This is a genomic window from Wohlfahrtiimonas sp. G9077 (genome assembly GCF_002252155.1).
In the GTDB taxonomy this organism is placed as follows: Bacteria; Pseudomonadota; Gammaproteobacteria; order Cardiobacteriales; family Wohlfahrtiimonadaceae; genus Wohlfahrtiimonas.
On the sequence record NZ_NEFD01000002.1, the window covers coordinates 115,344 to 173,014 of the forward strand.

Annotated in this window: 54 protein-coding genes, 3 tRNA genes and 1 riboswitch (2 of these 58 cut by a window edge); of the genes, 33 read left to right on the top strand and 24 right to left on the bottom strand. The window is 45.0% G+C overall.

The features are described from left to right. From fabD to B9T20_RS03840, 6 genes are all read left to right on the top strand, one after another. On the top strand, positions 1-425 hold the 3' end of the coding sequence (gene fabD, locus B9T20_RS03815) for an ACP S-malonyltransferase (RefSeq protein WP_094489888.1). 520 nt of this gene lie to the left of the window's left edge; only the last 425 of its 945 coding nucleotides appear in the window; its start codon lies off the left edge, out of view; the stop codon is at positions 423-425. Then, the gene (locus B9T20_RS03820; RefSeq protein ID WP_008315560.1) at positions 412-987 is read left to right on the top strand and encodes an inner membrane-spanning protein YciB; all 576 of its coding nucleotides are present in this window, start codon (positions 412-414) and stop codon (positions 985-987) included. The genes fabD and B9T20_RS03820 overlap by 14 nt, the downstream gene beginning before the upstream one ends. Before the next feature lie 2 nt (positions 988-989). After that, on the top strand, positions 990-1,259 hold the full coding sequence (locus B9T20_RS03825; RefSeq protein ID WP_018122810.1) for a BolA family transcriptional regulator: 270 nt from the start codon (positions 990-992) through the stop codon (positions 1,257-1,259). 10 nt (positions 1,260-1,269) lie between these two features. Further along, a complete protein-coding gene (locus B9T20_RS03830) occupies positions 1,270-2,094 on the top strand; it encodes a peptidylprolyl isomerase (protein ID WP_008315558.1) in 825 nt (274 codons plus the stop codon). Positions 2,095-2,173: 79 nt separating this feature from the next. Then, complete coding sequence (gene sohB, locus B9T20_RS03835; RefSeq protein ID WP_094489889.1) at positions 2,174-3,172, top strand: protease SohB; 999 nt, start codon at positions 2,174-2,176, stop codon at positions 3,170-3,172. A 1-nt stretch (position 3,173) separates the two neighbouring features. Continuing rightward, positions 3,174-5,336: a primosomal protein N' gene (locus tag B9T20_RS03840; RefSeq protein WP_094489890.1), complete on the top strand. Its 2,163-nt coding sequence runs from the start codon at positions 3,174-3,176 to the stop codon at positions 5,334-5,336. Here B9T20_RS03840 and B9T20_RS03845 read toward each other — a convergent pair. After that, positions 5,333-5,848, bottom strand: a complete 516-nt coding sequence (locus tag B9T20_RS03845; protein WP_094489891.1) for a Slp family lipoprotein — start codon at positions 5,846-5,848, stop codon at positions 5,333-5,335. The two genes, B9T20_RS03840 and B9T20_RS03845, sit on opposite strands and share 4 nt — an antisense overlap. Positions 5,849-6,093: 245 nt before the next feature. Between B9T20_RS03845 and B9T20_RS03850 the strand changes: the two genes are divergently transcribed. Then, positions 6,094-6,558, top strand: a complete 465-nt coding sequence (locus B9T20_RS03850; RefSeq protein ID WP_094489892.1) for a DUF1294 domain-containing protein — start codon at positions 6,094-6,096, stop codon at positions 6,556-6,558. Here the strand turns inward: B9T20_RS03850 and B9T20_RS03855 are convergent, their stop codons facing one another. The 9 genes from B9T20_RS03855 to mrcB form a co-directional block, all read right to left on the bottom strand. After that, the gene (locus B9T20_RS03855; protein WP_094489893.1) at positions 6,559-7,302 is read right to left on the bottom strand and encodes a type III pantothenate kinase; all 744 of its coding nucleotides are present in this window, start codon (positions 7,300-7,302) and stop codon (positions 6,559-6,561) included. Then, on the bottom strand, positions 7,295-8,254 hold the full coding sequence (locus tag B9T20_RS03860; RefSeq protein WP_008315550.1) for a biotin--[acetyl-CoA-carboxylase] ligase: 960 nt from the start codon (positions 8,252-8,254) through the stop codon (positions 7,295-7,297). Before B9T20_RS03860 ends, B9T20_RS03855 begins: the two co-directional genes overlap by 8 nt. A 190-nt stretch (positions 8,255-8,444) precedes the next feature. Further along, the gene (locus B9T20_RS03865; RefSeq protein WP_008315549.1) at positions 8,445-9,647 is read right to left on the bottom strand and encodes an amino acid aminotransferase; all 1,203 of its coding nucleotides are present in this window, start codon (positions 9,645-9,647) and stop codon (positions 8,445-8,447) included. Positions 9,648-9,680: 33 nt separating this feature from the next. Beyond that, entirely contained in the window at positions 9,681-11,486 is a 1,806-nt protein-coding gene (locus tag B9T20_RS03870; protein ID WP_008315548.1) for an SLC13 family permease, read from the bottom strand. Between the two features lie 8 nt (positions 11,487-11,494). Then, positions 11,495-13,558: a polyphosphate kinase 1 gene (gene ppk1 / locus B9T20_RS03875; protein WP_094489894.1), complete on the bottom strand. Its 2,064-nt coding sequence runs from the start codon at positions 13,556-13,558 to the stop codon at positions 11,495-11,497. Positions 13,559-13,625: 67 nt separating this feature from the next. Then, complete coding sequence (locus B9T20_RS03880) at positions 13,626-15,038, bottom strand: DUF4139 domain-containing protein (protein WP_094489895.1); 1,413 nt, start codon at positions 15,036-15,038, stop codon at positions 13,626-13,628. Between the two features lie 105 nt (positions 15,039-15,143). Next, on the bottom strand, positions 15,144-17,981 hold the full coding sequence (locus tag B9T20_RS03885; protein ID WP_094489896.1) for an Rne/Rng family ribonuclease: 2,838 nt from the start codon (positions 17,979-17,981) through the stop codon (positions 15,144-15,146). A gap of 258 nt (positions 17,982-18,239) precedes the next feature. Further along, positions 18,240-18,986 carry a M48 family metallopeptidase gene (locus B9T20_RS03890; protein ID WP_094489897.1) on the bottom strand — a complete coding sequence of 249 codons (747 nt, stop codon included), beginning with the start codon at positions 18,984-18,986 and terminating at the stop codon, positions 18,240-18,242. 110 nt (positions 18,987-19,096) lie between these two features. Continuing rightward, positions 19,097-21,475 (bottom strand): penicillin-binding protein 1B, encoded by a 2,379-nt coding sequence (gene mrcB / locus B9T20_RS03895; protein WP_233491561.1) that lies wholly within the window; start codon positions 21,473-21,475, stop codon positions 19,097-19,099. Positions 21,476-21,633: 158 nt separating this feature from the next. Here mrcB and B9T20_RS03900 point away from each other — a divergent pair, with 158 nt between their 5' ends. From B9T20_RS03900 to B9T20_RS03955, 12 genes are all read left to right on the top strand, one after another. After that, positions 21,634-22,479 carry a transporter associated domain-containing protein gene (locus B9T20_RS03900; RefSeq protein ID WP_094489898.1) on the top strand — a complete coding sequence of 282 codons (846 nt, stop codon included), beginning with the start codon at positions 21,634-21,636 and terminating at the stop codon, positions 22,477-22,479. Positions 22,480-22,549: 70 nt separating this feature from the next. Further along, positions 22,550-22,626: transfer RNA gene (locus B9T20_RS03905), tRNA-Asn, on the top strand. Between the two features lie 131 nt (positions 22,627-22,757). Continuing rightward, entirely contained in the window at positions 22,758-23,156 is a 399-nt protein-coding gene (gene ybgC, locus B9T20_RS03910) for a tol-pal system-associated acyl-CoA thioesterase (protein WP_094489899.1), read from the top strand. Positions 23,157-23,164: 8 nt separating this feature from the next. Then, positions 23,165-23,872, top strand: a complete 708-nt coding sequence (tolQ, locus tag B9T20_RS03915) for a protein TolQ (RefSeq protein WP_094489900.1) — start codon at positions 23,165-23,167, stop codon at positions 23,870-23,872. Beyond that, positions 23,872-24,303: a biopolymer transporter ExbD gene (locus B9T20_RS03920; protein ID WP_094490058.1), complete on the top strand. Its 432-nt coding sequence runs from the start codon at positions 23,872-23,874 to the stop codon at positions 24,301-24,303. Before tolQ ends, B9T20_RS03920 begins: the two co-directional genes overlap by 1 nt. 117 nt (positions 24,304-24,420) lie before the next feature. Continuing rightward, the gene (gene tolA / locus B9T20_RS03925; RefSeq protein WP_233491563.1) at positions 24,421-25,437 is read left to right on the top strand and encodes a cell envelope integrity protein TolA; all 1,017 of its coding nucleotides are present in this window, start codon (positions 24,421-24,423) and stop codon (positions 25,435-25,437) included. Between the two features lie 138 nt (positions 25,438-25,575). Next, positions 25,576-27,012 carry an efflux transporter outer membrane subunit gene (locus B9T20_RS03930; protein WP_094489902.1) on the top strand — a complete coding sequence of 479 codons (1,437 nt, stop codon included), beginning with the start codon at positions 25,576-25,578 and terminating at the stop codon, positions 27,010-27,012. 45 nt (positions 27,013-27,057) lie between these two features. Beyond that, positions 27,058-27,134, top strand: a tRNA-Pro gene (locus B9T20_RS03935). 63 nt (positions 27,135-27,197) lie between these two features. Next, positions 27,198-27,416 carry a translation initiation factor IF-1 gene (gene infA, locus B9T20_RS03940; protein ID WP_008315533.1) on the top strand — a complete coding sequence of 73 codons (219 nt, stop codon included), beginning with the start codon at positions 27,198-27,200 and terminating at the stop codon, positions 27,414-27,416. A 116-nt stretch (positions 27,417-27,532) separates the two neighbouring features. Then, positions 27,533-28,246 carry a ribonuclease PH gene (rph, locus tag B9T20_RS03945; RefSeq protein WP_094489903.1) on the top strand — a complete coding sequence of 238 codons (714 nt, stop codon included), beginning with the start codon at positions 27,533-27,535 and terminating at the stop codon, positions 28,244-28,246. After that, positions 28,246-28,977: a DNA/RNA nuclease SfsA gene (sfsA, locus tag B9T20_RS03950; RefSeq protein ID WP_094489904.1), complete on the top strand. Its 732-nt coding sequence runs from the start codon at positions 28,246-28,248 to the stop codon at positions 28,975-28,977. The genes rph and sfsA overlap by 1 nt, the downstream gene beginning before the upstream one ends. A 23-nt stretch (positions 28,978-29,000) precedes the next feature. Then, a complete protein-coding gene (locus tag B9T20_RS03955; protein ID WP_094489905.1) occupies positions 29,001-29,615 on the top strand; it encodes a DUF489 family protein in 615 nt (204 codons plus the stop codon). Here the strand turns inward: B9T20_RS03955 and B9T20_RS03960 are convergent, their stop codons facing one another. After that, positions 29,616-30,569 (bottom strand): KamA family radical SAM protein, encoded by a 954-nt coding sequence (locus B9T20_RS03960; RefSeq protein WP_094489906.1) that lies wholly within the window; start codon positions 30,567-30,569, stop codon positions 29,616-29,618. A gap of 78 nt (positions 30,570-30,647) precedes the next feature. Between B9T20_RS03960 and miaA the strand changes: the two genes are divergently transcribed. Beyond that, positions 30,648-31,586 carry a tRNA (adenosine(37)-N6)-dimethylallyltransferase MiaA gene (gene miaA, locus B9T20_RS03965; RefSeq protein ID WP_094489907.1) on the top strand — a complete coding sequence of 313 codons (939 nt, stop codon included), beginning with the start codon at positions 30,648-30,650 and terminating at the stop codon, positions 31,584-31,586. Here the strand turns inward: miaA and B9T20_RS03970 are convergent. Both B9T20_RS03970 and B9T20_RS03975 read right to left on the bottom strand, forming a co-directional pair. After that, on the bottom strand, positions 31,552-32,526 hold the full coding sequence (locus B9T20_RS03970) for a TAXI family TRAP transporter solute-binding subunit (RefSeq protein WP_094489908.1): 975 nt from the start codon (positions 32,524-32,526) through the stop codon (positions 31,552-31,554). The two genes, miaA and B9T20_RS03970, sit on opposite strands and share 35 nt — an antisense overlap. A gap of 92 nt (positions 32,527-32,618) precedes the next feature. Beyond that, positions 32,619-32,695, bottom strand: a tRNA-Asn gene (locus tag B9T20_RS03975). A gap of 275 nt (positions 32,696-32,970) precedes the next feature. Between B9T20_RS03975 and B9T20_RS03980 the strand changes: the two genes are divergently transcribed. After that, positions 32,971-34,536: an AbgT family transporter gene (locus B9T20_RS03980; RefSeq protein WP_094489909.1), complete on the top strand. Its 1,566-nt coding sequence runs from the start codon at positions 32,971-32,973 to the stop codon at positions 34,534-34,536. 50 nt (positions 34,537-34,586) lie between these two features. On the opposite strand, the gene B9T20_RS03985 is transcribed toward B9T20_RS03980, so the two are convergent. Continuing rightward, positions 34,587-35,240 carry a hypothetical protein gene (locus B9T20_RS03985; RefSeq protein ID WP_094489910.1) on the bottom strand — a complete coding sequence of 218 codons (654 nt, stop codon included), beginning with the start codon at positions 35,238-35,240 and terminating at the stop codon, positions 34,587-34,589. A gap of 158 nt (positions 35,241-35,398) precedes the next feature. Between B9T20_RS03985 and argC the strand changes: the two genes are divergently transcribed. The 4 genes from argC to B9T20_RS04005 are packed head-to-tail and all read left to right on the top strand — an operon-like array spanning position 35,399 to position 39,757. After that, positions 35,399-36,445 carry an N-acetyl-gamma-glutamyl-phosphate reductase gene (gene argC / locus B9T20_RS03990; protein ID WP_094489911.1) on the top strand — a complete coding sequence of 349 codons (1,047 nt, stop codon included), beginning with the start codon at positions 35,399-35,401 and terminating at the stop codon, positions 36,443-36,445. A 22-nt stretch (positions 36,446-36,467) separates the two neighbouring features. Next, entirely contained in the window at positions 36,468-37,685 is a 1,218-nt protein-coding gene (gene argJ, locus B9T20_RS03995) for a bifunctional glutamate N-acetyltransferase/amino-acid acetyltransferase ArgJ (protein ID WP_094489912.1), read from the top strand. Between the two features lie 9 nt (positions 37,686-37,694). Then, positions 37,695-38,591 (top strand): acetylglutamate kinase, encoded by an 897-nt coding sequence (argB, locus tag B9T20_RS04000; protein WP_094489913.1) that lies wholly within the window; start codon positions 37,695-37,697, stop codon positions 38,589-38,591. After that, entirely contained in the window at positions 38,585-39,757 is a 1,173-nt protein-coding gene (locus B9T20_RS04005) for an aspartate aminotransferase family protein (protein WP_094489914.1), read from the top strand. The genes argB and B9T20_RS04005 overlap by 7 nt, the downstream gene beginning before the upstream one ends. Before the next feature lie 174 nt (positions 39,758-39,931). Here the strand turns inward: B9T20_RS04005 and B9T20_RS04010 are convergent, their stop codons facing one another. The 7 genes from B9T20_RS04010 to B9T20_RS04040 all read right to left on the bottom strand — a co-directional run bounded on the left by B9T20_RS04010 (position 39,932) and on the right by B9T20_RS04040 (position 47,425). After that, a complete protein-coding gene (locus B9T20_RS04010) occupies positions 39,932-40,624 on the bottom strand; it encodes a hypothetical protein (protein WP_233491565.1) in 693 nt (230 codons plus the stop codon). A gap of 42 nt (positions 40,625-40,666) precedes the next feature. Continuing rightward, complete coding sequence (locus tag B9T20_RS04015; protein WP_094489916.1) at positions 40,667-41,209, bottom strand: adenylate kinase; 543 nt, start codon at positions 41,207-41,209, stop codon at positions 40,667-40,669. A gap of 63 nt (positions 41,210-41,272) precedes the next feature. Then, on the bottom strand, positions 41,273-42,511 hold the full coding sequence (gene guaA / locus B9T20_RS04020; RefSeq protein WP_094489917.1) for a glutamine-hydrolyzing GMP synthase: 1,239 nt from the start codon (positions 42,509-42,511) through the stop codon (positions 41,273-41,275). Positions 42,512-42,620: 109 nt separating this feature from the next. After that, on the bottom strand, positions 42,621-44,123 hold the full coding sequence (locus tag B9T20_RS04025) for an AbgT family transporter (RefSeq protein ID WP_094489918.1): 1,503 nt from the start codon (positions 44,121-44,123) through the stop codon (positions 42,621-42,623). A gap of 18 nt (positions 44,124-44,141) precedes the next feature. Continuing rightward, positions 44,142-45,314 carry an amidohydrolase gene (locus B9T20_RS04030; RefSeq protein ID WP_094489919.1) on the bottom strand — a complete coding sequence of 391 codons (1,173 nt, stop codon included), beginning with the start codon at positions 45,312-45,314 and terminating at the stop codon, positions 44,142-44,144. 155 nt (positions 45,315-45,469) lie between these two features. Beyond that, the gene (aspA, locus tag B9T20_RS04035) at positions 45,470-46,927 is read right to left on the bottom strand and encodes an aspartate ammonia-lyase (protein WP_094489920.1); all 1,458 of its coding nucleotides are present in this window, start codon (positions 46,925-46,927) and stop codon (positions 45,470-45,472) included. Between the two features lie 57 nt (positions 46,928-46,984). Beyond that, positions 46,985-47,425, bottom strand: a complete 441-nt coding sequence (locus tag B9T20_RS04040) for an Rrf2 family transcriptional regulator (RefSeq protein WP_094489921.1) — start codon at positions 47,423-47,425, stop codon at positions 46,985-46,987. A 127-nt stretch (positions 47,426-47,552) separates the two neighbouring features. Between B9T20_RS04040 and cysK the strand changes: the two genes are divergently transcribed. The 5 genes from cysK to B9T20_RS04065 all read left to right on the top strand — a co-directional run bounded on the left by cysK (position 47,553) and on the right by B9T20_RS04065 (position 51,535). Further along, positions 47,553-48,488, top strand: a complete 936-nt coding sequence (cysK, locus tag B9T20_RS04045) for a cysteine synthase A (protein WP_094489922.1) — start codon at positions 47,553-47,555, stop codon at positions 48,486-48,488. Positions 48,489-48,627: 139 nt separating this feature from the next. Next, the gene (locus B9T20_RS04050; RefSeq protein WP_094489923.1) at positions 48,628-49,290 is read left to right on the top strand and encodes an ABC transporter permease subunit; all 663 of its coding nucleotides are present in this window, start codon (positions 48,628-48,630) and stop codon (positions 49,288-49,290) included. Then, on the top strand, positions 49,271-49,951 hold the full coding sequence (locus B9T20_RS04055; RefSeq protein WP_094489924.1) for an amino acid ABC transporter permease: 681 nt from the start codon (positions 49,271-49,273) through the stop codon (positions 49,949-49,951). Before B9T20_RS04050 ends, B9T20_RS04055 begins: the two co-directional genes overlap by 20 nt. 1 nt (position 49,952) lies before the next feature. Beyond that, positions 49,953-50,681 carry an amino acid ABC transporter ATP-binding protein gene (locus B9T20_RS04060; RefSeq protein ID WP_094489925.1) on the top strand — a complete coding sequence of 243 codons (729 nt, stop codon included), beginning with the start codon at positions 49,953-49,955 and terminating at the stop codon, positions 50,679-50,681. A gap of 23 nt (positions 50,682-50,704) precedes the next feature. Continuing rightward, positions 50,705-51,535, top strand: coding sequence for a transporter substrate-binding domain-containing protein (locus tag B9T20_RS04065; RefSeq protein WP_094489926.1), 831 nt, complete (start codon positions 50,705-50,707; stop codon positions 51,533-51,535). 65 nt (positions 51,536-51,600) lie between these two features. Here the strand turns inward: B9T20_RS04065 and B9T20_RS04070 are convergent, their stop codons facing one another. Further along, positions 51,601-52,128: a hypothetical protein gene (locus B9T20_RS04070; RefSeq protein ID WP_094489927.1), complete on the bottom strand. Its 528-nt coding sequence runs from the start codon at positions 52,126-52,128 to the stop codon at positions 51,601-51,603. 158 nt (positions 52,129-52,286) lie between these two features. Here B9T20_RS04070 and B9T20_RS04075 point away from each other — a divergent pair, with 158 nt between their 5' ends. The 3 genes from B9T20_RS04075 (at position 52,287) to thiC (ending at position 55,952) form a co-directional block, all read left to right on the top strand. Continuing rightward, positions 52,287-53,483, top strand: coding sequence for an NAD(P)/FAD-dependent oxidoreductase (locus B9T20_RS04075; protein WP_094489928.1), 1,197 nt, complete (start codon positions 52,287-52,289; stop codon positions 53,481-53,483). A 31-nt stretch (positions 53,484-53,514) separates the two neighbouring features. Continuing rightward, positions 53,515-53,904, top strand: coding sequence for an aspartate 1-decarboxylase (panD, locus tag B9T20_RS04080; protein WP_094489929.1), 390 nt, complete (start codon positions 53,515-53,517; stop codon positions 53,902-53,904). 36 nt (positions 53,905-53,940) lie between these two features. Continuing rightward, positions 53,941-54,052: riboswitch (TPP riboswitch) on the top strand. Between the two features lie 112 nt (positions 54,053-54,164). Continuing rightward, positions 54,165-55,952, top strand: coding sequence for a phosphomethylpyrimidine synthase ThiC (gene thiC, locus B9T20_RS04085; RefSeq protein WP_199415218.1), 1,788 nt, complete (start codon positions 54,165-54,167; stop codon positions 55,950-55,952). A gap of 47 nt (positions 55,953-55,999) precedes the next feature. Here thiC and B9T20_RS04090 read toward each other — a convergent pair whose 3' ends face one another. Both B9T20_RS04090 and B9T20_RS04095 read right to left on the bottom strand, forming a co-directional pair. Continuing rightward, positions 56,000-57,391 carry a hypothetical protein gene (locus B9T20_RS04090; protein WP_094489931.1) on the bottom strand — a complete coding sequence of 464 codons (1,392 nt, stop codon included), beginning with the start codon at positions 57,389-57,391 and terminating at the stop codon, positions 56,000-56,002. 123 nt (positions 57,392-57,514) lie between these two features. Then, positions 57,515-57,671: the end of a hypothetical protein gene (locus tag B9T20_RS04095; RefSeq protein ID WP_094489932.1), read on the bottom strand. The gene runs 239 nt beyond the window's last position; 157 of the gene's 396 nt are visible here — the last part of the coding sequence; its start codon lies beyond the right edge, outside the window — the gene reads right to left on this strand; its stop codon occupies positions 57,515-57,517.

Consider the following 57,671-nt stretch of genomic DNA (forward strand, 5'->3'; position numbering starts at 1 on the left):
GCGCTGCCGTTGAACGCGCAAGTGCGTTAGCGAAAGAGAAAGGTGCCCGTAAAGCAATGCCATTGCCAGTTTCGGTGCCTTCTCATTGTATGCTCATGAAGCCAGCGGCTGATCGCTTAGCGGTGGATATGGATACATTGACCTTTCATGCGCCTAGCATTGCGGTATTGCACAATGTGGACGTACAAAGCCACACAGATGCACAAACCATTAAAACTTGTTTAATCGAACAGTTGTATCAACCAGTGCGCTGGACAGAAACCATCGAAGCGATGGCCAAAGCTGGCGTGACGCGTTTAGTTGAATGTGGCCCAGGTAAAGTATTAACAGGCTTAAATAAGCGCATTGATAAGGGGCTCACCTCTTATAATATTGACAGTGAAGCAACATTGAATGAGGTTGTAGAGAATTTTGCGTCGAATTAATATTCCACAAATTGCCCTCGGTGCAACATCGGTTGCATTTTTAGCAGCATTCTTTTTTGGTGGTAAAGATTTAATTTTTGCCACGAAAGTTCTACTCATCAGCGCAATTGTTGCGGCTGCAGCTTGCGTTGTGTGTTATCGTCAAACGAACATGAAAACTTGGGGCATGCTGATCAGCTTGTTATTGTTTTCTGGTTTGACGGTCTATTTTGACAATGAAGCTTTCATTAAATGGCGGCCAACGGTGATCAATGCAGTGCTTTGTATTGCTTTGTTGGTGATGTATTTTTCTAAAACGATGCCATTTAAATACTTTTTTGCCAAGCACTTAGAGCTCAATATTCCTGATCATGTTTGGCTCAAACAAAACTTGATTTGGATGACCTATTTCTTCATCAGCGGGCTCATTAACACTGCATTGGTGGTGATGAATGTGTCAAATGAAGGTTGGGTGCTCTACAAAACCGTGATTGGTCCAATTTTAGCCACAATTTTCTCATTGGTGATGATCGGTTATCTTTACCGTGAGAACAAAAAACACAATCAAGCAAAGGAGTCATAAGCATGAATGTTCAAAGAGTTGAGCGCATTGAAGCGTTACTTCGTGAAAATTTATCCCCAGAGTTCCTTGAAATTGAGGATGATAGCCACCATCATGCAGGACATGCCGGCGCACAAAATGGTGCAGGCCATTTCTCTGTGAAGATCTGTTCGCGTGCATTTATTGGGCAAACCCCCATCAAACGTCACAGAATGGTCTATGCAGCGTTAGCGTCAATGATGGACAGCGACATCCACGCATTGAGTATTGATGCAACCGTTCCGACAGAATAAGGACATGATTATGAAAAAAACATTGATTAGTGCAGCATTGGTAATGAGCAGTTTTGTAGGCGCAAGCTTTGCCCAAACATTCGAAGTGCCAGATCCTGTGGCGATTGTTGATGGTAAGCCTTTGTCTAAAGCAGCGTTTCAAGCAGCCATTGAACCGGTTGTGGGTACGGATGATTTATCCTTTTTACAAAACTCACAACAGCTCAATGATTTGATTGCACAATATGCATTGCAAGAAAAATTGGCCGCTAAAGCGAAAAAAGAGCAGTTAGATGAAACTCCTGAGTATAAAAAATTCATCGAACATGCAGAGCGTTTAGGTTTATCCCAAGCGTATTTGAAAAAAACATTAGACAGCATTCAGATCTCAGATGATGAAGTGAAAGCTGAATATGACAAACAAGTCAAAGCCCTTGATAAAAATGAGTATCGCGCGGCGCACATTTTAGTGGATTCAAAAGAAGAAGCCGATAAAGTGCTTGCTGAGTTAAAAGCGAAGAAAAAACCTTTGTCTTTTGCAGAGGCTGCGAAGAAATACTCTAAAGATCCGGGCTCAAAAGCAAATGGCGGTGAACTCGGTTGGTTCCGTGCACAAGTGATGGTGCCTGAGTTTGGTGAAGCGTTACAAACCATGAAGCCAGGTGAGGTGTCAGCTGAACCTGTGAAAACACAGTTTGGTTACCACATCATTAATTTAGAAGAAGTGCGTGAAACACCTGTAGCCACTTTAGATGAGTCTAAAGATCGCATCAAAGAATCCCTCACAGAGCAAAAGCTTCGTGATAAAATTGAAGCGATTCAGCAAAAAATTAAAATCGAGTATAAAGCGCAATAAGCATTGCTTGAGTCAATGACACCAAAAAGCCTGAATCCTTGATTTGGGCTTTTTTATTGAATAACACAAGGAGCAGCGAGTGGATTTTTTAGCCAACTATTTTTTATTTTTCCTAAAGCTCACCACCATTGTTGTGGCATTGGTGATGATTTTGATTGTGCTTAAAAGTGGCCGTGATTTAAAAAAGAAAAAAGGGGAGATTCAGTTTGATGATCTCTCAGATGCTTTTGAAGAATTAAAAGCATCTTATCAAGATTTGATTGAGGATGAAGCGGCAGAGGATGCACAAAAGCCACAGAAAAAATGGTGGCAGTTTTGGAAAAAATCGCAAGAAACGGCCGATTCTGAGAAAAAACCACAACCTAAACTTTTTGTGATCGATTTTGATGGCGATACCGCTGCACACGCTGCACAAAACTTAAAGCAAGAAGTGAATGCCGTGCTCAGTGTGGCAAAAGCTGAGGATGAAGTGTTGGTGCGTTTGACAAGCCCAGGTGGCGTTGTGAATGGTTATGGTTTAGCCGCAGCGCAGCTTGAGCGCTTTTCAGCCAAACAACTCAATTTAACGGTTGCGGTGGATGAAGTGGCAGCCAGCGGCGGCTATTTAATGGCATGTGTGGCGGATCGCATTGTGGCGGCACCGTTTGCCATCATCGGTTCCATTGGCGTTGTGGCGCAGTTGCCAAACTTTCATCGCTTATTGGAAAAATACAACATTGATTATGAGCAATTCACTGCCGGTAAATATAAACGCACCGTTACGATGTTTGGCGAAAACACAGAAGAAGGGCGCGAGAAGTTCAAAGAAGAGCTAGAAGATGTGCATGTAATTTTCAAAGAGTATGTGGCCAAGCATCGCCCACAAGTGGACATTGAGAAAATCGCCACGGGTGAACATTGGCTCGGTTCTCAAGCATTGAATTTAAACCTTGTGGATGCATTGCAAACCAGTGATGATTATTTATTGTCGAAATTGACAGATTTTCGCGTGATTCATGTGGCGTATGTGGAGCGTAAAAGCCTACGCAGCGGCATGTTGAAGATGTTGGCGAAATTACAAGCGCGCTTTTCGTACTGATATGATTGTTCAAGTTGCGGTGCCATGCCCGCTGTATTCACTCTTTGATTATGAAATGGCGGTGGAAACTGTCCCGATTGGTCATCGTGTGAATGTGCCTTTTGGTCCACGGCGCGTGGTGGGCATTGTGGTGGGCACGGTTGAAAAAAGTGAATATGATCGGCTCAAAACGGCAGAATGCTTGGATGAATCTGCCGCGTTTACCGAGGATCTATTGCGCCTTGGGCAATGGATTGCCAACTATTATCATGCGCCCATTGGGCTTGTGTACCGCATGATGCTCCCACAAAAGCTCCGTAAGCTTGAGCCCTATCAGCGCAGCGCCGTGACGCTTCTGACACTCAGTGAGCATTATCAAGCGTGGATGGCGAACAATGCAGGCAAAACTGCAAAAGTGACGCTGTTAGAAACGCTCAGTCCTGTGGTGCCCATTGAACGCACAGCGTTTTTTAAAGCCCACAGTGCACTTAAATCCCATGAAAAACTGTTGTTAGATGAAGGCGTCATCATTCATCAATCGGCGTATGCGCCAGCGGTGGATCACTCAAATCATGCCTTTCCTCCCTTGCCATATGTGCTTAATGCTGAGCAGCAAACGGCCGTCGATGCATTAAAACTCAAGGAATTTTCCACCACAGTATTAGAAGGCGTAACAGGCTCAGGGAAAACGGCTGTTTATTTAGAATGGGTGAAAAAAGTCTTAGCCGCAGGGCAGCAGGTGCTGATTTTAGTGCCAGAAATTGGCCTAACGCCGCAATTCATTGAGCGCGTGGAACGCATTTTAAACATTCCGTTTGTAGTGGTGCATTCTGAGGTCAATGAAACGCAAAAAATGGCAGCATGGGAAGCAGCGCGCCATCATACGGTGCCGTTGGTGATTGGTACGCGCTCAGCGCTCTTTACGCCGTTTGATGATTTAGGGCTCATCATCATTGATGAAGAGCATGATGGCTCTTATCGTCAGCGTGATACGGTGCGTTACTCTGCTCATGATGCTGCCATTACGCGTGCCCATTTTTTAAAGATTCCCATTATGCTCGGTTCAGCGACACCCATTTTAGAAACGGTGAATAATGTGGCACGCGGACGTTATCAGCATCTATCCTTAGCTTCGCGAGCAAAAGGTGCACCGCCAAAATGGTCAGTTGTGGACATGAATGAAGCGATGGTGATGGATGGCTTGTCCTCTGAGCTGTTAGATGCCATTGAAGAGACATTAGCGCGCAAAGAGCAGGTGATCATTTATATCAATCGTCGTGGTTATTCGCCTGTGTTGATGTGTGAATCCTGCGGTTGGGTGCCAGAGTGTACGGCATGCCAATATCGTTTGACGGTGTACCGAAAATCCCACAGTTTGCGCTGCCATCATTGTGGGCACCGTGAACGTTTACCGCAGACGTGTCCATCGTGTGACAGCCATCTGTTAAAAATGATGGGGCAAGGCACGGAGCGCATTGAAAAAGCATTGTCTGATGCATTTCCGCGGGCGAATGTGGTGCGTTTTGATCGTGATCAGCTGCGCACAAAAAATGCCTTTGCGGCGGCTGTGAATGATGTGATCGATGGCACAGCAGACATCATCATCGGCACACAAATGATTGCGAAAGGTCATGACTTTGCAAAAGTGACCTTGGTGGGCATGCTGGATATTGATGGCATTTTGTATTCGTCTGACTTTCGTGCGGAAGAGAAATTGGCGCAAACGTTAATGCAAGTCTCAGGCAGAGCAGGGCGCGATGTGTCTCATGGCCGCGTGATGATTCAAACCCATTTTCCTGATCATGCACTGTTTACAGAGCTTGCGAAAGTGGGGTATGGCAAATTTGCCAAAACTTTATTGGCGCAGCGTGAAGACTTTGAGTTTCCACCTTTTGCCCATCAAGCATTGTTTCAGGTGGAAGGGGTGAATGAAGCTGAAACATTGCGGCGCTTTGAAGCATTGATGGCCTTCATTGAAGGGCAAAATTGCCCCATCACCATCACGCCCGTTTATCCGAATGCTTTGTCAAAACGGCAGAATTTTTATCGTTTTTATGTGGTGCTGCAAAGTGCGGATCGTCGAGTGCTGCATCAATGGATTGATTATGTGATGGCGGTGGCGGCTCAGCAGTTGCCCAGCCACATTCGCCATTTTTGTGAGATTGATCCTTGGGATTTTGATTAGTTGTACCAAGGGCGATAATAGCGCGGCCCAAAACGTGGACCCCAAAGCCAAGGATCATCATCCCAAGGTTCAAAGCGTTGATTGGTCCATGTGCGGTAATCATCGGCGGTCATCTCGATAATTGTCATCGGGTTGCCGGCAATGTCCAGTGATTGCACTTCTTTAACAGGGCCAAGTGCTGCTAAGCGATCGCCAATGGTGAGATCATAAAAGTTGATTTGCACAGACATTGGAATGTTCACAAAAATGCGTGCATTTTGTTGATTGGTGCCGGCTTCTGGATAACCTGAAACATTGATGTGCCGTGCCACAAGCTCAATTTGTCGCTTAGTGCGATCAATGGTGATGATCTGCCCGCCAAGATAAGCCATTTGTCCGATCACCTCTTTTTTCGGGAGATCAGCGATCGCCTCATAACGCAGTGCATTGCTTGCATTTGCTTGATTGACTAAGAAATTTGAAGCACAGCCTTGTAAGAGTAATAGGGTTGCGATGAGCCAATATTTTTTCATGCTGTCACCTTATGAATCAATTCATGAGAGAATTCCATCATAGCAAATTTATGCAAAAAACGGCGTCAATGGTATAGTGATGCGTTTAAAATTCTAACAATCATGCACAAACTATGAGAAACGAACCATCAAACCACACAAATAGAAGACCATACAATCAACGCTCAAATCGCACAACTTATGGGCAAAATAGACGCACTTCGCCACCAGTAAAGCCTAAACGCTTGCTGAGCAATGCATTAAAAATGATTTATTATCTTTGTGCATTCGCTGTGACAAGTGCGGGCGTTTACACCTTTTATGTTCAATATGGCATCATATGGCTACCGATTGTGTATGGCGTTGCGAGCGTCATTACGCTGATTTTATACGCAAAAGATAAGAAAGCAGCACGCACAGAACAATGGCGCGTGGCAGAAAATACACTGCATCTTTTTGAGTTATTCGGTGGTTGGGTGACAGCATTTTGGGCGCAATGGTTTTATCGCCATAAAACTCGCAAGGTGAGTTATCAAGTGGTGTTTTGGGGCATTGTGACATTGCATTTACTGTTTTGGTCAGACGTTTTATTCTTTAAAATGCAAGGCATTCAAACCATCGTGGAATTTGTGAATCTCAATTTGCCGGAAAATTTACGTGTGTGGGAAAAGCAACCGGCGCAAGGTTATGAATTTTCGATGCCTAATGGCACCATTGAATGGGCGAAGTGATCACGCCTCTTCAAAGCGCACTAAACCTTCGAGCACTAAATGCTTATGAACATAAAACTGCGTATTTGGTGGCAATACAGGCGTCAGAATGGATTTAAGCCATTCTGCGCGGCCACCGGATAAAATGATCGCCTCGATGTGGGGCAGTGTTTGATACAGCGCGAGCACTGAGCCCACAATCGCGTAATGAATGCCTGAAGAGATGCATAAGCTTGTATTGTGCCCTAATTCACTGGTGTACGGTAAATCTGTAATGTCGCGAATCGCCGTATCTTTAATGAGGGCATCACGTAGGGATTTAATGCCAGGCAAAATCATGCCGCCTTCAAATTCCCCTTCAGCAGTTAAATGATCCACCGTAAGCGCTGTGCCCAAATCAATCACCAAAGAAGATTGATGATAGAGATCCCAAGCGGCAATGAGAGCCAGCCAACGATCCACGCCAAGTGCTTTCGGCTCATAATAAGTATTCGTAACGCCAAGGGCAGAGGCTTGTGATGTTGCAATCACAGGCTCTAAATCCGTATTCTCTTTGAGGATTTCCACAAGCAGATGCAGGCGCTCTTTTTGCGTGACGGAAGCAATTTTAATGTTGTCCGGCTTAGGATACGCCTCAAAAAGCTGCGGAATGAACGTCGGCAGCGCCGCATAATCTAAAAATTGATGATCCGATAACCCATTTGCCTCATCATATAAGGCGAATTTAATGCAAGTGTTACCACAATCAAACAGAAATTTAGGCATAGGCACGCAGCGAAAGCTCTCCGGAAAAATAGTGCGAAACAGTATCATCTTCATGCTGAATCAGAAGCGCACCGTTATCTGCAATGCCCACTTCTGTCCCAATAATTTCGCGAAGTGGAGAAAACAGGCGCACTTTTTGATGATACAGGGCGCTGTTGTGATTCCATTGCTCAACAATATTGGGCACATTGAAGGACTCATAATCATCTCTGAGTTTAGAGATGATCTCAATAAAATCAACAATAATTTGATTGCGGTCTAAAGAGTGACCAAGCACTTCATAAATGGAAGTGGGGCGATTTTGTGTCACGCTGTCATCGGCCAGCGGTAAGTTATTGAGACCAATGCCAATGATCATCTCCACATCGTGCTCTGATCTTGCGTGCGTTTCGATCAAAATCCCCGCCAATTTTGCGCCATCGACCCAAATGTCATTCGGCCATTTGATTTTCGCGGGCACATTTTGGCGCTGTAAATATTCCACCAATTGAATGCCAAGGGCAGGGCTAAAGCTTGTGAGATTGGCAAGGGCTTGGGCTTTAAATTGGATGCGCATCGAAAAATAGAGATTGCGCGCTAAAGGGGAAATCCACACTTTGCCATTGCGACCGCGACCTTGCGATTGCATCTCGCTGACCATCACCAGTGATTGATTGAGGGGTAATTTTGCAATCTCTTCATTGGTGGAACCGACATCTAACAGCACAATGACATCGTCAATGGTGCCAGAAGGCAAGCGGCTTAAAATCGCATCACGATTTAAAGGAATGTAGGGAAAACGCGCTTTATAACCTTGTCGGCCAATGGTTTCAACAAGGTGGCTCGTTTTGAGCTCATTGATGGCTTTCCAAATGGCTTGGCGCGTCACATTAAAGCGCTGCGCTAAGGCTTCGCCACTGTGTAATTCGCCGGTTTGAAGCAAATAAAAGAGTTCTTTTGCAAGTGGGGACATAAATTTTTCTACAGTCAATAAAAGAAAAAAGTGCCAACAAGCACTTTTCTCTGTGTCACTACATCTGTCTTAGCTGAAGAAAACTACAGAAAAAACAGCGATATAACCAACAATACATAGCGTCCAAATAATGGTAAGAGGTAATTGGTTTTCAATAAATTTCATCATACATCCTCCGATGCCATAAGCGTTATAAAACTTTGATAATAGCATGCGCTGCTAATGTTATATTATACTCGTTTAAGGCGGCAATACAAATTCTGCCCGTATCTAAGATGTATAGACCTTCTTCACTGCGCAGCTTTTCTGCTTGCGCTTTTGTTAAGCCTGAATAGCTGAACATGCCTTGTTGGGCTTTAATGAAGCTGAAATCTTTTTTCGTTTGACCTTGATTGAGCAGTGCCACAAATTTTTCACGCATGGCGTGAATGCGTTGGCGCATTTCGCTCAGTTCATCAAACCATTCTTGGCGAAGGGTCGGATTGCTCAATACGTGACCCACGATTGCCGCGCCAAATGCAGGTGGAGATGAGTAGTTTGCACGCACCATTTTTTTCAATTGTGAGGTGACGCGCACTTGCTCATCACTCGATGTGGTCACCACAGACAATGCACCGACGCGCTCGCCATATAAGGAGAAGGATTTAGAAAATGAGTTGGCGATCAATACAGGTAAACCTGCATTGGTCATGATGTGGATTGCTTTGGCATCTTCTTCAACGCCTTTGGCAAAACCTTGATATGCCATGTCTAAAAACGGAATCAACTCTTTTTCTTTGATGAGCTGAGCAAGCGCTGTCCACTGTGCTTCATTTAAATCTGCACCGGTTGGGTTATGGCAACATGCATGTAAAATTAAGATGTCATTTTTTGGCAATGTTTTGCAGTAATCCACCATGGCTTCAAAATTTACGCCGCCTGTGGCTTCATCAAAATAAGGGTAAGCTTTAACCGTAAAACCTGCCCCTTTAAAGATGGCTTTATGATTGTCCCACGTTGGGTCAGACACATGCACGGTTGGCAATTTGTCTTTAAACAATTGGCTTAAGAAATCTGCGCCCACTTTTAATGCGCCTGTGCCACCTAAGGTTTGCACAGTGGCTAAGCGGTTTTCTGCAATCACAGAATGATGCTCTTGAAACAACAAACGCTGAACAGATAAGTTATACGTTTGTAAACCATGCATTGGCAAATAGATGTGTGGTTTTTCTTCTGCAAAAAGCGCCGCTTGGGCTTTTTTCACCACATTAAGCACTGGCACTTTTCCATTTTCATCGGCATAAATACCGATGGTGAGGTTAATTTTATCCTCGCGTGGATCTTGTTTGAATTTTTCCACCAATCCTAAAATGGGATCATCTGGTGCCAATACAACATCATTGAAAACGCTCATATCGATTTCCTTATTAATAAACATCGTGAGATTTTACGAAAGCGGCCACACCCACAATAATGTTGGTGTAACGGTGATAAGAATTAATATATCTAAAATTAAGCCAACACGCCAATAATCGCCAAATTGATAACCGGCAGGCCCCATCACTAAGGTGTTTGAATGATGGCCAATGGGTGTATTGAAGGTGCAAGAGCTCGCAATGGCAATGCCCATCAAATAAGCATCGGGATTGTGACCAAGCTGTTGAGAAACGCCATAGGCAATCGGGCACATGATCATTGCAGCAGCTGAGTTGTTGATGATGTCCGTCATCGCTAAGGTGATGACTAAAATGGCACCGAGAATGAAAATGTCTGGTAGATCACCAATCAAACCCACCAATTTCGCGGCCAAGATTTCTGTGGCGCCCGTTTGTTGAAGGGCAGCGCCCACTGTAATGAAACAGCCTAATAACATGATTAAAGGACCTTCTTGGCTGCGGTACACATCGCGAATGGGTAACAGTTTGAAGATCACCAATAAAAAGACCGCCAATGGAAAGCTGATTTGTGGTGGCAATGTTTGTGTGGCCACCAAAATGATGGAAGCTGTGAAGATGAGCAAAGTTGGCATTAAGCGGTAAGAGGCTTTGAGGCTAATGTCGCGCTCAGCCAATGGAAAGCAGCCTAAATAACGCAAAGTGTCTGGCAATTCATCGGCATGACCTTGCACTAACAGCACATCGCCCACTTTTAATGTGATGCGGCTAAAGCGTTTACGGATGTTTTCACCTTGACGGGCAACACCAATGACATTGAGGCCATATTTTTCTCTAAACTGAAGGTCAGATAAGGTGTGATCCGCCATGCGCGAGCCAGGGTTGATCACCACTTCAAGCACTTCTAATTTATCGTGGGGAATGTTTTTATTGGCGCTGCTGCGTGTGAGATTGAGCCCTGTTAATAACTCTAATTGCTTGAGTTCTTCAGGTTGCCCTTCAAGCAATAATGTGTCGTTGGCGCGAATCAACTCTTCTTGGCTTGGGGCGATGATGCGGCGCGCGCCACGAATGATCACCACCACTTTGACGGTATTTTCAGAGATTTCCTCTAAATCTGCCACCGTTTGATCGGCAATTTTATTGCCTTGTTCCACTTTGGCTTCGAGGAGATAATTGTCTGTGGTGAATTTATTGTGGGCGCTTTCTGAGCGGCGATTAGGAATTAAACGCCAGCCAAATGCAGCTAAATAGATGAGCCCCACAATGGTGATCACGATACCTGTGGGCGCAAAGTCAAACATGCTAAAGGCTTTTAACCCGATGGATTCACGATAGTTTGAGACAATGAGGTTAGGCGGCGTCCCGATCACGGTAATTGTACCACCTAACAGGGAGGCAAATGCCATCGGCATCAATACCTTAGCTGGTGAAATGTCATAGCGCTGACACAGCTGAATGGCAATTGGCATGATGAGGGCAAGGGCCCCAACGTCATTCATAAAGGCAGAGAAAAATGCGACAAGCCCAGCCAATGTCAGAATCAGCATCGATGGGCTGCTTGAAAAATAGCTCAATCGCTTTGATAGATGATAGGTGATGCCCGTTTTACCAATGGCATGGCTGAGCACCAAAACAGAGGCGACAGAAATCACCGCAGGATGGCTAAAGCCTTTAAAAGCATCCGGAATTTGCACAATGCCCAAAATGACAAGTGCGAGCAGGGCGCCAAGGGCCACAAAATCATAACGAATGCGCCCGGATAAAAAGGCTAAAAATGCCAAAATGAGCACCGTCAAAGCGGCCAACTGATCATTGGTCAAATAGGGAATAAGCTGTACATGGAGATAATTGAGCATCGCAAATCCTAACGTAGACGTTTTTGTATCAAACGATGTTGTAATGAGGTCTGTGGATCAATGGTGACGGCTTGATGGTAGTGGCCGGTTTCACCATCTAAACACCAGGCACTTTGATCCTCTAAGCACCACAATAACCCTTCTTCAATCAATTGTTCACGAATCACTTTATCAAAAACGGGCACAGCAATCTCTATGCGACGAAAGAAATTGCGATTCATCCAATCGGCACTGGAAATATAAGTGTGATCTTTGCCACCATGATAAAAATAATACACGCGTGAATGCTCTAAAAAGCGCCCGACAATGGAGCGCACACGAATGTTTTCAGAAAGCCCAGGAATGCCGGGTTTTAAGGCGCAAGCACCACGCACAATCAGATCAATTTCAACGCCCACTTGTGAGGCATTGTAAAGGGCAGTGATGACAATCGGTTCCATCAACGCATTCATGCGTGCCACAATGCGCCCTTTGCGGCCAGCTTTGACTTCATTCATTTCAAATTCGATCTCTTCGAGTAAGCGATCAATGAAGTTAAAAGGCGATTGCCACACGGTTTTGAGTTTCGGGATTTTCGCAAGGCTCGAGAGATTTAAAAAAATCTCCGAGATGCTTGCGGTGATCTCTTTATTTGAGGTCAATAAGCTAAAGTCTGTGTATAACCGGGCATTGCCTTGATGATAATTACCCGTGCCTACGTGTGCATAACGGCGCAGATAATTTTCGCCTTTATGATTTTTCTGTTCACGGATCACGAGGAGCATTTTTGCATGCGTTTTATAACCAAACACGCCATAGACAATTTTAACGCCGGCTTCTTCTAAGCGCGATGCCCACGATAAATTGGTGGCTTCATCAAAACGCGCCATCAATTCCACCACCACATTGACCTCTTTACCAAGACGGGCGGCACGCACCAATAATTCCATCAATTCGGAATCATCGCCTGTGCGATACACTGTCATGCGAATGACGCGCACATCAGGATCTTCAGACGCTTCGCGTAAAAAATCCACCACCGGTAAAAATCGATCATAAGGATGATGGAGCAAGATGTCTTGGCGATCAATTTCGCTAAAGGCATCGCGGCGCTTTTCCCAGCGATCCGGTATGTGGCGTTCAATGGGCTCAAAGATTAAATGTGGTTTTTTATCAATGTAATCGAGCACATTATAGATTTGGGAAAAATCAAAATAATGGGGCAGTGCATAGAGATCTTCGGGGGCTAAACCAAATTCTTTGAGCAACAGGTGCTTTAAGTGAGTCGGGCAACTGTCATCAATCTCTAAACGCACCGCATGCCCAAAGCCGCGCTGTTTCAACTCACCACGCAGTGCTTGATGTAAATTGGTCAGCTCTTCTTTATCAATGTATAAATGGCTGTTGCGGGTGGCTCTGAATTGATAGAGCCCAAGGATCTCAAGCCCTGGAAAAATGTCCGACACAAATGCCGCCATCACGGATTGGATGGTGGTCAATTGCGTGGTGCCATCTTCGGAGGGCAGCTCAATGATGTGGGGTAAATTCTCAGGAATGGGCAAAATGGCAGTGTCAATGTTGCGGCCATAAGCATCCACGCCTTTAAGATCCACAATGAAATTTAAGGATTTATTGGTGATGTGTGGAAACGGATGCGCCAAATCCAGGGCAATGGGTGTAAACACAGGCAGCATGTTTTGCATGAATAGATGATACAGCCATTCATGTTGTGCATTGCTCCACTGATTTTCATCAAGCAAGGTAATGTGCTCATGCGCCAATAAGGGCAGTAAATCATCAAAAAAGAGTCGATGTTGCTCTTTGGTGATGTAAAGGGCATATTGCTGAATACTTAAGCGCCATTCGTGCGCAGATTGATTCTCCACGCGGTCAAGCCCTGATTGAATCTGCTCTTGCATGTTTGCCATGCGCACTTCAAAAAATTCATCAATGTTTGAGGCCACAATGGCGATGAATTTTAAACGTTCTAACAGCGGCAGTTGTGGATTTTTCGCTTGTGCAAGCACGCGTTCTTGGAATGCAAGAATCGAGCGCTCCCGATTGATGAGCGGCACAGAATGCGGTGTGAGCATGCTAAGAGAAGTATCCACAACGACCTACTTATGATGAGTTAAAGAACAACGCATTATAATAACTGACCTATTGCGTCACTTGCAATGTATAGGTGAGGGCTTGTTGTGCTTTTGCAGGCACAATGATCTGCCAATTGGCTTGATCACTGCCTTGCGTTGTCACGGCGATGGATGCTGCCGTCACTTGCCAGCTTGTAAAGGGAATGAAGTCACGATAATCCACCGTCACAGCTTCATCTTTGGCATTGTTAAATACTACTTCATAACTGTATTGCGTAGTCTCTTTACTGATCTTGGTGACTTTGGTGCGCTTTTTCGTTAAAGAGACATCAAAGGCTTGGCCGGTGGCCACTTTAAAGACTTCATTTTCTGCGGTGTGTGCAATGTGATCTTCACCGACTAATAGTGCATTGCCGGATGAATCATTTTTATAGATGCGCACAATGCCTTTTGGCAACGGCATGCCCAAATGATTCTCTTGGCTATTTTTAAAACGGTAAAGGATGCTTGCTTTTAAATTGTCATCTTCAGCGGTTGTGGCATCAAAATATTGATTGAATTGATAAATTTTTTGTACAGGCACATGGTTTGCATTTAACAGCGCCACTTGTTTGGTTTGTTGATTGTTTAAGTCCGTTTTAAAGGGGATTTGATAGAGGTGATAATCACTGAATGCCTCACTTTGTGGCATTGTGTCCATTTCCATCATGGCAACGGGCATTGCTGATTTATACATCGGTCGCATGATGTTTTGTTGCACTTGATGGATGTCGCCGGCCACCAATTGTAGGTTGGCATTTTTAAAAGTGGTGCCACTTTGATTGTTTAAAGTGATGAGCCCTGAGAGATCCACAAAGGTTTCATCCGAAGAGAGCGTGGCTGTATAATCAGCGCGCCAACTGAAGCCACCACTTAAATAGGTGAGTTGCACTGTATTGTTACCGGCTTGTTCACTGTTGAGCACCATCGATAACGTTGGATGGCTGCGTAAATTGGTGGGCAGCGATGGAAAGGCAAAATTGTCTAAATGACCCACTTCAATGCGATCGGCAAATTGGACGATCGGTTGGCCATTGTTGGACAATAGGGTTGCTTTTTCACGCGTTGTTTTGCCCGTTTGTGGATCGCGCGTGATCACTTCGATGGTTTGCCCAACGCTTTTGTCTAATAATGTTTGTGGGGAGAGTAAATCATAATCAAAATTTTGTTCGATCACATTAAAAGGCATGCCAGACAATGACGTTAAAAGCGCAGTTTCTGGGCGAATTTGTGCTGAAACATGCTGCATCTCAACGCGATTTAAACCGGTGTCCATGGGCAAAGTGCGAGTGTCATTGATTAAGGCCAATGCATCATTATAAATGGTGATGGATAAGCCCTCACGTTGTTGATCTTGGCTGATGATCACGGAGGAATTCGCAAAGGCAGCGGTAGACAATAAAACCATTGCGGCAAGTGGGGCAGACTTTAATCGACGCATAATGCACTCCTTAAATGGATAATGGAAGGTTGATTATACCCGTACAAATAAAGAAAAAGCACAGTAACTGTGCTTTTTCTAAAAGATTGACAAGATCAATGGCCGTTATTTTTTCTCAGGCGCATCATCTTCGACGATGATTTTAAAGCGGCTCTCTTCAGGTTCGCTTTTAGGAATCACCACCGTTAAATCTTCTTCAACGCTGACAGTGGCTTTGGGTGCAGCCGGTGTCATCACTACATCATCTTCCACCACAATGGTTGGCTCAATCACATCTGCTTCTTTTGCCTCAGGTGCAGCAGCGTCATCTTGTGTTTCGATGATGGCATGTTGAATCACGATTTCAGGCTCAACTTCAGCGGTGGCCATTACATGAGTTTCCTCAACGTTTGGCGTGTGTTGAATGATGATTTCTTGTGCGGCATCGCTCGCGGCTTCAACCACAGCTTCCACTTTCGCTTCCACTTGATCGACCACTTCTGTCACATGATCAGATGCTGTTTGAATCGCTTCAACCACTGTGGCAACCGGCTCAGATTCAATCACTGCTTCAACTGCCGCTTCAACTTTTTCAGGCACTGCTTCAATCACAGTTTCAGCAATGGCATCGGCCACAACAATCACTTCAGGCTTGGCAGCTTTGGGTGCATCTTCTGCTTTTGGCATAGGTGCGGCTTCAACTGCAGTCACAGCTTCAGGTGCAGCTTCTTCAATGCGAGGACGACCTTTGCGCACGCGACGCTTACGGGTTTCACCATTGACTTCAACTTCTACAAACTCAGGACGCGGTGCGCGCTCTTGTTTGGCGACATCATTGCCTTTGTCCTGCTTGTTGTTTCGCTCAGCACGATCCGCGCGCGGTGCACGTTCTTGTTTGGCTGGCTTTTCAGCGGCTTCTGGTGCATCGTTTTTTACTTCAGGCTTGGCATCACTTGCGTTTTGATTGTTGCGATTGCGCGAGCGGCGATTGCGAGACTTAGGCGCTTCACTATTGTCACGGTTTTCACGTGGCTCATTGGCATTGCGTTTCTCTTTGTTTTCTACTTTATCTGTGGCAGGTTTTTCGCTATTTTTGCCAGAAAAATCAGGACGATCTTCTGTCACACGCGTCACGGTGGCAATCTCATTGTGCTCAGGTGCATTGGCACGCGTGGTGACGCGGCGGTTGCTTTTACGACGTGGATTGGTGCGTTGACGTTGTTTAGGTTGCTCGCTGCGTTTAACTTGCTCTTTTTTGGCTTCTTCAGGATGGCTGAGTAAAGATTTTAACCAATCCACAATCATCTGCCAAAGGGTTGGCTGCGCTTCTACAGGCTTTTCAACCACAGGCGGCGGCGTTGCTGGTACCATGTTGCTCACCACAGGAATGTTCTTTTGTGGCTTTGCAGGATTGTATGCTTGATTCACAAGTGCTTCATTAGAAGGTTGCTCAATGATGCTGTGTTCATTGCTCACTTTGTTGTTCAACAAAGCTTGGTCTGAACGGTGGCGCGAAATTTCAAAATGCGGTGTTTCCAAGTTTTGGTTTGGAATCATCACAATGCGCACATTGAGGCGGTTTTCGATGCTGGAGACATCTTCGCGTTTTTCATTCAACAAGAAGATGGAAACATCTACCGGCAACTGAACGATGATTTCGCTGGTGCGCTCTTTTAAAGCTTCTTCTTCAATGAGGCGAAGCACTTCTAAAGCCAAAGATTTGATGTTACGAATTGTACCGTGACCAGAACAGCGTGGGCAGACGATGTGCGTGGTTTCATCTAAAGATGGACGCAAGCGCTGGCGTGACATTTCTAACAAACCAAAGCGAGAAATGTGACCCGTTTGAATGCGGGCGCGGTCTAATGACAAGGCTTCATGGAATGCACGTTCCACTTGGCGCTGATGGTCAGATTCAAGCATGTCGATGAAATCGATCACCACCAAACCACCTAAGTCACGCAATTTCAATTGACGAGCAATCTCTTCAGCCGCTTCTAAGTTGGTATTCAGTGCCGTCTCTTCAATGTCAGCCCCGCGCGTTGCACGACCTGAGTTGATGTCGATGGAGATCAACGCTTCGGTATAGTCAATCACCAAAGCACCGCCGGATGGCAATTTCACTTCACGTTGATACGCAGATTGAATTTGGTTTTCAATTTGGTAGCGGGTGAACAATGGAATTTGATCTTCATAGAGTTTAATTTTTGGGCGAATTTGTGGCATGGTTCTGCTCACAAACAGCGCCGCTTCTTCAAAAATCTCTTTGTTGTCGATCAAGATTTCACCGATGTCATTGCGATAATAATCGCGTAGGGCACGGATGATGATGTTACTCTCTTGATAGATCAAAAAGGGTGCTTTCTCTTCAGAGGCTGTTTTAATTGAGCCCCATAAAGTGAGGAGATAATCTAAGTCCCATTGTAACTCTTCTGCCGTGCGGCCAAGGCCAGCGGTGCGTACAATCACGCCCATCTCTTCAGGAATGGTTAAGTGGCTCATCGCTTCACGAATGGCCACGCGTTCTTGGCCTTCAATGCGACGTGAAACACCGCCTGCTTTTGGGTTATTTGGCATCAATACCAAATAGCGACCAGCCAATGTAATGAACGTGGTCAAAGCTGCGCCTTTATTGCCGCGTTCTTCTTTTTCCACTTGGATGATCACTTCCATGCCTTCTTTTAAGGCTTCTTTGATGGAAGGTTTAGAGAGGTTTTTTGCCTCATCCGTATAGTATTCTTTGGACACTTCTTTGAAGGATAAAAAGCCGTGGCGCTCTGCACCATAATCCACAAAGCAGGCTTCTAAGGAAGGCTCAATGCGGGTGATGACGCCTTTATAAATGTTGGCTTTTTTCTGAATGTTTGTTGCGTTTTCAATGTCTAAATCGTATAAGCGTTGACCATCCACTAACGCGACGCGCGTCTCTTCGGGTTGGCTCGCATTAATTAACATGCGTTTCATTCTCTTCTCCAGGCCTTTGCAATGAGCATCACAGAGATCACTCTATAATTCTCAATAATATAATGTACGCCATCATTTATTAATATGGTTAGTGATGCACGCAGTGATTGATATTAGTGCTGTCATGTCTCTTGTCGTGGCCAAAATTTTTTAAATTCTGAAAAATGCACACCATTTTTTGAGCACAGCTCAACCCATCCATCACAAAGGATGAATGGGCAATGATGTGTGAAATTTGTGAGTGATCATTCAAAAGATTTATTGAGCGTTTCTCATCGCTTCTTGAGCACCTGCGGTATCTCCTTTTGCTTGACGAGCAGAAGAGATGACGCGCCAATTCTTATTGACTAAATCTTGATTACCTTTAGCAAAGCTGATGGACTTGTTTGCCAATTGTTCAGATTGTTCATATTTTCCTTGGTGCAGGCGAATCTGTGCTAAATCGTACCAAATACTTGCGTTGTTTGGTTCTAATCTAACAGCACGATTCAATGCGGTGGCAGCTCTTTCTAATTGATTGGCTTTAACAGCAGAGTTTGCCTCATCTAAGAGAGATTGCACCGCATTGTTTTGATTCTGTGACGGTTTGTACGTTCCTTTATCTGCCGATGCAGTGGTTGTGCTCTGGCCAGGAATCATCGGCGCATTAGGCGCGTAGGTTGGCTGTTGAGTGGTTGTGGGTTTAGGTGCAGAAACCGGTGCTTGCGCTGTATTTGGGAACACAGGGGCTTGCGGCGCATTTTGCGCTTTAGGGGTTTCGACCGGGAAGCCTGAGGATTGATCCATCGGATACGATGGGAAGCGCACTTCATTGGTACCGCCATAAGGTGTGGCTTGTGCAGCGGGTGCACTGCCATCATCTAAAGGAATGCCGCTAGGAATGGCGCCAGACGTTGAAGATGCCGGTTGGTTAGGTAACGGGCGTACACGCGCACCACCATCGGTGCGAGAGGTACAGCCACTAATGACAATAAGCGCTAATATTAGAAAGGTGGTAGTTCTCACTATATTTTCCTATATAACGATGTTTTAAATTGGGTTAGATCTCAAAAATCAGAACCGCTAATTTATCACAAATTCAGTAAAACGAGTAGCAGCATTATTGCGGATATCCACTATTGAAAATCATCAAAGTTGAATTCGCCAAATGCATCATCGAAGTTAAAATCAGTGTCCGGTGGATAAAAATCACAATCCCCAGGATATGTGGGTTGATAACCACGAATGAAGGGCAGGGTCATGGTTTTCATATCTGGGCACGCGTAATTCGGCGGTGGTAAACCGGTTGCCGTATTGATGCGTACATTGACAATGTCTTTTGGTGGCGTGTTTGAAATGTCCTCTAATATGAGGTTTTTCATGGCCGCTGCCCACACAGGTAAACCACCTGTGGCGCCGCCAACGCGCCCAACAGGCGTATTGTCATCTTTCCCAACCCAGGCAACTGCAGTGCGATCACCAGAGAAGCCGGCAAACCAAGCATCACGATAATTGTTCGTTGTGCCTGTTTTACCTGCAACGCGTGCTTTGATGCCAGCGCGGCGTAAACCACCGCCTGTGCCTGCATCCACAACATTTTGCATGGCGCGTGTGATGAGGTAGTTCGGTCCTGGGAAAATGGCTTGTTTCGGTGCCACTAAGTTTTGTGCCAGCACCGTTCCATCTGTTTGTGTCACTTCACGGATCGCTTTTAATGGAATGTAATAACCATCATTGGCAATCGTTGAGTACATTTGTGTCACATCAAAGACGGTGATGTCGATGGCACCAAGTAGTGTCGATGGCACGGCAGGGAAGTTATATTCAGCCGGATTTAAGCCTAAGCGATACAAAGTGTCAATCACGTTATCAACGCCCACATCTAACCCTAAACGAATGGTTGGGATGTTATAGGATTTAGCCAATGCAGTGATGAGCGGAATCCAGCCATGCAAACGGCGGTCATAGTTCTTAGGTGACCATTTTTTACCGCCTGAATTCATTTCAAATGGGGTTTCATCATCCAACAATGTGGCCAATGAGAAACGTTGAGGCTCTTCTAAAGCACGCAGATAAATGAATGGTTTGATGAGTGAGCCAATTTGACGTTTAGCGCTCAATGCACGGTTAAAACCTGCTTGACGCACTTGACGATCGCCCACTAAAGCTTCCACTTCACCGGTGTTGTTTTGTGCAATGATGATGGCCGCTTGGATGTTTTTGACGCCGCGGGTTTTTTCAATCACAGGCAATGTATCAATCACTGCTTTTTCTGCATACATTTGTACAATCGGATCAAGCGTGGTGAAGACTTTTAAGCCTTCAGTGGTTAAATCTTCACTGGTATATAACTCTTTGAGTTGACGAGTCACTAAATCCACAAAGGCAGGATATTTGGTGATGCCAGAAGAGGGCGCTTGTTCTAGTACATCCAGCGGTTCTTGTTTGAGGGCTTCCACTTCAGTTTCTGACAATAAATTTTGTTTTGCCATGACATCTAACACTAAGTTGCGGCGTTTCAGGGCAAGTTTAGGGTTCTTGCGTGGATTATACGCCGAAGGACTTGGAATCACGCCCACTAAAGTGGCAATGTTGTTGATGCTGAGTTCTGTAACGGGTTTACCAAAGAAAAATTCGCTCGCAAGCCCAAAGCCATGAATGGCACGTGCACCATCTTGGCCTAAATAAATCTCGTTCATATACGCTTCAAGCACATCATCTTTCGGATAGCGCCAGTCGATGATGAGGGCATAAAACATCTCTTGAATCTTACGCTCATACGTTTGTGCGGGCGTTAAGAAATAGTTTTTGATGAGCTGTTGGGTTAATGTTGAGCCGCCTTGTTCTTTGCGTCCCGCCTTCATGTTCGCAACCATCGCACGGATGATGGCTTTAGGATTGACGCCCATGTGATCGTAAAACTGGCGATCTTCCATCGCAAGTAACGTATCCACCAATAATTGAGGGATTTCTTCACGTTTTAATAAAATACGATCTTCATTGTGGGCAGGATAAATGGAGGCAATGTGTAAAGGTTCCACGCGAATCAAGTCAATTTTCTTGGCTTGATCTTCTTGGTTGCTCTTTAAATCTTTGACAGTGTTGCCCGCAATCGTCACTTGAATTTTTTGTGCAGGATCGTGTTGATCGCTGTAAGTAAACTCACGCAAGTAGATATTGATGGTGCCATCTTTATCGTTATATGTGCCAGGTTGACTGAGCTGGGCGGTCTTTTTGTAATGGAGCATTTCAAGCTCAAGCAATAAATCGGCTTTTTTAATGGGTTTGCCCACATACAATTCTAATGGACGGGCGTAAACGCGCGCCGGAATTGACCAACTGCGATCCTCAAATTGTGTGCCCAATTCTTGATTGGTTTTGATGAGATAGTAAAAGAAAATGGGGATCATTAAAAATGCACCACCCACGATCATATAAATGACAAGGCGCAAGAAATAACGCAGGGCTGCGTTGATCCTTGATCCAACTGTTCTTTTCTTGAGCGTTAATTTCATGATAAAAGTATGAAGTAGTTTAAGGAGTTTTGCTGTGAATAATTGCTTGCTATACTAGACGAAGTTTAAGGTGAAAGGGAAATTTAATCTTTAATCCCTTAAATCGCTATTCAAATAAAATAGTGTAATTTTATCATTTTGAGGAAAAAATAAAAATTATGTCAGACGATCCTTCGCCGAGCCGAAAGAGTTGGTTATCTCGATTAGGATTAGAACGTAAGAATGTTACATTAAATAATTGGAATACAGAGCTGACCTTGCTGCAAAAGGAAGGGAAGATTGATTCAGAAGCGGTGAGCATGATCCGCTCTGTTTTGTCCTCGCAAACGCTGACGGTGCGTGACATCATGGTGCCGCGCGCGCATATGATCTCTGTGGCCATTGATGATGATTTTGATGAATCATTACAAAAAATCATCCAATCTGGGCACTCGCGCATCCCCGTGTTAGCAGAAGATCATGAAGAGGTACAAGGCATTTTATTGACCAAAGATCTTTTGCATAAAATGCGTGATCCAAGCATTGATGTGGCAACCCTTTTGCGTCCTGTGGAATATGTGCCTGAAGGTAAATATGTGATTGCTCAGCTCAATGAATTTAGAGCAAAGCATTCGCACATGGCATTGGTGGTTGATGAGTATGGCGCCGTCTCAGGTTTAGTGACCATCGAAGACATCATTGAACAAATTGTGGGTGAAATTGATGATGAGCACGACTTCATTCCTGCCGATGAAGAGATTGAAGTGGAACAAGTGGATGAAAACCACTACATTGTCGATGCAAAAATGTCCCTTGAGGAGTTTAATGAGCGCTTTGGTACGCACTTTGTGAAAGATGAGGTGGAAACCATCAGCGGACTTGTGATGACGCAAGTGGGCTTTTTACCCAATGCGCATTCAGAAGTGGTGATTGATGAGTTGAAATTCAAAGTGTTACCGTACGATGGCAAGATGCTCGATAAATTAGAGGTTGAACCAAATAAGCAATCTGGCAATGATTCTTAAGGTGTTTAAAAAATAATCAATTGAAAGATTTGACAACCTTGGAAAAATAGATATAATTGCAATCCTTCATTCCTCGATAGCTCAGTTGGTAGTAGCACTTGACTGTTAATCAAGGGGTCCCTGGTTCGAGCCCAGGTCGAGGAGCCAAATTAAAAAAACCTAGCTTTGCTAGGTTTTTTTATTGCCTGTCAGAAAAAAATAACGCCGCTCTGCTACAATGATTTACAAATCCGCTGCTATAATCGGCAGAGAGTCAATCATTATGGAACATGACGACAATGACAGAACAAAAAGCCTCCGTGTTTCGCTTACCAATTCGGGTCTATTATGAAGACACCGATGCCGGTGGAGTCGTTTATCATTCAACGTATTTAAATTTTATGGAGCGCGCGCGTACAGAATGGATGCTTGCCCGCAATATTAATTTAAATACCTATGCGGCCACTGAACACAAGATGTTTGTGGTTAAATCCATTGAGGTGGATTATAAACAGCCTGCCCATTTGTGTGATGATTTAGTGGTGGAGAGTTCAATTGAAAAACTCACCGCAACACGTGTTTATTTTAAACAACAAATCTTCCGGGGTGAGATGCTTTTGGCCACCGCGCTTGTGCAATTGGTCTGTTTAGACACCAATACGCGCCGCCCAATTCCATTGCCCCCCATTTTTTCATAAGGATACACATGAACGCACATTCACAGTTAAATCTATGGACCCTTGTGGTTGAGGCGAACATCATCGTACAGATCGTGATGTTGCTCTTGGTTATGATGTTGATTTCCGTCATCTTCATCGCTTGGCGCAAATGGATTTTATTAAAATTGGCACTGCGTGATGCGAAAAAATTTGAAAATAAATTCTGGTCAGGCGCGGACATTCAAGAGCTTTATCATAACGCGAGCCAAAAGAAATACACCGAAGGATTAGAGTACATTTTTGTGTCGGGTTTTCATGAGTTCAACCGTCTTCGCACAACGCCCATTTATTCACCTGAATTTGTGGTGGACAATGTGCGCCGCGCGATGGAAGCCAGTGCCCAGCGAGAAGAAAATAGCTTACATAAATCATTGTCATGGTTGGCCACAACTGGCTCGGTTGCCCCTTATTTTGGTTTATTTGGTACGGTGATCGGTGTGATGAACTCCTTTGTGGCGCTCGGTGCCGTTAAGCAAGTGACATTAAGCCAAGTGGCGCCTGGGATTGCAGAAGCCTTGATTGCCACGGCGCTTGGTTTATTGGTGGCGATCCCATCGGTGATGATTTATAACTCCTTTGTCAACGCCATTGGTAAAATCTCTGATTCTTATGATGTTTTCATCGAAGAATTTGCCAATATTTTAGCAAGACAATATGGTCAAATGCAGATCAATCGTCAAAATGGAGCGCAATGATGCGTCGATCACGTAGAAAGGGTAATGGCAAAGGCCTACAGGCAGAGATGAACATTGTCCCCTATGTGGATGTGATGTTCGTGTTACTCACCATTTTTATGGTCACCGCAACGACGATTCCATTAGGTGTAGATATTGATACGCCAGAAATGGAGTCAGATGTTAATTACGATGAAGTTGTGGATGATTACCTGATGGTGAGTATTGATAAATTGGGACAATATTATTTCAGCGAGCTAGAAGAACCTGATCAAGCTTTGAGTCTTGATCAGCTTGAGGCTGAAGTTAAGTCCTTTATGCAACAAAAGCCGAATGCACGAATTTTCTTGAGGTCTGATAAAGATACGCCTTATGGCAACTTGATTGATGCCATGAGTCGCTTAGGTCGGGCAACAGGAAAAAGTGTTCAATTGACAACGCCAGTTAAATAAATTGCTATGAGTAATCCTAAAAGAACAGTTTTTGCAAATATTGTCAGTACTGTAATGACAAGTGCTTTAGTCATTTTGACTGTGTGGGTGATTTATTATATGCAGAAAAAGGAGCTGATGTTTTTTGTGTCTGACGATTCATCTCATAATGAAGCGTCAGATTTACCTGAGTTATTAGCACCAGCATTAACATCTGAATTAAATACAGTGGCTCAACATCAGGCTGCAATGAATCAACCGGATCAATATCAAGCTGAAGATTATTTCAAAAAGTTTGCCTTTAGGGATAAATTAGAAGAGAAAAAGCGCCTAGAAGAGTTGGAGCGTAAAAGAATTGCTGAGGAAAAGCGCAAAGCCGCAGAGGCTGAGAAAAAGCGTTTAGCTGAGATCGCTGCGAAGAAAAAAGCAGAGGAAGAGGCCAAGCAAAAAGCCATCGCTGCTGAAAAGAAACGCCTAGAAGAGATTGCCTTAAAGAAAAAGCAAGCTGAAGAGCAGAAGAAAAAAGAAGAAGCAGAACGCCAAAAACAATTGGCAGAGAAAAAAGCGGCTGAAGAGAAAGCTGCAAAAGTGGCGGCTGAGAAAAAACGCTTAGCGGATGAAAAGGCCAAAGCTGATAAAGCCGCGGCAGACAAAGCAGCCGCTGAAAAGAAACGCCTGGCAGATGAGAAAGCAAAAGCCGATAAGGCAGCTGCCGAAAAAGCCGCCGCTGAGAAAAAACGCATTGCCGATGAAAAGGCCAAAGCCGACAAAGCAGCAGCGGATAAAGCTGCGGCAGAGCGTAAGGCAAAAGCCGATGCAGTCGCGGCTGCGGAAAATGATCGCATCGCCACTGCTTATTTGATGAGCGGCAGATTCTTAGGCGCCATTCAAAGTGCACTTTATAGCCATTGGCGTGTGCCGACAGGTTCAAGTGGTTTAACCGCAACGATCGTATTTTATGTGGATGCCCAAGGCAACATCACAAAAATTGATGATAGACAATCAAAATATAGCGGCAATACTGCCTTTGATGATTCTGTCAAAGCGGCGATTTTGCGCACCGGCAAAATCCGTATGCCAGACAATCAACATGCCATCAATAAGCTTGTGAAAGAGGGCATTGAGGTGACATTTGATCCGAAAGAGTTTTTCTAGGAAACGTAATTTGAAAAATTTTTGACAACAAGGTTGTCGAATTGTTGTAAAATTACTGTTTTCTTATCGGTGGATTGCTATAATTTTGAGCGATAAGACTATAAATGATGAATTTTAAATTTTGGAGCCCATAGCTTTATGAAAAAGTTACCTCTTTATCTTATGTTAACAGCGGTGCTCAGTGCCTGTTCACTTGCGCCAGATTATCAGCGTCCGCCATTGCCTGTGGCCAATAGTTTCCCGGGTGAGCCTGCGAAAGCCAATGAGATTAAAGTGAAGGCTGCCGAAATTGGTTGGAAACAATACTTTAAAGATCCTCGTTTACAAGAATACATCAGTGCGGCATTGGCAAATAACCGCGACTTAAGAATTGCGATGCTCAATGTAGAACAAGCCCGCATTGCTTATGGCATCACCATCAGTGATCGTTTACCGGGCATCAATGCACAAGGTGGTTATTCACGCGCTAAAAATGGTGAGAATCCATACACAGGCTATTCAAATATTACAGAGGGCTACAAAATTGGCGGCGGTATTTCTGCCTTTGAATTGGACTTCTTTGGTAAGTTTGCATCCTTAAGTGATGCGGCACAAAACCAATATTTAGCCTCTGTTGAAGGGCAAAAAGCAGCGCACATTGCATTGGTGGCACAAGTGGCGCGCAGCTACATTCAATTGAAAACGGCAGAAGAGCAGCTCAATCTTGCCCGTGAAACATCTCGCACTTATAACGCATCGTATCAATTGGTGAAACAACAAGTGGAAGCAGGGATTGCCAATGATCTTGACTTAGCACAGTCTGAAGCACAATTGTATTCATCTAAAGTTGCGGTCGCGAGTGCTGAGCGTGCGGTATTGCAATTAAATAATGCGTTAAACTTAGTGGTGGGTAAAACCATTGCACCGCATGCACGTGGTTATGCCATTGGCAGCCAGAAAATTTTGGGTAAATTGCCAGCAGGTTTACCGTCAGAAGTGTTGTTATCCCATCCTGATGTGATGGCGGCAGAATATCAATTGATGGCATCGAATGCCAACATTGGCGCAGCGCGTGCGGCCTTCTTCCCGAGTATTTCATTGACGACAACGATTGGTTCAATGTCAGAAAAATTCTCTGACCTCTTTAAAGCACCCGGTGAAACATGGAGCTTTGCGCCACAAATTTCCATCCCGATTTTCAATTGGGGCAAAATTAAATCGAATTACGACTTATCTTTAGTGCGTAAAGATGTGGGCATTGCTACGTATGAAAAAGCGATCCAAACCGCCTTTACAAATGTGGCCAATGGTTTGCAGTCCCAAAAACCGTTGCAACGTCAGTTAGCGGCACAAGTGAAATTAGTGGCCACCACCAAAGAGAGCTTGCGTTTAGCTCAATTGTTATATGATAACGGGATTGCGAGTTATTTGAACGTGTTAGATGCACAGCGCTCACACTTCCAAGCGCGTAATGGTTTATTGAGCACCTATCAAGAACAAATTTTAAATGGCATCTCGTTGTATGTGGCGCTTGGCGGCGGCTTGTACGAGGATACGGTCTCAAATACCGAGCCCATGTTTGAAGAAGTAAAGTAGCTCCTGATTGCAAAATTAAACAGACACTGTATAATACGCACATAACGGGGTATGGCGCAGTCTGGTAGCGCACTTGCATGGGGTGCAAGGGGTCGTAGGTTCAAATCCTGCTATCCCGACCAAATCTAGCCTTAAGATCATCTTAAGGCTTTTTTAATTGTCAACATTTTGCCTTATAGGAAATTATGTCTAAAGAAGATCATATCGAAATGGAAGGCGTTGTAATTGAAACGCTTCCTTATACAACATTTAAAGTAGAGTTAGAAAATGGCCACGTTGTGACGGCTCATTTATCTGGAAAAATGCGCAAAAACTTCATTCGTATCTTAACCGGCGATAAAGTACGCGTAGAATTAACACCTTACGATTTAAGCAAAGCGCGCATCGTATTCCGCGGTCGTTAATATCAAGCTTCAAAGTTCTTTAAAAAGATTAGCTTTCACTCACTCTGTGTTCTGCCATAATAATTATCATAAATGGCTAATCTTTTCTCATCTTCAAAAAAATATAAGGGTTTCTCATGCGTCCGTCTAATAGAGCATTCGATGAAATGCGCTCCGTAGAATTCATTACTGACTATACAAAACATGCAGAAGGCTCTGTGTTGGCATGCTTTGGCGATACAAAAGTATTGTGCACAGCATCGATCGAGCACAAAGTCCCCTCTTTCATGCGTGGTGAAGGTCGTGGTTGGATTACGGCTGAATATGGCATGTTGCCACGTTCAACTCATTCAAGAATGGCGCGTGAAGCGGCAAAAGGCAAACAATCGGGTCGTACGCAGGAAATTCAGCGTTTGATCGGTCGCTCATTGCGTGCGGCGGTGAATTTAGAAACCTTAGGTGAATTTACCATCACAATTGACTGTGATGTTTTACAAGCCGATGGCGGCACGCGCACAACGGCCATTTCAGGTGGTTTTGTGGCGCTAAAAATGGCGATTGATGCCATGCTCAAGCAAGGTTTAATCACAGAAAATCCCATCATTTCAAATGTTGCCGCAATCTCTGTGGGCATTTATGAAGGCAATGTGATCTCTGATTTAGAGTACATTGAGGATTCTGCTGCTCAAACAGATATGAATGTGGTGATGAATGGCGAAGGCCGCTTCATTGAGCTTCAAGCAACGGCAGAAGAAGCTGCATTTACCGATGAAGAATTGGCCAAAATGATTGCCTTTGCCAAAGCGAGCATTGCGCAGATCATCGAAAAACAGAAGGCATGTTTTGCATAATGGACTTTAAGGTTCCTTTACAAAAAGCCACTCTATTAAAGCGCTATAAGCGCTTTTTAGCTGATGTGGTGCCGGAAAATAGCGATCAAATGCTCACCATTCACTGTGCAAATACGGGCTCGATGCTCAATTGCTTTGTGCCAAATGGTGAGATTTGGTATGAGCCATCGCAAGATCCGAGCCGCAAAACCAAGGGCAGTTGGACATTGTCAAAAACGCCGCAAGGGCGCATGGCATGCATCAACACGCATTTGGCCAATGCGTTGGTGGAAGAGGCGCTTAATAATGGCATCATTACGGAACTTGCAGGCTTTACGCGTTTAAAGCGCGAAGTGAAGTATGGCGATGAGAATTCTAAAATCGACTTTTATCTTGAATATGCCGACGGACGCACGGTTTATTTGGAAGTCAAAAGCGTGACGCTTGGTTTTGATGAGAACAACATTGCTGCGTTTCCGGATGCGGTGACAACGCGTGGGGCAAAGCACTTGCGCGAACTTATGAACATTCAGTCAGCGACAACGGATGCTTACATTCTCTATTGTGTGAATTTATCTGGCATTGAAGGCGTGCGCGTGGCCTCAGAAATTGATGCAGCCTATGCGAGCGCATTTGATGATGCTGTGCGTAACGGCGTGATGCCATTGGTGTATGGCACCACAATGGATGAAAACGGCATTTCCATCACGCATCGATTGCCATTTGTGGGCGCATCCGATAACGTAGGGTGAATCATCAACAAAGGTAATGGATCATGAATGATTTAAGAGGACAAACCATCGGCTTAGCCGGTGCGATGCAAAGCGCAATTTTAGTGGATCGCTTTGCTAAAGATCACGAATATTTAACTGAATATGCCACAGGCTTGATTCACAGCATTTTTGAAACCGATCCTGATGGCTTAGAGGCTGTATATGGCAACTTTGCCAACATTGCCATGGGGCTGCATGCATTGGCGAGCCAAGAGAAATTATCCCGCGAGGTGATGACTTACTTTAATGCGGTGCTCGTCTTGCAAAAGCGTTTGCGTCAAAATGAAGCTTTACTCAACATCATGAGCAGTGGCATTGAGAACATTAAAGGGCGCTTGGTGCATTTTCCCATGATGCATGAAAACATTCAGATGGCGCTTGCGGATCTGTATTCTCAAACCGTCAGCAAACTCAGTCCGCGCATTTACGTCAAAGGCACAGATCAATCCTTTTTAATGAGCGAGCGCAATGCCGCAATGATCCGCACGCTGTTATTGTCTGGCGTGCGTTCTGGGATTTTATGGCATCAATATGGCGGCACAACCTTTAAGCGCCTCTTTGGTTACCATAAAGTGGTCAATGAAGCGCGTCAGATTTTAGTGGAGATCACACAATAATCAAAAGAGCGGTTTTTTGCCGTGCGGAATCTCTTGGATCAATACTGGCACACAAATGCCGGACAGCTTAAGCCGAAGTTCTCGAATGAGGGCAACGGCTTTTTCTTCGGGCACGCGAAAGTGGCTGGTGCCGCGGGCAAAGTCAAGTTGATGCAGATAATAGGGCTTGATGTGCACTGCGATGAAACGGCGCATCAAAGCGGCGAGGGTTTCAAAATCATCATTGATGCCGCGCAGCATCACCGATTGAGAAATGAGCATGATGCCATTTTGTTGTAAGCGCTTCATGGTGGCGGCAACGGCATCGGTCAACTCATCGGCATGATTGGCATGAATCACGATGGTGAGCGTTTTGCCCAGTGCTTGAATGTGTGAAAAGAGCATTAATAACTCATCGGTGATCATCTCTGGGGCAACCACCGGAATGCGCGTATGAATGCGAATGTTTTGAAGGTGCGGCACATGGGCTAAGCGCGTTAAAATGTGCGTTAAGCGATTGACGGATAAAATCAGAGGATCGCCGCCCGTTAAAATGATCTCCCAAAGCTCAGGATGGGATTGAATGTAAGCAAAGGCATTGTCTAATTCCTCGCGGCTTAAGGATTCCCCATATTGGCCAATCATCTCTTTACGAAAGCAAAATCGGCAGTAAACAGCGCACAGTTGCGTCACTTTTAATAAAGCGCGATCTTGATAACGGTGCACAATGCCGGTGACCGGCGTATAGGGAATGTCGCCGATCGGATCACTGACTTCATCGTCTAAAATGATGCCTTCTTTGCTTGAGGGGATGAACTGTTGATAAATGGGGTTTGTGGCATCATGATCCATCAATGCTTGCATGGCAGGGGAGATGCGAATTTGAAAGTGTTCGGCAACCCCTGAAAGATCCGCAGGGTTGTCAATCATGTTTGCTTGCTGTAAATCTTTGAGGGTTGTCCAGTATCGAGCCATAATCGTCTGATGAGGTTTATTGTGAAAGGAAAAAATGATACAGTCCATTTTCGCAACTGTATAGTCTAAACCGATATTATGCCGAATTTTCCAGTTATTTTCTTGATGGGGCCGACGGCTTCCGGTAAAACCGACACCGCGCTTGCCTTAGCTGACCATTTTCCTTGCCATTTAATTTCATGTGACTCTGCGCTCATTTATCGTGACATGGACATTGGCACCGCAAAGCCGGATCCACAAACCCTTGAGCGCTATCCTCATGCATTGGTGGACATTTTATCCCCAATGGCGCGCTATTCTGCCGAGCAATTTAGGCAAGATGCCCGTGCGGAAATTGAGATTGCCCGTGCAGCAGGCAAAATGCCTGTGATTGTGGGCGGCACGTTTTTATACATGAAGGCGTTGATTGAAGGCATCTCGCCGATTCCGCCCGTTAAAGATGAAGTGCGCTCTGAGTTGTTAGCACGTCATCAAACAGAAGGCATTGAGCCTTTGTATGCGCAATTATCTCATTTAGATCCTGAAAGTGCCGCCCGTTTAGCGCCTGCTGATACGCAGCGCATTTTACGTGCACTCGAAGTGGTGTTAAGCACGGGACAAACCCTCAACCATTTCTGGCAATTGCCACCGAAAGAGGCATTGCCATATCCTTATCTTAAATTTGCTTTAACCTATCAAGACATTGCGCGTGCAAATGCGCGCATGGCGCTGCGTTTTGAGCAAATGATGGCGTTAGGCTTTGTGGATGAAGTGGTGCATTTACGTGAGAAATATCCTGAACTCAATGGGGATTATCCATCGCAGCGCGCGGTGGGTTATCGTCAAATTTGGGATTATTTAGAGGGTTTAATGACAAAAGAAGACGCCATTGAGCGCGCCATCATCGCCACGCGCCAATATGCCAAGCGTCAGCGCACGTGGCTAAGAAGCGAAACTGAGTTGTTGCCTGTGAATGTGGAAACCTTAAATTTTCATCAAACCATCATTCAGCGGATTGAGGCTGAGCTTCCTGCGTAACCGGCGGCAATTTAGGTGCGAGATTTTCTCGCATCTGCTCAATCATCGCTTGGCCCAATGGATGCAGTTTAATGGGATTGATGTCGTAAGTATCCACAATGGTTTTCGGCGTGATGTTGGTGCGCACCGTGGTTAAATTGATCTCATCCTCAATGTGCTCAAGGCTCTCTAACACGGCATCGGTCACATCCGGGCTTGGATTGACCACCAAAAATGTGCGTGAACGCAATGTATTGATGTCTTTTGGCATGCGCCAATACATGCCCTTTGGAATGGTACCAGGATAGAGTCCAAGGCTGCTTTTGATGATCTTTTGGATCTGTTCATCGGTAAAAGAGAGAATTTGCCCATCACAGCTTGTGGTCAGTTCGCGCACCAATGCGCTCGATGGATTGGACATGATCATCACGCCATCGATGGAAAAGCTGCAAAATAGATCAGAGAGCTGGGATAAGCCATTACTGATGGGAAAATAGACATCTTTTTCCGTGAGCCCCAAGGATTTGGCCAACGGCTTGCCACGGTGTTCTTTGGTGGCCCAATCGGTAACGCCAATGGTGCGATCGCGAAAGCTGGCCACAGATTCAAGCGTCACATCATGGCTGCCCACCAATAACAAATATTGTTGATAGAGCGGGGCGATGATGATGGGTTGGCGCTTTTGTTTTTGATTGGCGATGAGCACTTCTTCAGGCATCAAAGCAATTTGAATGTCGTTGTTCATGAGTCGATCCCACATCACTTCAGAATCCACAAATTGTGTGGTGCAGTGATTATTTGGGTGATCGGCTTCAAAGCCAAAGCAAACAAGGTTTGTGGCTTCTTTGGTGATGTCTAATGTATCGCTGTAGCCCACTGTAATGTTTCGAAGCTCATCGGCATGAAGCGGTACAAAGATGAGGGTGCACAGTGCAGCAATCGAGCGAATTTTTTTCATCATGATTATCAACCTCAGACAACTCGAAACATCAAATTTAGCACGATGGCAAATTTGGCGCAAAAAAAAACCTAGCTAGGCTAGGTTTCTTAATTTGGCTCCTCGACCTGGGCTCGAACCAGGGACCCCTTGATTAACAGTCAAGTGCTACTACCAACTGAGCTATCGAGGAATTAAGGATTCGCATTATAGCCATTGTGTGATGAATGTCAACACTTTTTTAAACGTCTGACGAAAAATTGTCATCAAAAATCTTCTACTGGGAAACAAAAAAACTACCAATGACTGCCCAATGAACGGTGTAAAGTAAAATATAAATAAATTATTTAGAAATTTTTTTAAAATAAATGAAAAAAATTATTTTATTTGGACAAAACTCAAGATAAAAATGTAGCTTTTTAGTAATATTGGGCGTTTATTGTATTCAAAAAATCTAAGGAGCAACTGATGGCGGAGCCTAAAGTTAAAGATCGATCCGTGGGATTGGTCAATAAATTTCTCAATGGCATTGAGTGGGTGGGGAATAAATTGCCCTCACCCTCATTGTTATTCTTTTATTCGATGTTGTTGATCATGGTGGCATCGTGGCCATTGTCCTACGTGAATTTCTCGTTTTCGATTGCCGATGCTTCAGGTGAAATCAATACTTCTGTGGAGCATGTGCATAACTTATTGTCTGGCGAGAAAATTGTCTACTTCTTAGAAAATTTTGTCAAAATCTTCATTGGTTTTGCACCGCTTGGCGTTGTGGTTGTGGGGATGCTTGGCATTGGCGTGGCAGAACGCACCGGCTACATTGATGTGGCATTGAAAAAATTACTCAACATTACGCCAAACAAACTGTTAACACCGATGGTGCTTTTTGTGGCGATGCTCAGCCACTTTGCAGCAGATGCCGGCTACATCGTCGTGATTCCAATTGGCGGGATTTTATTCTATGCAGCAGGTCGTCATCCTGTGGCGGGGATTGCCGCAGCATTTGCCGGTGTGTCTGCCGGTTTCTCTGCAAACTTGATCCCTTCAACAAACGACATTTTATTGCAAGGCATTACAGAACAAGCGGCGCGCATCATTGATCCTGCCTATACGGTGAATGTGTTGTCTAACTGGGCATTTGGCAGTGCATCTGTCTTTTTTTTGGTGATTGTGGGCTGGTTTGTGACAGATAAAATTGTAGAGCCTCGTTTAGCGGGCGTTAAAATCGATGGCGACACCCAAGCTGAAGAGCGCCGTGATGTGACGCCAAAAGAGAACCGCGCATTCTGGATTGCCTCTTTCGTGATGATTGCAATTTTAGCAGTGTTTACCATTTGGGCAATGCCTGCTGATTCATTACTGCGTACAGAAGGCTCTTTAACAAGTGCACGCGCACCTTTGATGCGTTCGATTGTGGCCATCATCTTCATTGGCTTCATCATTCCGGGCATTGTGTACGGCTATTTGGTGGGCTATTACAAAAAAGCGGATGATGTGATCGCATCGCTCATGGAAAATATGAAAGACATGAGCAGCTTCCTTGTGATGATGTTCTTTTGTGCGTTTTTCATCGAAGCATTCACGCAATCGGGCTTAGGTCGCATCATTGCATTGGCAGGTGCTGAAGGCCTTCAAGGTTTACGTGTGGGCGCTTATACCACTGTTGTATTGGCGATTTTATTCATTGCGTTTATCAACTTATTCATTGGTTCGGCTTCAGCAAAATGGGTATTGTTGTCCCCAATTTTGGTGCCCATGATGATGCATTTAGGCATCGCGCCAGAATTGACGCAAGCGGCCTATCGCGTGGGTGATTCTACAACGAACATTATCTCACCTTTGATGACTTACTTTGCATTGGTGGTGGTTTACTGTCAGCGTTATGTGAAATCAACGGGCGTTGGCACATTGATCTCCACAATGATTCCATACACGTTGGCCTTCTTAGTGACGTGGATTGTCTTCTTGTTGGTGTGGTGGGGCTTAGGTTTACCACTTGGCATTGAGGGCGCTTATTTATATACGCCCGCAAGTTAATCTTTGACACAATCAAAAGCCCTGCAATGCAGGGCTTTTTTATTGGATGATCATTGCGTGATGATGCGGCGAAGCTCTAATTCATAGCGTTTGCCTTTGTCATAATAGACGATGAACGAGGGCACAAAGTAGAGGTTTTTTGCCAAACCCACTTCAATCTTTTTATCGCCCTCACCGCCGACATAATAGGCAGAGACCTCTTTTTTATTATTCACATAGTGTTGTTTGTCGGCTTTTTTCTCAAGGGCTTGCAGGGCATAGAGCTTTTTACCATTGGTGGCATGGGTGCCAGCTTTAGGGGCATTTTGGTTGATGCTCATTTGCCAAGCAATGGAGAATAAATCTTGGGTCAATTGCGGCAGCGACTCACTTTTTTGTGTGGGCAATTTGCCATATGTGATGGTGCCTTTTTGATAATCAAATTGCGCCGATGAATATAAGTCATTGCTGCGATAGACGCTGTATTGCGTAGGCATCAGTTGATCATCTTTAATGATGCCTTTGGTGACAAAGCGCATGTTTTTAAAGGGAATGTTGATGTTGGTGATGATGGTGTAATTTTTATCATCGTGTTGAAATTTTAAGGTGGCCGGAATGCCATAAGGGCCGCTGTATTCAAGCGTCATCTCTTTAGGCAATTCAAGGGCGATGCTCAATTGCGTTAACACTGCGATCGATAGTAGGGTACGATAGAAATATTTCATGAATCTCCTTACATTGTTCAATGACTCATTAGAGTATGGTAGCGATTTGATGAAAAAGGGGAAAGTCATCTTTTATTTTTCAAATCATCAAAAAAATGGAATTGCCTATTCTTTAACCGAAGATTCCTTGCTACATTATGATGTTCAAGGAGGAAAATATGTCACAAAAAAGTATTTCGGTCGGTATCATCGGTGCCACGGGATATGCAGGCCAGCAATTGGTTTGGCTATTGCATCAACATCCTAACGTGGTGATTAATTTTGTCGCATCGCACAGTCACAGTGCAAAACAGTTTTCGGAAGTGTACCGAAACTATGAATCGTTTTTTGATAAACGACTCATCAATTTAGAAGAGGTCGAACCGCGACTGCGATCCATCGATTTACTTTTTTTAGCCTTGCCGCACGGTTTGTCTGAGCCTTTGACGAAAAAAGCCTTAGAAGCGGGCATTAAGGTGATTGATTTAGGCGCGGATTTCCGTTTTGATGACGAGAAAATCTTCGAGAAATGGTACAACACAGAGCATGATGATCCTGCCATCAATCGCCAAGCGGTCTATGGTTTACCAGAGTTGTATCGTGATGAGATCACTCAGGCCCATTTAGTGGCGTGTCCAGGTTGTTACCCAACCTCTGCCATTTTAGGCGTTGCGCCCCTTTTAAAAACAGGTGCTGTGAAGCCTTCTGTGATTGTTGATGCCAAATCTGGCGTCAGTGGCGCAGGGCGCAGTGAGAAATTAGAATTGCTCTTTGCAGAGCTCAATGAAAATTTTAAAGCTTACGGTCTATTTTCCCATCGCCATACGCCAGAGATTGCCCAAGAGATGAGTAAGCTCTTGCATGCGCCGATGGATGTCACGTTTACGCCACATTTATTGCCCATCAATCGCGGCATTTTATCAACGATTTATTTAGACATCACAGAGCCGATGACAGAAGCTGATGTGTATCAGCAGTACATTGCCATGTATAAAGATGAGCCATTTGTGCGCGTGGTGAATCAGTTGCCACAAATTTCTCATGTGAAAAACAGTAATTTGTGCGAAGTGGGTTTACGCGTCGATGAAGCGCGCCAAAAAGTGATTGTGGTCTCTGCCATTGATAACCTCATCAAAGGGGCAAGCGGGCAAGCGGTGCAATGCATGAACTTGATGTTTGGCATCAAAGAAACCACAGGCATTCATCAATTATCCATGTACATCTAAACATAACAACGGAATAACAATTATGAAAATCATTCAAGAGGGGGGCGTCACATCTGCACTCGGCTATGTGGCCGCAGGTGTGAAGGCAGGCATTAAGGCAAGCGGTAAGCTTGATATGGCTGTGATCTATTCACAGGCGCCCGCAGTGGCTGCTGGCGCATTTACGCGCAATGCCGTGCGTGCCGCGCCGGTACAAGTGTCTGAAGCGCATTTGAAAGATTGTAAAGTGCGCGCGGTTGTCATCAATAGCGGCAATGCCAATGCCTGTACAGGAGAAGCTGGCATTCATAATGCACGCACCATGTGTGAAGTGGTGGCCAATGGTTTAAATTTAGCCACCGATGAAGTGGCAGTTGCTTCAACGGGCATCATCGGCGTTCAATTACCGATGGATAAAATCATCGCAGGGGCAACGGCGGCGCTTGATCAACTCTCACGTGATGGCGCAAATGCCACACAAGCCATCATGACCACAGACTTAACACAAAAGCACATTGCTGTGGAAGTGATGATCAATGGGCACATTGTCACCATTGGTGGCATTGCAAAAGGCTCAGGCATGATTCATCCAAATATGGGCACGATGCTTGGCTTCATCACCACAGATGTGGCCATTGATCCCTTTTTATTGCAAAAGACTTTCTTAGAAAGCGTCGATGAGAGCTATAACATGGTTTCTGTCGATGGCGATACGAGCACAAATGATTCGGCCATCATTTTAGCCAATGGCTTAGCAGGCAATGCGCCACTTGTGTCTGAGCAAGATGCGGATTTTGAAACTTTCCGTGCGGCCTTGCGTTTTGTGAATCAAACCCTTGCCATGAAGATTGCAGAAGATGGCGAAGGCGCCACAAAACTCATTGAAACGCGTGTTTACAATGCCAAAACATTAAATGATGCCCGCAAGGTCGCCAAATCAGTGATTGGCTCAAGCTTGGTGAAAACAGCCATTTTTGGTGGCGATGCCAACTGGGGACGCATTTTGTGTGCAGTGGGTTATTCCGCGGCAGATTTATTGGTGGATCAAATTGAGATTTTTGTCAAAGGCGGCGATGCGAGCGTACAAATTGTGGCAAATGGTGCCGGCATTGCATTTGATGAATCACTTTTGGCAACGATCTTTAGTGAAAAGAAAGTAGAGATTGAAATTCATCTACACAACGGAGATCAACATGCCGTGGCTTGGGGCTGCGACCTTTCCTACGACTACATTAAAATTAACGCAGATTATAGAACTTAAGGATGGATCATGGTTAGCAATACAGAAAAGGCAGCTGTTTTGGTGGAAGCACTGCCTTTTATTCGTCGTTATCACGGCAAAACAGTTGTGATCAAATATGGTGGCAGCGCAATGGTGGATGACAAGATCCGCCAAGAATTCATCAAAGATGTGGTGTTGATGAAATATGTGGGCATCCACCCGGTGATTGTCCATGGCGGCGGGCCTGAGATCAATCAGATGCTCGAGCGTGTCAATAAATCCACAACCTTCATCGAGGGCTTACGCATCAGCGATAAAGAGACGGTGGAACTTGCAGAGATGGTGCTGTCTGCCAAGATCAACAAAGGCATTGCCGCGGACATTCAGCGCCAAGGCGGTAAAGCCATTGGTTTGAGCGGTAAAGATGGTTGCTTGATCACGGCGCGTAAAAAGTTTGCCCATAAAGAGGGTGAGAAAATTGATATTGGCTTTGTGGGAGAAATTGAGTCCATCAATCCGGATGTCATCACCACAATGACGCGTGAAAATTACATTCCCGTGATCTCTTCAATTGGCATGGATGAAGAAGGCAACACCTATAACATCAATGCCGATTATGTGGCCGGCGCCATTGCTGCAGAGCTCAATGCATTTCGCCTCTTTTTCTTAACGGATGTTGATGGCATCATGATGGATCACACCGATCCCTCAACGCTATTGCAAGAAGTGACGTACGATGAAGTGGAAAAACTCATCGATGATGGCATCATTTCAGGGGGAATGCTGCCAAAGGTGCGCACCTGTTTAGATGCCATTGACCGTGGTGTGAAAAATGTCATTATCTTAAATGGCAAAACATTGCATGCCATATTGTTAGAGGTGTTCACCGCAGAAGGGGCGGGCACTTGGATTAAAGAAGCTAAAAAGGAAGCGACAGAATGTTAATGAATGCATATCAACGCTTTCCTGTGACATTTGTGCGCGGGAAAGGTCCATTTTTATACAGCGATCAGAATGTTGAGTACATCGATTGTGTCTCAGGGATTGCAGTGAACTGTTTAGGGCACGCTCATCCTGTAATGGTTGCTGCGGCTAAAGAGCAAAGCGAGAAGCTCTTTCACATCTCGAATTTGTATCACAATGATGCACAAACGGCTTTGGCGCAAAAATTGATTCGCAACAGCTTTCATCAGCAAGTGTTTTTCTGTAACTCAGGCACAGAAGCGAATGAGTTGGCTGTGAAAATTGCCCGTAAATATGGCCATAAAACTGCGCCCACTAAAAGTAAAATCCTTTACATGAAGGACTCTTTCCATGGTCGCAGCACCGGGGCCTTAGCCATTACCGGGCAAGAGAAATACCAAGAGCCCTTTCGTCCATTGATGGGCGATGTGGTGGAATGCGAGTTCAATAATGTCGAGATGGCCAAAGCTTTGGTCAATGATGATTTTTGCGGCATTTTCATCGAACCTGTGCAAGGTGAGAGCGGCATTCGAGCGGCCACGCCTGAATTTTTACAAACATTACGTGATTTAGCCGATCAACACGATGCTTTATTGGTGTTCGATGAGATCCAATGCGGTATGGGCAGAATGGGTACGCTGTTTGCCTATCAGCAGCTTGATGTGGTGCCGGATGTGGTGACATTGGCCAAAGCCTTAGGTGGCGGCGTGCCGATTGCAGCATGTTTGACGAAAGATAAAGCCAATGATGTGATTGTGCCAGGAGATCATGGCTCAACGTATGGTGGCAATCCCTTTGTGTGTGCCATTGCCAATGCAGTTTTAACAGAATTGGTGGATCATGGTGTTGTGGCGGCAGTTAAAGAGCGCGGCTCCTATACGCAAAAGAAACTCAACTTATTGCGCGTGCGTTATCCATTCATTCAAGAGATTCGTGGCACAGGTTTATTGCTGGGCATTAAATTTGATGACGCGGTGGTTAAATCTTCAGACGTGGTCAAAGCTGCGTTTGAGAATCGATTATTGCTCGTGGGCGCTGGCGACAATGTGGTGCGTTTTTTCCCACCATTAAATGTCACGCTTGATCACATTGATGTGATGGTCAGCCGTTTAGAACAGGTGCTTGAAACATTGGTGCCGCACGTTTAAATGATGGCGGAATGATAAAACCCGCGATAGTGATCTATCGCGGGTTTTGTCATATCCTCTATGTGATTATTTTGCTTAAGATCCTGAAAGAGCTTTTATTTAGGATCTCTTTGTTCAGGAGCTACATATAAATTACCACTTCTGTGGCACTTGTCAAACTTTTTTTGATCGGTATCAATTTTTGCCTTGAATTGGTGCGATAATCTTATCCGCAAAAAAGCGCGGTGAGATATACTGAATAATTGAACGCTTTTCCTGATCTAAAGAGACATCAACACCTTTCTCTGGATAGAGAAAGTGCTGAGTGCCTGTATTTTTCCCTTCAAAAGTCTCCTCGATGATTAAAGCAGGTTCCCCAAAGCGACCTTTAACATCCTCTGGCGTTAAGACCACATGCGTGGGAATGAAGGCTAAGCTAAAGAGTGTATCGGTTTTGAACAAATTCGCCAATTCTGGTGGAATTTTGTAGCTGTTATGTCGGCTCATTGGTGCCTTCTCAGCCTCGGCTTTCTCTTTAACCTCGTCCATATGCACAGGGTCTGCATTGAGTGTAAATGCCATTCTGCCCACAAATGGACCGACTTGTGTCTCTCTGAAGTAGCCTTCCACTTGATCACCTTGATCCGTTTCATAGAGCGTTAAGGTGATGCGATTGCCAAAACGGTCGATGGCATCTTGCAATGTCGATGCATTTAAGGTGAGGTCAAAGACTTGTAAATCCTGCTTTTCTGATAACGCAGTGGCCCAAAAAGGTTCATGGCTCGGGTTCGCAATGCGCGGGGTGAACATTGGCAAACCAAAGTAGGCAAAAGCAGCCACAAAAATAATACAAGCAAAGGTAAATAATGTTTCTTTCTTCATAATCATAAAAATGGCAGCTTGCGCTGCCACTTGTTTCTTTAGAGGTGATTAGCTCAACGCTTTAAAAATGCGCTGACTGATTTCGTTCACTTCGCCAACGCCTTCAACCGTCACAAGTTTACCTTGTTTGGTGTAGTAGTTGATGAGTGGCGCTGTTTCTGACTCATACACTTTACGGCGTTTTTCGATGGTTTCTTCAGTATCATCTGAACGACCACGAGACATTAAACGCTCTTTGATGATGTCAAATGGCACATCAAAGAAGATCACTTTATCAATCGGCTCACCGATTTGTGCAAGCAATTCGTCTAACGCTTCTGCTTGATTTAAGTTGCGTGGAAAACCGTCTAACAAGAAGCCACCATCGATGGATTCGATGTTGTTTTTGATCATGCCCAATACGATGTCATCGGATACCAATTGACCGGCATCCATGATTTTTTTCGCTTCAACGCCAAGCGCTGTGCCTGCACTGACTTCTGCACGCAACATATCACCAGTGGAAAGATGAGTGATGCCATATTTTTCGACTAAATTGGTGGCTTGAGTACCTTTACCTGATCCTGGCGCGCCTAATAATACGATACGCATGTTATTCTCCTAATTTCATATTGATATGTAGTTCATACATATTATTCATATTACACTATTTTTTTATTCCCACTCAATTGTTGCTGGTGGTTTATTAGACACATCGTAGACAACGCGTGTCACTTTTGGGATCTCTAAAATGATTTTTGTAGAAATCTCTTCAATGAATTCATACGGTAAGCGAGCAGCGCGTGCCGTCATGAAGTCAATTGTTTCAATGGCGCGTAGGGCAATAGTGTATTCATACGTGCGTTTGTGATCTTTAATGCCGACGGATTTGACCGGTAAAAATACGGCAAAGGCTTGAGATGTTTTATCGTACAAACCATGAGTGCGTAAGCCTTGAACAAAGATGTCATCGGCTATGCGTAAAATGTCTGCATACTCTTTTTTGATTTCGCCCAAAATGCGTACACCAAGGCCAGGACCAGGGAATGGATGGCGATAGAGCATTTCAGCCGGTAAACCAAGAGAAACACCCAATTCGCGCACTTCATTTTTAAAGAGATATTTAAGCGGTTCGATGAGTTCAAATTTCATATCTTCTGGCAAGCCGCCTACATTGTGATGGGATTTGATCACATTGCTTGCGCCGTGATGATCGCCCGATTCTAAAATGTCAGGATAGATGGTGCCTTGCGCAAGCCATTTGGCATGGGAGAGTTTTTGCGCCTCTTCTTCAAAGATTTTGATAAAAAGTTCACCGATGATTTTGCGTTTACGTTCAGGATCATTTTCACCTGCCAATGCCGCTAAATAACGATCTTCTGCATTGACGCGAATCACATTGACGCCCATATTCTCATGGAACACTTGCATCACTTGATCGCCTTCATTTAAACGCATTAAACCTGTGTCCACAAAAATACAGGTCAATTGTTTGCCAATCGCTTTGTGTAAGAGCGCTGCCACCACAGATGAATCCACGCCGCCAGAAAGGGCAAGGATCACTTCATCGGTGCCCACAATCTCTTTTAAGCGGGCAGTTTCAAGCTCTGCAAAGGCTTCAACCGTCCAGTTTGGTGTGAGTGCACAGGTGGTTTTTAAAAAGGCGGCCACTTCTGTTTTTAAGTGGATGCTGTTTAAGGCATTTTCTGCCACTGTGAATGTTTTGTCACTCGGTAAGTGATTGGCATCGCTCAAATTGATGATGGCTGGCGCTTGATCAATGGCTGCTTGATCTGCTTTGCTTGCCGGAATGAGTTCACAGTAAAAATTCAAAGATCTGACCATTTGGGCGATGGTTTGCGCATGTTGGCGATTTTGATACACCACCAAAACGGCATCGATTTGATTGCTCATAATGCTTTTATCCAAGGGTAAATGAAGGCGCCCATTGTATCAAAATGCTTACAAACTTACTCACAAAGTTATCCACAGCACATGGCTGTGGATCACTCAGTCGATGGACTTAAGCAGGGCCAAGCGGCAATCCTAAGCTGTAATAGATCAAAAATAAAATGCCCCAAGTGATGAGTAAAATGGTGGCATACGGCATCATGATGGATAAAAAGGTGCCGAATTTGAATTTAGGGTTGTATTGGGCAATGACCGCTAACACCATGGGTAAATATGGATTGGTGGGCGAGATGACATTGGTGGTGGAGTCGCCAATTCTGTAGGCCATTTGAATGGCAGCAGGCTCAATGCCAAGGAGCACAAAGAGCGGGATGAAAACAGGCGCCATCAATGACCATTGCGCCGAGCCACTGAAAATGATGAGGTTAATGAAGCCCGCAAGTACCATCAAAAGCGCAAGCATAAAGACATTGGGCACCGCAATGGCTGAGAGGATATTTGCGCCGCCAATGGCTAAATATAGGGAGAGATTCGTCCAATTGAACCAGGCGATGAATTGCGCCACAAAGAACACCAAAATGATGTAGCCACCCACGTTTTTTAAAGATTGTGTCATTAAAGTGGGCACATCATCTAATCGCGTGATCTTTTTGGCAAGGATTCCATAGACAATCGAACAGCTGATGAAAAACGCCATAATGATGGGAATCATGCCACTTAAAAATGGAGAGGGCACCAATCCGCCATTGTTATTACGAAACGGCGAATTTGATGGCCAAATGGCAATGATCAAGCCCACAATGAACAGCAGTGCATAAATGCCGGTGAGTTTAACAGCGCGTTTTTCAATGGGCGTGACTTGATAGTGGTCTGTTGCTTTCTGAAGGTAGGTGGCATCAATGTCGTCTTTAGCAGAAAAACGCGGCTCGATGATTTTTTCAGTGATCCAAGTGCCTGTGATCATTAAAAAGGGCACAGAGAGCAACATGAAATACCAGTTGGCAGCCGGCGTGATCTCTTCGGTGGAGACAGTGACGAGCACTTCATTGGTTACGCTTGAGAGCAATACATCGGTGCCTGCAATGAAAATATTGGCGGTAAAGCCGGCTGCAACCGCCACAAAGCCTGCACAAATGCCCACAATCGGATTACGTTTTGTGGCGGCAAAAATAATGCCGGCAAGCGGTGGCACAAGCACAAAGGCTGCATCCGAGGCAAGATTGCCCACGATGCCCACAAAAAAGACCATCATGGTGATAAAGTGCTTTGGTGCATTGAGAAGCAATGTTTTGATGGTGGCATCCGCTAAGCCCACTTCCTGCATGATGCCAACGGCGATCATCATGGAAAGCACCAAACCTAAGGGCTTAAAGTTCACAAAGTTATTGACCGTCGATTGGAGCACATATACCAAGCCTTCGTGGCTTAAAATGGTGCGAATGGGCACCACTTGATCATTGACGGGATTGATTAAGGTTGGGTTAAACAGGCTCATCACCCAAGATGTGATGGCAATGAGGGCACATAAGCCCACAAAGAGATAGAGTGGATGCGGGATTTTGTTGCCAAGGGTTTCAAGGCGATCAAACCAGCTGTTGGTGGAAAGTTGAGTCATAAAGGCTCCTTTAACAATCTATTGGGAGTGTGCAAAAATGAGCGCCACAAAATAGGCGGCGCCAAAGGGAATGATGTCATCATTAAAATCGTAATGGGCATTGTGAAGATCAACGCTGTGGGGTTTTTCTGTACCATTGCCAATAAAGCCATAGCAGCCTGGGCGATGATCTAAAAAATGGGCAAAGTCTTCTGCCGTCATCATTGGCGTGATCTCTGTGATGACATTGTCTTGCCCCACAATGCTGGCCGCAGCCTCAATGGCACGCGCCGTTTCTGCATCACTGTTATACGTGACAGGATGATGAATGGGCCCCAATTCTAAGATTGCTTCCATGCCAAACGCTTCGGCCATATGGGTGACCAAAGTGGTGAGTTTTTCAATTAAGGATTCGCGCACTGCTTTTGAATGAGTGCGAAAGGTGCCGGAAAGTTTTGCTTCATCGCTGATGACGTTATTGGTTTGCCCTGCGTGAATCTGCGTGATGGAGACCACAAGCGGCTCTAAGGGATCAAACATGCGGCTCACTAAGCCTTGAATGCCTTGATAGATGTGTGTGGCCACCAATAAGGGATCTTGCGCTTTATGGGGCAATCCTGCATGGCCGCTTTTGCCTTTGACTGTGATGAATAGGCGATCAGAACTCGCCATGATGTTGTGGGTTTTAAAGGCAAAGGTGCCAACGGGCAAGCCCGGCCAATTGTGCAGTGCATAGACTTCATCGACGGGATAATGGTCAAATACGCGCTCTTTGATCACCATGGTTTCTGCGCCGCCATGGCCTTCTTCTCCCGGTTGAAAAAAGAGCACCACGCGCCCACCAAAATCATTAAAGGTTGCCAAATAGCGTGCCGCCATCAACAACATGGTGGTGTGGCCATCGTGTCCGCAGCCATGCATACAATGGTCGATGGTGGAGGCGTGGGCAAAGGTATTGTGTTCAGTGGTGGGCAAAGCATCCATATCTGCCCTTAACCCAATCGAAGGCCCTGGGCGATTGCCATTGATCACCGCCACAACGCCAGTTTTGGCAAAGCTTGTATCGATCTCTGTGATGCCATAGCGCATGAGTTCAGAAACAATGAGGCGCTGAGTCTTGAATTCTTCAAAGCCAATTTCAGGGTGCATGTGAATCGTTCGTCGGATCTTGATGGCATCGGCTTGCCATGCCTTTAATTGTTCCAAAATCATGGGTGTCCTCCTAAGGTCTATTTTTATGGGATATGATTGCTGAAATTAGCAGATTTTATGGGGATAACCTACTGAAAAAAGGTGATTTACTGAAAAATGCACAAAAAAATCCCAAAGCATGGGCTTTGGGATTGAGATGGATGATGTTGAGGATCTTAGAATTTAGGCGCAACGTGATGCGGGTGCAATAAATTCTCTTCAGACAGCAAATCATCGAGTTCAGCTTCTGTCATTAAACCGCGCTCAAGCACCACTTCTTTGATGCTTTTACCGGTTTGAGCACAAATTTTACCTACAATGTCACCTTCAGCATGACCAATGACGGGATTCAAATAGGTGATGATGCCGATGGAATTGAGTACAAAGTCACGGCAGCGCTCTGTATTGACGGTGATGCCATCAATGCAACGATCGCGCAAGTTATAACAACCATTGTGCAGTAAACTCATAGATTCATACATGGCTTGAACGATCACAGGTTCCATCACATTCAGTTGTAACTGCGCCGCATCGGCAGCAAGGGAAACGGTGACGTCATTGCCCATCACTTTAAAACACAGCTGATTGATCACTTCCGGTAAGACAGGATTGACTTTTGCCGGCATGATGGAGCTACCTGCTTGTAATTCAGGGAGATTGATCTCTTTTAATGCGGTACGTGGGCCTGACGTGAGTAAGCGTAAATCGTTACAGATTTTGCCTAAACGAATGGCGCATCGTTTGAGTCCTGCATGTAAGGTGACCAAATCTGAGCAATCATACGTGGCGGAAAATAGATCTTCAGCGCTGCGGCAAGGTTTGCCCACAAGTTCGGATAAATGCTTGACCACCGTTTGTGGATAATTTTCTGGAGTATTGATGCCTGAGCCAATGGCCGTTGCGCCAAGGTTAAAGGTCAATAAATCATCGGCGGCGATGGATAGGGCTTTGATTTCTGCGTTGAGCATTGCGGCAAAGGCATTGAACTCTTGGCCAACGCTCATTGGTACAGCATCTTGCAATTGTGTGCGACCCATTTTTAATACGTCTTGATACTCTGCGGCTTTAATCGCTAAGCCATCTTTTAAATAAGCAAGGGCGGTGAGTAAGCTCTGCATTTTTTCATAAAAGCCAAGGCGCAGCGCAGAAGGATAAGCATCATTGGTGGATTGCGAAAGATTAACATCATTGTTTGGATTGATGATGTCATAGCGACCTTTCGCTTCTCCTAACACTTCAAGAGCAAGGTTGGCGATCACTTCGTTCGCATTCATGTTTGATGAGGTGCCCGCGCCCCCTTGAAACACATCAATGGGGAACTGATCTAAACAGCGCCCATCTTTGAGGATTAAATCACAGGCTGCCACAATAGCATTGGCCTTGTGCGGCTCAATGATGCGCAAGGATTGATTGGCAAGTGCCACCGCTTTTTTCGTCAGCGCTAATCCGCGCACAATCTCTGGCATATCGCTGATGGTTTGATTCGAGATGTTAAAGTTCTCGATCGCGCGTTGTGTATGTACGCCGTAGTAGCATTCATCTGATATTTCTTTGCTGCCCAATAGATCGACTTCTGTACGCATTGCTTCCCCTTTATGATGGATGATTTGTGTTGATAAAATTTCAGCGCTCATTATTGTAAGCCCTTTAATTTTATTGTCATCTGGAAAAAATGCGAAGTTGCAAAACCACTACAAATAATACATGTAATCCGAATTGCTTTTTTGGGCATTTTGCGCGAGCATCTCTAATGTAATGCCTTTGAGTGTGCTCACAATTGCTTGATCAAGGGGCGCATAAATGAGCTCTTCCAGTGTGTTTTCAATGGTGGGTGCAATCTCTTCGACGGTGGCATCATTTTTGGCAAATAATGCCGGTTCAACGCAGCTTAATACGTCGTATAATGTCAAAGCACTAGGGGCATCAGTTAAAAAGTAACCACCTTGTGAGCCCTTAATGGCAGAGACAACGTTGCCTTGCTTGAGTTGGGAGAAAACGCGCTCTAAATAGATTTTTGAGATGTTAAGGTCCGTTGCAATCTCTAACACCGTCATGGTGGCTTTTGAGTCATATAATGTGGCCATTTTGATGACGGAGGCTAACGCATAACGTGATTTTGCAGACAGTTTCATAAGATCCCCTAAAGATTATTCAATTGACAATCGAGCTGATGATTTGGTAAATTAGTATACATACAAAGCATATATTAAAAGTATGTTTGATCAGATGCAAGTAAAATTTTATAGCGAGGCAATAGTGATGGCAAGAATTTATGACAGTGTAACGGAGTTGATTGGTCATACCCCTTTATTAAAATTGAATCGTTTTTCTAAGGCGCAAGGGCTCGCGACTCCCATTTTAGCAAAGTTAGAATATTTAAATCCGGCCGGCAGCATTAAAGATCGCGTGGCGCGCGCGATGATCGAAACGGCAGAAGCTGCGGGCATTTTAAAAGAAGGTTCTGTCATCATTGAGCCGACAAGCGGCAATACGGGCATTGGTTTAGCTTCTGTGGCCTCTGCAAAAGGGTATCGTATCATTTTAACGATGCCAGAAACCATGAGCATTGAGCGCCGCAATCTATTGCAAGCTTATGGTGCAGAGTTGATCCTCACTGAAGGTAGCAAAGGGATGAAAGGTGCAATTGCAAAAGCCGATGAATTGGCACAAACCATTGAAAATGGTGTGATTCTTGGGCAATTTGTCAATCCTGCGAACCCTCAAGCGCATGTGGATACCACAGGCCCAGAGATTTGGGAAGACACCGAAGGTAAAGTGGACATTGTGGTGGCAGGCGTTGGTACGGGCGGCACCATCTCTGGGATTGGTCGTTATTTGAAAGCGAAAAATCCAGCCATTGAGATCATTGCGATGGAACCAGAATCTTCTCCAATGTTGTCAAAAGGCAGTGCTGGCCCACATAAAATCCAAGGCATTGGCGCGGGATTTGTGCCCGAAACATTGGACACAAAAATTTATGATGAAGTGGTCACGGTCTCTGACAGCGATGCGTTTGTGATGGCACCTTTAGTGGCTGCCAATGAAGGTTTACTCATCGGGATTTCAGCCAGTGCTGCGGTTAAAGCGGCTGTTGAGATCGCCAAGCGTCCAGGCAATGAGCACAAAAACATTGTGGTGATTTTGCCAGACAGCGGGGAAAAATATCTTTCAACGCCATTGTTTGATCGCAAATAAGCGACGCTCTTTTATCAAAGCCCGACGATGATCGGGCTTTTTTTATGGCGATTATTTTTAGGTGATGATTGACAAAGGGTTAAATGCTCTGTTACTTTATTATGATCTTACTAAACATATATATAAAGTATGTAATAAAATGATGACCGATGCCTTCCAACATGTTTTACCGTTAGTGATCAGCGCTTTGTGGGTGACTTTAAAGATCTCAGCCTTTGGCATTGCCATCGCTTTGATCTTAGGGTTGGCGGTCAGCCTTGTGATTTTTTTGCGTGTGCCGGTGCTGCATGCGCTTGGCAATGGTTATGTGGCATTTTTCAGAAATACGCCGTTGTTGTTGCATCTATTTTTTCTCTATTTTGGTTTGCCGCGCGCCTTTGGGATTTTATTGAGTTTTGAAACCACCGCATTATTGGGCTTGTCTTTGTTGGGCGGTGCGTATATGGCTGAAGCCTTTAAAAGTGGTTTATCCGCCATTGCACCGATTCAGTTAGATGCTGCAAAAGCCTTGGGACTCAATCGATTACAATTGGTGCGCTATGTGTTGGTGCCGCAAGCTTTATCCTATTCTGTGCCAGCGCTTGGCGCGAATGCCATCTTTTTGTTTAAAGAAACCTCCGTATTCACCGCAATCGCAGGGACAGACATCACCACGGTGCTCATCAATCAAATCAGCAGTGTTGGGCATACGGATCTTAATTTAACGCTTTTGGTGTTGTCGTATATGGTGGTGATCATTCCGATGGCAATGCTCCTCCATTACATTGAAAAGAGGGTGCGCCATGCAGAATTTGGGGCTTGATGTTTTAGATTGGATCACCTTTAAGCGCTTAGCTGTGGGGCTTTATTACACGCTAGAAGTGGCTGTGATCGCGATTGTTTTAAGCTTGGTTTTGGGCATTGTGTTTGGCTGGCTCAGGACTTTAAACAATCGTCCATTGAATTGGGTGTTTAAAGGCTATTTAGAGATTGTGCGCATTCTACCCACGTTGGTGATTTTGTATGTGCTCTATTACATTTTACCCAGCGTATTGCATGTGGACATCAACGGCCGCGTGGTGGGCATCATTGCCTTCACCTTCTGGGGCGCTGCTGAAATGAGTGACATCATTCGCAGCAGCCTCATCTCCATTCCGAAACATCAGCGTGATTCAGGTTTGGCATTGGGTTTAAATCAGCGTGAACTCTTTTGGTATGTATTGTTGCCTCAAGCGCTGGTGCGCGCTTTACCAGCCACATTGAATCTAGCGGCACGCATCATCATGACCACATCTTTACTGGTGCTCATCGGCGTGCAAGACATCACCAAAGTGGGTAAAGAGATCATTGAATACGCCACCATGATGAATAACCCCATGGCACCTTTTTGGATTTATGGCGTCATTTTGCTCACTTTTTTCTTGATCTGCTATCCGCTGTCGCGTTTAGCAGCCCGTTTAGCCCGCACAACGCATGAAGGATGATATGACTCAGCTCTCAATACACAATTTGCATAAAACCTTCGGGGATCGCGCCATTTTAAAAGGTGTGGATTTAACGGTGACGCAAGGCGAAGTGGTGGTGATTTTAGGGCCATCGGGCTGTGGAAAATCGACGTTGTTGCGCTGCATTAATGGATTAGAAGCGATTGATTCAGGTGAGATCATCTTTAAAGATCAGCGGCTCGATGCAAAAACTGATTGGACAAAAGTGCGCCAAGCCATTGGCATGGTGTTTCAAAGTTATGATCTGTTCCCGAACATGACAGTGTTAGAGAACATTCTCCTTGGGCCTTTGAAGGTACAAAAGCGCAATCGCGTAGAAGTGATGGCAGAAGTGGATCAATTGCTGACCAAAGTGGGGCTCATCGATCGTAAAGATGCTTATCCGCGTCAATTGTCCGGCGGACAAAAACAGCGCATTGCCATTGTACGTGCTTTAGCGATGCGTCCAGAATTGATGCTGTTTGATGAAGTGACCGCCTCCCTTGATCCTGAAATGGTGAGGGAAGTGTTGGAAGTGATGCAAAATTTAGCCACCGATGGCATGACGATGTTGATCGTCACCCATGAGCTCAATTTTGCCCGTAAAGTTGCCGATCGCATTGTGTTTATGGATCAAGGCAACATTGTAGAAACGGCTGCGCCTGAGAAGTTTTTCTCATCACCAAAGAGTGAGCGCGCCCGTCAATTTTTAAACGTCTTTGATTTTTAAATATAATTTATGAGGAGAACACCATGAAACATCGTCACCATAAAGCTGCATTGTTATTGGTAAGCGCGGCCTTTTTATCCAATTATGCTTTGGCAGAGGACAACAGTTTACAAGCCGTGAAGGATCGCGGTGAGCTTCGTGTGGCTGTATTCAGTGATAAACCACCGTTTGGTTATGTGGATCGCGAAGGGCAATCACAAGGCTATGACATTGAATTGGCCAAAGCTTTGGGCAAAGCGCTCTTTGGCACCGATGGCAAAGTGACATTTGTGCTCACAGAGGCACAAAATCGCATTAATGTGTTGGATGCCAATAAAGTGGATGTGACGCTTGCCAATTTTACAGTGACGCCTGAGCGCAGCGCGCAAGTGGATTTTGGTCATCCATATATGAAAACAGCCATCGGCATTGTTTCCCCTAAAAATGCGCCTGTAACGGATGTAGCGGCATTAGATGGCAATGTGCTCATTGTCAATAAAGGCACAACGTCAGAAAGCTATTTCACTCAACATCACCCAAAAGTGACATTGCAAAAGTATGATCACAACTCAGAAGCCTTTGCCGCCCTTAAAGATGGCCGCGCAAAAGCATTGGCGCATGACAATACATTGCTGTATGCATGGGCGAAAAATAACCCTGAATTTGATGTCTCCATCCAAGTGATTGGCAATGAAGATGTGATTGCGCCAGCTGTGAAAAAGGGCAATACAGAATTGCTCAATTGGATCAACGATGAGATCAAAACCCTACAGAGCCAAGCATTTTTCCATCAAGCGTATGACAAAACCATGAAGCCGTTTTATGGTGAGAACATTAACCCTGACAATATCGTCATTGATGCAAGCAACCCATAACTTTTTTGCTTGAACAATAGATCAACAATCCCTAGTTTGCCCAGTTGTCGTGATTGGGCTTTTTTTTACATGCGATATTTGTGGGCGCGCATATGATTGCGCACGGGAAATGATAGGGAGCGAAATTGTTCTTGGTACCAAATGGTCATTTCACGGCAAAAGCTTTTGATTTTTTCATCTTGCCATAATTTTTTTAAATCTGCTTTTGATAAGCGATGTTTGGCGCTTTCTTGATATTTTGAGACATAAACACGGCCAGTGTAAGGATCGAGTTTTGGCCAAGGTTGTTTAGGGTTTTTATAGTAACCAAAGGGCACAGAAGGGTATGAGTTGGCCTCATCGCGGGTAAAGAGCCATAAACCCACACAGAGGAAAGATTGCTGTGTGTCCGTGGCTCTGAGCATTCGGCTCTCTCCAAGGAGCGAGACAAATTCTTGATTTTGTGGTTTTTCGGTGGGGGATTGTCTTGGGTCATTATCATCGTATTTGCCGGAGAGCCATAAGGCAATGCTTAAGCGTTCACTGTATTCATCATGGCCAATCAGACCGAGATCGTAATGAATTTCTGCCAGTGTGATGAGCGTGTTTTCCATCGTTGTCCCTAATTGATTAATGATTAAAATTTGATATAGGTCAAAGTTTCGCAATCCTAACGCAATTGATCAAAATAAACAATTTAAATCATGAAGAAATTGCAGTTTTTATTTTGGCATTTCTTATAATGTGGGCTGCAATCGGTTATGTGGGTTAAATGATTTTGAAACAATATGATGTGGTGATCATCGGTGCAGGCGCCTCTGGCCTGATGACAGCGTTTATGGCAGCGCAGCGTGGGCGCTCGGTATTGGTGCTTGAAAAAGCCAATAAAGTGGGTAAAAAAATTCTGATGTCTGGCGGTGGAAAATGTAATTTCACCAATTTGTATGTCACGCCGGACAATTATCTGTCATCGAATCCTCATTTTGTGGTGTCGGCCTTAGCCCGTTACACGCAGTGGGATTTTTTGGGCTTGGTCAATGATCATGGCATTGCGTATGAAGAGCGCAAACATGGGCAGTTATTTACGATCGATGGCGCTAAACAGATTCTGGCGATGCTGTTAAAAGAGTGCGAAAAAGCGCGCCGCGTCACCATCGAAACCCATGCCGCGGTGACTGATGTGACGCATCAAGACAATGGCTTTGTGGTGCAATCAACGCTTGGGACATTTCAGGCAGAATCGTTGGTGGTGGCTTCAGGCGGTTTGTCCATTCCAACGCTTGGCGGTTCAGGCATCGGTTATGAGATTGCAAAACAGTTTGGTCACACGGTATTGCCGCGCCGTGCAGGTTTGGTGCCATTTACTTTTTCAGATGGCTTTAAAGCGCTGACCAGCCGTTTAAGCGGCACGGCGGTGGATGTGGTGCTCAGCAATGCACGGGCAAGCTTTGCAGAAGCTTTGCTGTTTACGCATCGTGGCTTAAGTGGGCCGGCAGCGTTGCAGTTGTCTAACTATTGGCAAGATGGTGAGCCCTTTGTGATGGATCTTTTGCCAAGCGTTGATGCAGCAGATTGGTTGATCCGCATGAAGCGCACGCACCCAAAATCCCTCTTAAGAACGCAATTGACAGAGCATTTACCAAAAAGTGTGGTGCTAGAGTTACAAGAATTGCTGTGGGCGAGCGCGCGTGATGAGCCTTTAGGGCAATGGAGCGATGAACGTTTACGGGCAATTGGGCAGCAATTGCAAGCATTTGAGGTCAAACCCGCGGGCACAGAAGGCTATCGCACCGCAGAAGTGACCTTAGGTGGCGTTGACACGACAGAAGTCTCCTCAAAAACAATGGAGAGCAACCGTCAAAAGGGGCTTTATTTTATTGGTGAAGTGCTCGATGTAACTGGGCATTTAGGCGGCTTTAATTTCCAATGGGCATGGGCTTCTGCGCATGCGGCCGCAGGATATGTTTGATGTTTTTAATGATGTAAGGAAAGAGTGAAAGATGTTGTTATCAATGATGAAATCAAAAATTCACCGCGCCACAGTGACAGAAGCGAATCTTAATTATGTGGGCAGCATTACCATCGATGGTCAATTGCTCGATGCGGCGAATATTTTAGAAGGTGAGAAAGTTCAGGTGGTCAATGTCAATAATGGCGCCCGTTTAGAAACCTATACCATTCGTGGGGAAGCGGGATCTGGCGTCATCTGTTTAAATGGCCCGGCGGCGCGTTATGCACAAGTGGATGATGTGGTGATCATCATTGCTTATGCCCTTGTGACGCCTGAGGAAGCGAAAACATTGCAGCAACAAGTGGTGTTTGTGGATCATGACAATTGCATTGATGATGTTGCCCATCAGGAAATCCACGGGCAGACGCATCCGGTATAAGTTGCAATTATCCACAATAAACGCTATAAATGAGGCAGATTTCACTGGGGGTGTCCACGCTGTGGGCTGAGATTAAGGCAAATGTGCTTTTAAACCCTTTGGACCTGATCTGGCTCATACCAGCGTAGGGAAGTATATCCGAACGACTCGATGAGCCTTGTTTTCCACTGGGAAGCGGGGCTTTTTTATTGTCTAAAAAAAGTCGTTCATATTTCATTACGTTGCCAGACTCTCGTCATTTTTGTTTTGACAATTAGATTATGGAGAGTTTCATGACAACAACCACCAAAATTGAGATTAAATCGAGTTTTCCGCGCAGTCGCAAAGTGTATGTAGAAGGCTCTCGCCCTGACATTCGCGTGCCAATGCGTGAGATCACACTTGATCCAACATTAGATACCAAAGGGCAAATCATTGAAGAAAACGCGCCATTTCGCGTCTATGACACAAGCGGCCCATATACAGATGCAAACTATACTGTTGATTTAACCCAAGGTTTACCGGCACTGCGTCGCCCATGGATTTTAGAGCGCGGCGATGTTGAAGAGTATGATGGCCGTGCAATTAAAGCGGTGGACAATGGCTATAAAGACATTAATGATCCTCGTAACTTTGAAGGCTCTTTCCCAGGCTTAAAACGTAAGCCTTTACGTGCGAAAGCCGGTAAAAATGTGACGCAAATGCATTATGCGCGTCAAGGCATCATCACGCCTGAAATGGAGTTCATTGCCATTCGCGAAGGGATGACGCCAGAATTCGTGCGCGATGAAGTGGCTGCAGGCCGTGCCATCATTCCAAATAATATCAATCACCCTGAATCTGAACCCATGATCATTGGTAAAAACTTCCATGTGAAGATCAATGCCAACATCGGTAACTCAGCGGTGACCTCTTCGATTGAAGAAGAGGTGGAAAAAATGACGTGGGCAACGCGTTGGGGTGCAGACAACGTGATGGATTTATCCACAGGTAAAGACATTCACAAAACACGCGAATGGATCATTCGTAACTCTGCTGTACCAATTGGTACGGTGCCCATTTATCAAGCCCTTGAAAAAGTAAACGGCATCGCAGAAGATCTCAATTGGGAAGTGTTCCGTGATACGTTGATCGAACAAGCAGAGCAGGGCGTGGATTACTTTACGATTCATGCGGGCGTTTTACTCCGTTACATTCCATTGACGGCAAAACGCGTTACCGGCATTGTTTCCCGCGGCGGCTCGATCATGGCGCAGTGGTGTTTAGCTCATCATAAAGAGAACTTCATTTATGAGCACTTTGAAGAAATTTGCCAAATCATGAAGCAATATGACATCGCCTTTTCATTGGGCGACGGCTTGCGCCCAGGTTCCATTGCCGATGCGAACGATGAAGCGCAATTTGCAGAATTGATCACATTGGGTGAGCTCACCAAAATCGCATGGAAACACGATGTGCAAACCATGATTGAAGGTCCAGGACATGTGCCGATGCACAAGATCAAAGAGAACATGGAGATGCAAGAGAAGCATTGTGATGATGCGCCATTTTATACCCTTGGCCCATTGACCACAGACATTGCACCTGGCTATGATCACATCACATCTGCCATTGGCGCTGCGATGATTGGTTGGTATGGCACGGCAATGCTTTGCTATGTGACGCCAAAAGAGCATTTAGGTTTGCCCAATCGTGAAGATGTGCGCGTTGGCGTGATCACGTATAAATTGGCGGCGCATGCAGCGGATTTGGCCAAAGGTCATCCTAATGCACAAGATCGCGACAATGCTCTATCTAAAGCACGCTTTGAGTTCCGCTGGGAAGATCAATTCAACTTAGGTTTAGATCCTGAAAGAGCACGAGAATATCATGATGAAACCTTGCCAGCAGCCGGTGCAAAAGTGGCACACTTTTGCTCAATGTGTGGCCCTAAATTCTGCAGCATGAAGATCTCCCAAGACATTCGTCTTAAAGATCAAGATGGCACCTTTGTCAAAGAGGCCATTGAAAAAGGCATGCAAGAGAAGTCAAAAGAGTTTTTAGACAATGACAGCCAAATTTACAGCTAAATTTCTGTCATCAAAAAAGCGCCCATTGGGCGCTTTTTTTGATGCCATTAACGTTGTTTTGCATCGCTTGCAAGGCGCTCGATCACGTAATTGATCTTTTGGCGAATGTCGCGCTCTGCCGCTTCACACAAAGCTTCTTGGCTCATGAATTGGCCATTGGTGTAACCTTTGATGTGGGCGGGGACATTGCCGCTATACTGTACGCGGGTTTGTTGATTGCGAAGATCAGTGCTCACGGTTTGTTGATCATTGATGAGCCCACGACTTTCAATGGTGGCGCGAATGGTGAATTCTTGGGCGCGGCTTGTGGTGGTGCGATTGTAACGCCACTCTTTGCCGGTTTGATCCACATAGCTTTCAATTTGATTGTCTTGATTGTTTTGTTGCTCGCGATAATCCATGGTGTAATTGATGGTGATCATCCAATCAGGATTTGCGCCATACGTAAAACCATCGCCTTTGACGGTGTTTTGAATCATCTGTCCGAGTTGATCAGAAACACGATTGCCATAAAAGCCGCATTGCGCATTGCCAGAATAGGCATTGATGCGGTAATTGTAGCGCACGGTGCCAAGGTTGCGATATTGCTTCGCTAAGCCTTCGCTGCCTTGATAATCGCCATAGGGTTGGTAAATGTCCGCAGCTTCTTGGTAAGCTTTGGCCATTTGACGGTAACCGGCCTTTTTGCCATAGCTTGATTGCTCAATGGCTTTGGCTTGCATGATGGCTTGATCCGCCCGTGCTTTGCGCCATTTTTGATCATTGGTGCGAAAACGCTGACTGGCATCTTTATAGTTGCCATGGGCTTGATAAGCGGTCAATGCTTCTTTAAACGCTTCACTGGCCGCTTGATAATTTTGCTCGCGCTCCAGCATTAAACCACGTGCATAAGCATCTTTGGCCACCGATTGATCATAAGACAATTGATATTTTTCAGCGAGTTTTTGAATGTTTTTATAATTGGCTAAAGCTGCGCCGCGGCCATACACTTGGGCGCGCTTTTGGTCGGCCGCTTGATCATTTCCGGTGATGGATTGACCCCAATCATAATAGATTTTAGCCAATTGGTTTTTAAGTTCTGTTGTGTTGTAGCGCTCATTAAAGCTTGCAAATTCTGTGCGATAAAAACCTTGATCAAGAAGTGTGCGCGCTTTGAGTAACAGTTCTAAACGGCGGGTTTTTTGCTCAAAGGAGATTTGTGGCATTTGTTCAATCTGTTCAATGGATTGATTCACAAGTGTCACCCAGCGCTGTTTGGTGCTTGCAGATGGATAGGATTGGCGTTGATTGAGATCTTTGGTGATCGCTTCAATGGAGCCAATGTAATTGCGTTGCTTAAAGAGGGCTTCGGCGTCGTTAGAGGCACAGCCTGCCAAAATCAAAGCCGCTAAAATGGGCGTGCATAACGCCTTAAACGTGCGTTGTGTCGAAGTGTTCATTCATCACCTCAGATTGCATGAAAGATTGGGCGCACATTTTATGCCATTTTTTGGGTGCGAGAAATCTTTTTATGCAAAATTCATGTAAAAAAAAGAGCAACCAAGTTGCTCTAATGGAATGATTTATGGGCATTTTGTGTTGATGAACTCTGTTGTCTGTTCACCGCGGCGGCATTTGTAGGCATGCTCAACGCCGTCAACGGACCAACCGTGCTCATTTTTATGGACAAAGTAGGTGTTTTGCGTGGCTTCTACAGCATCATCGGCAAGATTGCTTTGG

What these genes read in the sequence shown, in the direction of transcription:
- B9T20_RS03955 (WP_094489905.1), top strand. Translation starts at nt 29,001, where the DNA reads ATGAATGATTTAAGAGGACAAACCATCGGCTTAGCCGGTGCGATGCAA.
- thiC (WP_199415218.1), top strand. Translation starts at nt 54,165, where the DNA reads ATGGAGAGTTTCATGACAACAACCACCAAAATTGAGATTAAATCGAGT.
- B9T20_RS03900 (WP_094489898.1), top strand. Translation starts at nt 21,634, where the DNA reads ATGTCAGACGATCCTTCGCCGAGCCGAAAGAGTTGGTTATCTCGATTA.
- B9T20_RS03880 (WP_094489895.1), bottom strand. Translation starts at nt 15,038, where the DNA reads ATGCGTCGATTAAAGTCTGCCCCACTTGCCGCAATGGTTTTATTGTCT.
- B9T20_RS03830 (WP_008315558.1), top strand. Translation starts at nt 1,270, where the DNA reads ATGAAAAAAACATTGATTAGTGCAGCATTGGTAATGAGCAGTTTTGTA.
- cysK (WP_094489922.1), top strand. Translation starts at nt 47,553, where the DNA reads ATGGCAAGAATTTATGACAGTGTAACGGAGTTGATTGGTCATACCCCT.
- B9T20_RS04060 (WP_094489925.1), top strand. Translation starts at nt 49,953, where the DNA reads ATGACTCAGCTCTCAATACACAATTTGCATAAAACCTTCGGGGATCGC.
- rph (WP_094489903.1), top strand. Translation starts at nt 27,533, where the DNA reads ATGCGTCCGTCTAATAGAGCATTCGATGAAATGCGCTCCGTAGAATTC.
- guaA (WP_094489917.1), bottom strand. Translation starts at nt 42,511, where the DNA reads ATGAGCAATCAAATCGATGCCGTTTTGGTGGTGTATCAAAATCGCCAA.
- B9T20_RS04065 (WP_094489926.1), top strand. Translation starts at nt 50,705, where the DNA reads ATGAAACATCGTCACCATAAAGCTGCATTGTTATTGGTAAGCGCGGCC.
- B9T20_RS04075 (WP_094489928.1), top strand. Translation starts at nt 52,287, where the DNA reads ATGATTTTGAAACAATATGATGTGGTGATCATCGGTGCAGGCGCCTCT.
- tolA (WP_233491563.1), top strand. Translation starts at nt 24,421, where the DNA reads ATGTTTTTTGTGTCTGACGATTCATCTCATAATGAAGCGTCAGATTTA.
- B9T20_RS04050 (WP_094489923.1), top strand. Translation starts at nt 48,628, where the DNA reads ATGATGACCGATGCCTTCCAACATGTTTTACCGTTAGTGATCAGCGCT.
- argB (WP_094489913.1), top strand. Translation starts at nt 37,695, where the DNA reads ATGGTTAGCAATACAGAAAAGGCAGCTGTTTTGGTGGAAGCACTGCCT.
- B9T20_RS03850 (WP_094489892.1), top strand. Translation starts at nt 6,094, where the DNA reads ATGATTTATTATCTTTGTGCATTCGCTGTGACAAGTGCGGGCGTTTAC.
- B9T20_RS03845 (WP_094489891.1), bottom strand. Translation starts at nt 5,848, where the DNA reads ATGAAAAAATATTGGCTCATCGCAACCCTATTACTCTTACAAGGCTGT.
- B9T20_RS03840 (WP_094489890.1), top strand. Translation starts at nt 3,174, where the DNA reads ATGATTGTTCAAGTTGCGGTGCCATGCCCGCTGTATTCACTCTTTGAT.
- B9T20_RS03960 (WP_094489906.1), bottom strand. Translation starts at nt 30,569, where the DNA reads ATGGCTCGATACTGGACAACCCTCAAAGATTTACAGCAAGCAAACATG.
- argJ (WP_094489912.1), top strand. Translation starts at nt 36,468, where the DNA reads ATGAAAATCATTCAAGAGGGGGGCGTCACATCTGCACTCGGCTATGTG.
- mrcB (WP_233491561.1), bottom strand. Translation starts at nt 21,475, where the DNA reads ATGAAATTAACGCTCAAGAAAAGAACAGTTGGATCAAGGATCAACGCA.
- B9T20_RS03860 (WP_008315550.1), bottom strand. Translation starts at nt 8,254, where the DNA reads ATGTCCCCACTTGCAAAAGAACTCTTTTATTTGCTTCAAACCGGCGAA.
- argC (WP_094489911.1), top strand. Translation starts at nt 35,399, where the DNA reads ATGTCACAAAAAAGTATTTCGGTCGGTATCATCGGTGCCACGGGATAT.
- tolQ (WP_094489900.1), top strand. Translation starts at nt 23,165, where the DNA reads ATGAACGCACATTCACAGTTAAATCTATGGACCCTTGTGGTTGAGGCG.
- B9T20_RS03865 (WP_008315549.1), bottom strand. Translation starts at nt 9,647, where the DNA reads ATGAGCGTTTTCAATGATGTTGTATTGGCACCAGATGATCCCATTTTA.
- B9T20_RS03980 (WP_094489909.1), top strand. Translation starts at nt 32,971, where the DNA reads ATGGCGGAGCCTAAAGTTAAAGATCGATCCGTGGGATTGGTCAATAAA.
- B9T20_RS03920 (WP_094490058.1), top strand. Translation starts at nt 23,872, where the DNA reads ATGCGTCGATCACGTAGAAAGGGTAATGGCAAAGGCCTACAGGCAGAG.
- infA (WP_008315533.1), top strand. Translation starts at nt 27,198, where the DNA reads ATGTCTAAAGAAGATCATATCGAAATGGAAGGCGTTGTAATTGAAACG.
- sfsA (WP_094489904.1), top strand. Translation starts at nt 28,246, where the DNA reads ATGGACTTTAAGGTTCCTTTACAAAAAGCCACTCTATTAAAGCGCTAT.
- B9T20_RS03970 (WP_094489908.1), bottom strand. Translation starts at nt 32,526, where the DNA reads ATGATGAAAAAAATTCGCTCGATTGCTGCACTGTGCACCCTCATCTTT.
- B9T20_RS04055 (WP_094489924.1), top strand. Translation starts at nt 49,271, where the DNA reads ATGCAGAATTTGGGGCTTGATGTTTTAGATTGGATCACCTTTAAGCGC.
- B9T20_RS03985 (WP_094489910.1), bottom strand. Translation starts at nt 35,240, where the DNA reads ATGAAATATTTCTATCGTACCCTACTATCGATCGCAGTGTTAACGCAA.
- B9T20_RS03825 (WP_018122810.1), top strand. Translation starts at nt 990, where the DNA reads ATGAATGTTCAAAGAGTTGAGCGCATTGAAGCGTTACTTCGTGAAAAT.
- B9T20_RS03870 (WP_008315548.1), bottom strand. Translation starts at nt 11,486, where the DNA reads ATGCTCAATTATCTCCATGTACAGCTTATTCCCTATTTGACCAATGAT.
- B9T20_RS03930 (WP_094489902.1), top strand. Translation starts at nt 25,576, where the DNA reads ATGAAAAAGTTACCTCTTTATCTTATGTTAACAGCGGTGCTCAGTGCC.
- ybgC (WP_094489899.1), top strand. Translation starts at nt 22,758, where the DNA reads ATGACAGAACAAAAAGCCTCCGTGTTTCGCTTACCAATTCGGGTCTAT.
- aspA (WP_094489920.1), bottom strand. Translation starts at nt 46,927, where the DNA reads ATGAGCGCTGAAATTTTATCAACACAAATCATCCATCATAAAGGGGAA.
- B9T20_RS04025 (WP_094489918.1), bottom strand. Translation starts at nt 44,123, where the DNA reads ATGACTCAACTTTCCACCAACAGCTGGTTTGATCGCCTTGAAACCCTT.
- B9T20_RS04005 (WP_094489914.1), top strand. Translation starts at nt 38,585, where the DNA reads ATGTTAATGAATGCATATCAACGCTTTCCTGTGACATTTGTGCGCGGG.
- B9T20_RS04030 (WP_094489919.1), bottom strand. Translation starts at nt 45,314, where the DNA reads ATGATTTTGGAACAATTAAAGGCATGGCAAGCCGATGCCATCAAGATC.
- B9T20_RS04010 (WP_233491565.1), bottom strand. Translation starts at nt 40,624, where the DNA reads ATGATTATGAAGAAAGAAACATTATTTACCTTTGCTTGTATTATTTTT.
- B9T20_RS03885 (WP_094489896.1), bottom strand. Translation starts at nt 17,981, where the DNA reads ATGAAACGCATGTTAATTAATGCGAGCCAACCCGAAGAGACGCGCGTC.
- B9T20_RS04090 (WP_094489931.1), bottom strand. Translation starts at nt 57,391, where the DNA reads ATGAACACTTCGACACAACGCACGTTTAAGGCGTTATGCACGCCCATT.
- B9T20_RS04040 (WP_094489921.1), bottom strand. Translation starts at nt 47,425, where the DNA reads ATGAAACTGTCTGCAAAATCACGTTATGCGTTAGCCTCCGTCATCAAA.
- B9T20_RS04015 (WP_094489916.1), bottom strand. Translation starts at nt 41,209, where the DNA reads ATGCGTATCGTATTATTAGGCGCGCCAGGATCAGGTAAAGGTACTCAA.
- panD (WP_094489929.1), top strand. Translation starts at nt 53,515, where the DNA reads ATGTTGTTATCAATGATGAAATCAAAAATTCACCGCGCCACAGTGACA.
- B9T20_RS04070 (WP_094489927.1), bottom strand. Translation starts at nt 52,128, where the DNA reads ATGGAAAACACGCTCATCACACTGGCAGAAATTCATTACGATCTCGGT.
- miaA (WP_094489907.1), top strand. Translation starts at nt 30,648, where the DNA reads ATGCCGAATTTTCCAGTTATTTTCTTGATGGGGCCGACGGCTTCCGGT.
- B9T20_RS03855 (WP_094489893.1), bottom strand. Translation starts at nt 7,302, where the DNA reads ATGCCTAAATTTCTGTTTGATTGTGGTAACACTTGCATTAAATTCGCC.
- ppk1 (WP_094489894.1), bottom strand. Translation starts at nt 13,558, where the DNA reads ATGCTCACACCGCATTCTGTGCCGCTCATCAATCGGGAGCGCTCGATT.